Source organism: Nocardia paucivorans NBRC 100373, from assembly GCF_000308675.1.
Classification (GTDB): domain Bacteria; phylum Actinomycetota; class Actinomycetes; order Mycobacteriales; family Mycobacteriaceae; genus Nocardia; species Nocardia paucivorans.
The window spans coordinates 173015-230685 of record NZ_BAGE01000048.1 but is presented as its reverse complement, the minus strand read 5'-3'; the positions used below and the strand labels follow the sequence as shown (position 1 = coordinate 230685).

48 protein-coding genes, 1 tRNA gene and 1 pseudogene (2 of these 50 running past the window's edge) are annotated in these 57671 nt (G+C 66.5%); 30 read left to right on the top strand and 20 right to left on the bottom strand.

From position 1 onward, the window contains the following. Window positions 1-156: the end of a hypothetical protein gene (locus ON32_RS18270; protein ID WP_040792204.1), read on the top strand. The gene continues 375 nt to the left of window position 1, outside the view; 156 of the gene's 531 nt are visible here — the last part of the coding sequence; its start codon lies beyond the left edge, outside the window; the stop codon is at window positions 154-156. A 23-nt stretch (window positions 157-179) separates the two neighbouring features. On the opposite strand, the gene ON32_RS18265 is transcribed toward ON32_RS18270, so the two are convergent. Further along, window positions 180-1799, bottom strand: coding sequence for an acyl-CoA dehydrogenase family protein (locus ON32_RS18265; RefSeq protein ID WP_040792145.1), 1620 nt, complete (start codon window positions 1797-1799; stop codon window positions 180-182). A 64-nt stretch (window positions 1800-1863) separates the two neighbouring features. Between ON32_RS18265 and ON32_RS18260 the strand changes: the two genes are divergently transcribed. Then, window positions 1864-2625, top strand: a complete 762-nt coding sequence (locus ON32_RS18260) for a crotonase/enoyl-CoA hydratase family protein (protein WP_040792144.1) — start codon at window positions 1864-1866, stop codon at window positions 2623-2625. Between the two features lie 54 nt (window positions 2626-2679). Then, window positions 2680-4212: a hypothetical protein gene (locus ON32_RS29475; protein WP_040792143.1), complete on the top strand. Its 1533-nt coding sequence runs from the start codon at window positions 2680-2682 to the stop codon at window positions 4210-4212. A 93-nt stretch (window positions 4213-4305) separates the two neighbouring features. Here the strand turns inward: ON32_RS29475 and pgi are convergent, their stop codons facing one another. Next, window positions 4306-5943: a glucose-6-phosphate isomerase gene (gene pgi / locus ON32_RS18250; RefSeq protein WP_040792142.1), complete on the bottom strand. Its 1638-nt coding sequence runs from the start codon at window positions 5941-5943 to the stop codon at window positions 4306-4308. A 123-nt stretch (window positions 5944-6066) separates the two neighbouring features. Here pgi and ON32_RS18245 point away from each other — a divergent pair, with 123 nt between their 5' ends. Continuing rightward, on the top strand, window positions 6067-7521 hold the full coding sequence (locus tag ON32_RS18245; protein WP_040792141.1) for an NAD-dependent succinate-semialdehyde dehydrogenase: 1455 nt from the start codon (window positions 6067-6069) through the stop codon (window positions 7519-7521). Between the two features lie 166 nt (window positions 7522-7687). Here the strand turns inward: ON32_RS18245 and ON32_RS18240 are convergent, their stop codons facing one another. Further along, window positions 7688-7981, bottom strand: coding sequence for a chorismate mutase (locus ON32_RS18240; protein WP_040792140.1), 294 nt, complete (start codon window positions 7979-7981; stop codon window positions 7688-7690). 497 nt (window positions 7982-8478) lie between these two features. Here ON32_RS18240 and pcrA point away from each other — a divergent pair, with 497 nt between their 5' ends. Then, window positions 8479-10968 carry a DNA helicase PcrA gene (gene pcrA / locus ON32_RS18235; RefSeq protein ID WP_083874612.1) on the top strand — a complete coding sequence of 830 codons (2490 nt, stop codon included), beginning with the start codon at window positions 8479-8481 and terminating at the stop codon, window positions 10966-10968. A 36-nt stretch (window positions 10969-11004) separates the two neighbouring features. Here the strand turns inward: pcrA and ON32_RS30145 are convergent, their stop codons facing one another. Next, window positions 11005-11835 (bottom strand): M23 family metallopeptidase, encoded by an 831-nt coding sequence (locus ON32_RS30145; protein WP_245551130.1) that lies wholly within the window; start codon window positions 11833-11835, stop codon window positions 11005-11007. A gap of 1074 nt (window positions 11836-12909) precedes the next feature. Here ON32_RS30145 and sucC point away from each other — a divergent pair. The 6 genes from sucC (at window position 12910) to purH (ending at window position 20256) form a co-directional block, all read left to right on the top strand. Next, window positions 12910-14073: an ADP-forming succinate--CoA ligase subunit beta gene (gene sucC / locus ON32_RS18225; protein WP_040792138.1), complete on the top strand. Its 1164-nt coding sequence runs from the start codon at window positions 12910-12912 to the stop codon at window positions 14071-14073. A gap of 23 nt (window positions 14074-14096) precedes the next feature. Continuing rightward, window positions 14097-15011 carry a succinate--CoA ligase subunit alpha gene (gene sucD / locus ON32_RS18220; RefSeq protein WP_040792137.1) on the top strand — a complete coding sequence of 305 codons (915 nt, stop codon included), beginning with the start codon at window positions 14097-14099 and terminating at the stop codon, window positions 15009-15011. Window positions 15012-15240: 229 nt separating this feature from the next. After that, window positions 15241-16188 carry a DUF5336 domain-containing protein gene (locus ON32_RS18215; RefSeq protein WP_040792136.1) on the top strand — a complete coding sequence of 316 codons (948 nt, stop codon included), beginning with the start codon at window positions 15241-15243 and terminating at the stop codon, window positions 16186-16188. Window positions 16189-16259: 71 nt separating this feature from the next. Then, the gene (locus ON32_RS18210; protein WP_051133394.1) at window positions 16260-17870 is read left to right on the top strand and encodes a cell division protein PerM; all 1611 of its coding nucleotides are present in this window, start codon (window positions 16260-16262) and stop codon (window positions 17868-17870) included. Between the two features lie 152 nt (window positions 17871-18022). Further along, complete coding sequence (gene purN, locus ON32_RS18205; protein ID WP_040792135.1) at window positions 18023-18688, top strand: phosphoribosylglycinamide formyltransferase; 666 nt, start codon at window positions 18023-18025, stop codon at window positions 18686-18688. After that, entirely contained in the window at window positions 18685-20256 is a 1572-nt protein-coding gene (purH, locus tag ON32_RS18200) for a bifunctional phosphoribosylaminoimidazolecarboxamide formyltransferase/IMP cyclohydrolase (protein ID WP_040792134.1), read from the top strand. The genes purN and purH overlap by 4 nt, the downstream gene beginning before the upstream one ends. Window positions 20257-20359: 103 nt before the next feature. On the opposite strand, the gene ON32_RS18195 is transcribed toward purH, so the two are convergent. The 5 genes from ON32_RS18195 to rpmB all read right to left on the bottom strand — a co-directional run bounded on the left by ON32_RS18195 (window position 20360) and on the right by rpmB (window position 21978). Further along, window positions 20360-20815 (bottom strand): hypothetical protein, encoded by a 456-nt coding sequence (locus ON32_RS18195; protein WP_040792201.1) that lies wholly within the window; start codon window positions 20813-20815, stop codon window positions 20360-20362. 150 nt (window positions 20816-20965) lie between these two features. Next, window positions 20966-21220 carry a 30S ribosomal protein S18 gene (gene rpsR / locus ON32_RS18190; RefSeq protein WP_040792133.1) on the bottom strand — a complete coding sequence of 85 codons (255 nt, stop codon included), beginning with the start codon at window positions 21218-21220 and terminating at the stop codon, window positions 20966-20968. Between the two features lie 32 nt (window positions 21221-21252). Beyond that, entirely contained in the window at window positions 21253-21558 is a 306-nt protein-coding gene (gene rpsN / locus ON32_RS18185; RefSeq protein WP_040792132.1) for a 30S ribosomal protein S14, read from the bottom strand. Next, window positions 21558-21728 carry a 50S ribosomal protein L33 gene (rpmG, locus tag ON32_RS18180; RefSeq protein ID WP_040792131.1) on the bottom strand — a complete coding sequence of 57 codons (171 nt, stop codon included), beginning with the start codon at window positions 21726-21728 and terminating at the stop codon, window positions 21558-21560. The genes rpsN and rpmG overlap by 1 nt, the downstream gene beginning before the upstream one ends. A 13-nt stretch (window positions 21729-21741) precedes the next feature. Beyond that, window positions 21742-21978, bottom strand: coding sequence for a 50S ribosomal protein L28 (rpmB, locus tag ON32_RS18175; protein WP_040792130.1), 237 nt, complete (start codon window positions 21976-21978; stop codon window positions 21742-21744). Window positions 21979-22086: 108 nt separating this feature from the next. Between rpmB and mrf the strand changes: the two genes are divergently transcribed. Next, entirely contained in the window at window positions 22087-23397 is a 1311-nt protein-coding gene (gene mrf / locus ON32_RS18170; RefSeq protein ID WP_040792200.1) for a ribosome hibernation factor-recruiting GTPase MRF, read from the top strand. Window positions 23398-23655: 258 nt separating this feature from the next. Here mrf and ON32_RS18160 read toward each other — a convergent pair whose 3' ends face one another. The 4 genes from ON32_RS18160 to ON32_RS18145 form a co-directional block, all read right to left on the bottom strand. Beyond that, the gene (locus ON32_RS18160; RefSeq protein ID WP_051133393.1) at window positions 23656-24210 is read right to left on the bottom strand and encodes a MogA/MoaB family molybdenum cofactor biosynthesis protein; all 555 of its coding nucleotides are present in this window, start codon (window positions 24208-24210) and stop codon (window positions 23656-23658) included. Continuing rightward, a complete protein-coding gene (locus tag ON32_RS18155; protein ID WP_083874611.1) occupies window positions 24210-25478 on the bottom strand; it encodes a S1C family serine protease in 1269 nt (422 codons plus the stop codon). The genes ON32_RS18160 and ON32_RS18155 overlap by 1 nt, the downstream gene beginning before the upstream one ends. Window positions 25479-25699: 221 nt before the next feature. Continuing rightward, entirely contained in the window at window positions 25700-27133 is a 1434-nt protein-coding gene (locus tag ON32_RS18150; protein ID WP_245551128.1) for a HAMP domain-containing sensor histidine kinase, read from the bottom strand. A 111-nt stretch (window positions 27134-27244) separates the two neighbouring features. Next, a complete protein-coding gene (locus tag ON32_RS18145; RefSeq protein ID WP_040792126.1) occupies window positions 27245-27931 on the bottom strand; it encodes a response regulator transcription factor in 687 nt (228 codons plus the stop codon). Between the two features lie 337 nt (window positions 27932-28268). On the opposite strand from ON32_RS18145, the gene ON32_RS18140 reads away from it, so the two are divergent. Genes ON32_RS18140 through ON32_RS18120 form a run of 5 tightly spaced genes read left to right on the top strand, consistent with a single transcriptional unit; the run spans window position 28269 to window position 33592 of the window. Beyond that, on the top strand, window positions 28269-31292 hold the full coding sequence (locus ON32_RS18140) for an ATP-binding protein (RefSeq protein WP_040792125.1): 3024 nt from the start codon (window positions 28269-28271) through the stop codon (window positions 31290-31292). After that, window positions 31289-31696 (top strand): roadblock/LC7 domain-containing protein, encoded by a 408-nt coding sequence (locus ON32_RS18135; RefSeq protein ID WP_040792124.1) that lies wholly within the window; start codon window positions 31289-31291, stop codon window positions 31694-31696. The genes ON32_RS18140 and ON32_RS18135 overlap by 4 nt, the downstream gene beginning before the upstream one ends. A gap of 7 nt (window positions 31697-31703) precedes the next feature. Continuing rightward, window positions 31704-32078: a DUF742 domain-containing protein gene (locus tag ON32_RS18130; protein WP_040792123.1), complete on the top strand. Its 375-nt coding sequence runs from the start codon at window positions 31704-31706 to the stop codon at window positions 32076-32078. Then, window positions 32068-32691, top strand: a complete 624-nt coding sequence (locus ON32_RS18125; RefSeq protein ID WP_040792198.1) for a GTP-binding protein — start codon at window positions 32068-32070, stop codon at window positions 32689-32691. Before ON32_RS18130 ends, ON32_RS18125 begins: the two co-directional genes overlap by 11 nt. Continuing rightward, a complete protein-coding gene (locus ON32_RS18120) occupies window positions 32684-33592 on the top strand; it encodes an MHYT domain-containing protein (RefSeq protein WP_174361648.1) in 909 nt (302 codons plus the stop codon). The genes ON32_RS18125 and ON32_RS18120 overlap by 8 nt, the downstream gene beginning before the upstream one ends. Before the next feature lie 402 nt (window positions 33593-33994). On the opposite strand, the gene ON32_RS18115 is transcribed toward ON32_RS18120, so the two are convergent. The 3 genes from ON32_RS18115 to ON32_RS18110 all read right to left on the bottom strand — a co-directional run bounded on the left by ON32_RS18115 (window position 33995) and on the right by ON32_RS18110 (window position 35830). Next, window positions 33995-34699 carry an SAF domain-containing protein gene (locus ON32_RS18115; protein WP_051133392.1) on the bottom strand — a complete coding sequence of 235 codons (705 nt, stop codon included), beginning with the start codon at window positions 34697-34699 and terminating at the stop codon, window positions 33995-33997. Window positions 34700-34809: 110 nt separating this feature from the next. Continuing rightward, window positions 34810-35133, bottom strand: coding sequence for an FmdB family zinc ribbon protein (locus ON32_RS27855; RefSeq protein ID WP_083874610.1), 324 nt, complete (start codon window positions 35131-35133; stop codon window positions 34810-34812). Window positions 35134-35203: 70 nt separating this feature from the next. After that, complete coding sequence (locus ON32_RS18110) at window positions 35204-35830, bottom strand: 5-formyltetrahydrofolate cyclo-ligase (protein WP_051133391.1); 627 nt, start codon at window positions 35828-35830, stop codon at window positions 35204-35206. A gap of 158 nt (window positions 35831-35988) precedes the next feature. Between ON32_RS18110 and ON32_RS18105 the strand changes: the two genes are divergently transcribed. From ON32_RS18105 to ON32_RS18075, 7 genes are all read left to right on the top strand, one after another. Further along, complete coding sequence (locus tag ON32_RS18105; RefSeq protein ID WP_040792122.1) at window positions 35989-36954, top strand: UTP--glucose-1-phosphate uridylyltransferase; 966 nt, start codon at window positions 35989-35991, stop codon at window positions 36952-36954. A 36-nt stretch (window positions 36955-36990) separates the two neighbouring features. Then, a complete protein-coding gene (gene glp, locus ON32_RS18100) occupies window positions 36991-38250 on the top strand; it encodes a molybdotransferase-like divisome protein Glp (RefSeq protein ID WP_040792121.1) in 1260 nt (419 codons plus the stop codon). Window positions 38251-38262: 12 nt separating this feature from the next. Beyond that, window positions 38263-38913 carry a GNAT family N-acetyltransferase gene (locus tag ON32_RS18095; protein ID WP_085995226.1) on the top strand — a complete coding sequence of 217 codons (651 nt, stop codon included), beginning with the start codon at window positions 38263-38265 and terminating at the stop codon, window positions 38911-38913. A gap of 265 nt (window positions 38914-39178) precedes the next feature. Then, the gene (gene sepX / locus ON32_RS18090; protein WP_040792120.1) at window positions 39179-40171 is read left to right on the top strand and encodes a divisome protein SepX/GlpR; all 993 of its coding nucleotides are present in this window, start codon (window positions 39179-39181) and stop codon (window positions 40169-40171) included. Between the two features lie 128 nt (window positions 40172-40299). Beyond that, a tRNA-Ala gene (locus ON32_RS18085) sits at window positions 40300-40375 on the top strand. A 414-nt stretch (window positions 40376-40789) separates the two neighbouring features. After that, complete coding sequence (locus ON32_RS18080) at window positions 40790-43975, top strand: zeta toxin family protein (RefSeq protein WP_157224231.1); 3186 nt, start codon at window positions 40790-40792, stop codon at window positions 43973-43975. 74 nt (window positions 43976-44049) lie between these two features. Continuing rightward, window positions 44050-44550 carry a hypothetical protein gene (locus tag ON32_RS18075; RefSeq protein ID WP_040792118.1) on the top strand — a complete coding sequence of 167 codons (501 nt, stop codon included), beginning with the start codon at window positions 44050-44052 and terminating at the stop codon, window positions 44548-44550. 71 nt (window positions 44551-44621) lie between these two features. On the opposite strand, the gene ON32_RS18070 is transcribed toward ON32_RS18075, so the two are convergent. Both ON32_RS18070 and ON32_RS18065 read right to left on the bottom strand, forming a co-directional pair. Continuing rightward, window positions 44622-46238, bottom strand: a complete 1617-nt coding sequence (locus tag ON32_RS18070; protein WP_157224230.1) for a hypothetical protein — start codon at window positions 46236-46238, stop codon at window positions 44622-44624. A 367-nt stretch (window positions 46239-46605) separates the two neighbouring features. Further along, window positions 46606-48837 (bottom strand): hypothetical protein, encoded by a 2232-nt coding sequence (locus ON32_RS18065; protein WP_040792116.1) that lies wholly within the window; start codon window positions 48835-48837, stop codon window positions 46606-46608. A gap of 499 nt (window positions 48838-49336) precedes the next feature. Between ON32_RS18065 and ON32_RS18060 the strand changes: the two genes are divergently transcribed. The 4 genes from ON32_RS18060 (at window position 49337) to ON32_RS18040 (ending at window position 53765) form a co-directional block, all read left to right on the top strand. Beyond that, a complete protein-coding gene (locus ON32_RS18060) occupies window positions 49337-49780 on the top strand; it encodes a GyrI-like domain-containing protein (protein ID WP_040792115.1) in 444 nt (147 codons plus the stop codon). Further along, window positions 49777-50235 (top strand): GyrI-like domain-containing protein, encoded by a 459-nt coding sequence (locus ON32_RS18055; RefSeq protein WP_040792114.1) that lies wholly within the window; start codon window positions 49777-49779, stop codon window positions 50233-50235. Before ON32_RS18060 ends, ON32_RS18055 begins: the two co-directional genes overlap by 4 nt. A gap of 702 nt (window positions 50236-50937) precedes the next feature. After that, window positions 50938-52749, top strand: a complete 1812-nt coding sequence (locus ON32_RS18045; protein WP_051133404.1) for a putative bifunctional diguanylate cyclase/phosphodiesterase — start codon at window positions 50938-50940, stop codon at window positions 52747-52749. Between the two features lie 98 nt (window positions 52750-52847). Continuing rightward, a complete protein-coding gene (locus ON32_RS18040; RefSeq protein ID WP_051133389.1) occupies window positions 52848-53765 on the top strand; it encodes an SDR family oxidoreductase in 918 nt (305 codons plus the stop codon). Between the two features lie 73 nt (window positions 53766-53838). Here the strand turns inward: ON32_RS18040 and soxR are convergent. Then, window positions 53839-54312 (bottom strand): annotated as a pseudogene (soxR, locus tag ON32_RS18035) (redox-sensitive transcriptional activator SoxR); the annotation flags it as partial. A 105-nt stretch (window positions 54313-54417) separates the two neighbouring features. Here soxR and ON32_RS18030 point away from each other — a divergent pair. Further along, window positions 54418-55704 (top strand): arginine deiminase, encoded by a 1287-nt coding sequence (locus ON32_RS18030; RefSeq protein ID WP_083874609.1) that lies wholly within the window; start codon window positions 54418-54420, stop codon window positions 55702-55704. A gap of 10 nt (window positions 55705-55714) precedes the next feature. Beyond that, the gene (locus tag ON32_RS18025; protein ID WP_040792110.1) at window positions 55715-56095 is read left to right on the top strand and encodes a GntR family transcriptional regulator; all 381 of its coding nucleotides are present in this window, start codon (window positions 55715-55717) and stop codon (window positions 56093-56095) included. 28 nt (window positions 56096-56123) lie between these two features. Here the strand turns inward: ON32_RS18025 and ON32_RS18020 are convergent, their stop codons facing one another. Further along, window positions 56124-57671 carry the 3' portion of a dolichyl-phosphate-mannose--protein mannosyltransferase gene (locus ON32_RS18020; protein ID WP_040792109.1) on the bottom strand. The gene runs 66 nt beyond the window's last position, so 1548 of the gene's 1614 nt are visible here — the last part of the coding sequence; the start codon falls outside the window, past its right edge — the gene reads right to left on this strand; it ends in the stop codon at window positions 56124-56126.

Here is a 57671-nt window from a genome sequence, read left to right as displayed (position 1 = left end):
ACCGGCCCGGTGAGTGGCGCCTACGATCTGCGCAAACGGGAGCAGGTGAACGAGATCCGGGACATGTTGCGCCGGAAGAAGGTGCCCGTGACCGTGTTGCCCGAGATCGCGGGAGCGCTGCACGAGCATTGGAAGATCGCGCCCCCCACCGGCTGAGAGGCGCGATCTCACCACCGAGCTCAGACGAACGCGCGCTCGATAATGGCCCCGGTGTCCACACCGGTCGGCAGGGTGCCGAAGGCGATACCCCAGTCACCGGCGAGACGGGTGGCGCAGAACGCGTCCGCGACGGCCGCGTGTCCGTGTCGTACCAGCTGCGCGCCCTGCAACACCAACGCCATCAGCTCGACCACCCGTCGGGCCCGGTACTCGATATCGGAGAGGTCGGCCAGTTCCTTGCCCACCTGGGCGATCGCATCGTCCAGCCGAGGGTTGCCGCCCTTGGCCAGGGACACCTCGGCGAAATACGCCTCCACCGTCTCCGGGCTGCGGCCCATGGCCCGCAGCGCGTCCAGCGCCGCGACATTGCCCGACCCCTCCCAGATCGACATGAGCGGCGCTTCCCGATACAGCCGCGGCATCCCGGACTCCTCGGCGTAGCCGTTGCCGCCCAGGCATTCCAATGCCTCGGCGACATGCGCGGGCGCCCGCTTGCACACCCAGTACTTGGTCACCGCCAGCGCGATGCGGCGCAACGCCGCCTCGGCCGGATCACCGCTCGCCCGGTCGGTGGCCCCGGCCAACCGCATCATCACCGTGGTGGCGGCATCGGATTCGATCACCAGATCGGCCAGCACATTGCGCATGGCCGGCTGGTCGATGAGCGCGGCGCCGAACGCCTTGCGGTGGCGTGCGTGGTGGACCGCGAGCACGGTGCTCGTACGCATACCTGTCGCCGAGCCGATCACGCAGTCCAGCCGGGTCATGTTCACCATCTCGATGATGGTCTTGACCCCGGCGCCTTCCGCACCGACCAACCATCCGGTGGCGTTCTCGTATTCGATCTCCGACGAGGCATTGGACTTGTTACCCAGCTTGTCCTTGAGCCGCATGATCCGGATCGGGTTGCGGGTACCGTCCGGCAGCACCCGCGGCAGCAGGAAACACGACAGCCCGCCCGGCGCCTGGGCCAGGGTGAGGAACATATCCGACATCGGGGCGGAGGTGAACCACTTGTGCCCGACGATGCGATAGGAGCCGTCGGGTTGCGGGGTCGCGGTGGTGGTGTTGGCGCGGACATCGGAGCCGCCCTGTTTTTCGGTCATCGACATACCCGCGATGAGCCCGGCCTTGGTGGACGGTTCGCGCAGCCCGAAATCGTAGGTGCGTGAGGCCAGCAGCGGTTCGTATTTCGCGGCCAGCTCCGGGTTGTGGCGCAATGCCGGGACGGCGGCGTAGGTCATGGAGATCGGACACATGTGCCCGGCCTCCGCACCGCCCCAGGTGAAGAATTTCGCCGCCCGCGCCACATGGGCGCCGGGCCGGTCGTCGATCCAGGGCGCGGCGTGCAGACCGTACCGGACGGCGACCCGCATCAGCTCATGCCAGTACGGATGGAACTCCACCTCGTCGATGCGATGGCCGTAGCGGTCGTGCGTATGCAGGACCGGCGGGTACTCATTGGCCAACCGCCCCCAGTCCTGTACCTCCTCCGATCCCGCGAGCACCCCCAGTTCGCGGACCTCCGGTTCGGCCCAGCCCGCCCCCTCACGGTGCAGACCCTCCAGAAGCGCTGGATTGCGAGACATGTCGAACGGCGCGAGCGGCGGCACCTGGTTGAAGACTTCGTGTGTCGGCATCGGCACTCCTGGACTGGTATCGATTTTCTTCTGCGTGCGACACGCGTACCCGTAAGGTCGAGATGTGAGCGTACGAGTTGAACACGCGGGCCCGGTTACCACGGTAATCCTGCACCGACCGGAGGCCCGCAACGCCGTCGACGGACCCACGGCCGCGGCACTGGCCGATGCGTTTCGCGCCTTCGACGCCGACCCCACCGCGGCGGTCGCCGTGCTCTGGGGCGACGGCGGTACGTTCTGCTCCGGAGCCGATCTCAAGGCGATGGGCAGCGAGAAATCCAACCGGCTCGCACCGGACGGTGACGGACCCATGGGCCCCACCCGACTGCGACTGTCCAAACCGGTTATCGCCGCCGTCTCCGGTTACGCCGTCGCGGGCGGTCTGGAACTGGCGCTGTGGTGCGATCTGCGCATCGCCGAACAGGACAGCACCTTCGGGGTGTACTGCCGGCGCTGGGGCGTTCCTCTGATCGACGGCGGAACGGTGCGGTTGCCGCGCATCGTCGGCACCGGACGGGCCATGGACATGATCCTCACCGGACGCCCGGTGAGTGCGCCGGAGGCATTGCAGATGGGGTTGGTGAGTCGGGTGGTCCCCGCCGGGGACGCCCGCCGGGTGGCCGAGGAGCTCGCCGCCCAACTCGCCACACTGCCGCAAACCTGTCTGCGTTCGGATCGGCTGTCGGTACTCGAACAGGAGGGGCTGGACGAGGAGACCGCCATGCGCGGCGAGTTCGAGCACGGGATGGCCACGCTCGGGGAGAGCGGACTGGAGGGTGCGCGGAGGTTCACCGCGGGGGAGGGGCGGCATGGCGAGTTCCGGTGAGCGCACGGATATATCTGCGCGGCCGGATGGAGACCGTCGACCCGATCCGAACGTATGCGCAGGCTGAGCGTCGTCGACGAGATCTTCCTGCGCACACATCGCGGGATGGGGACGCCGATCGCGCTCCAGGGACTGTGGCGGACCGTGGACCGGGTCGACCCACTCCTCCTGGAGCGGGTGCACGAGGCGCTACGGTTCGGTCCTCTCGGCCGTCGCGTGGTCCGTTCCCGCGTCCCCGGCGCCCGGCCCCACTGGCAGCGGTGCATCCGGGCGCATCCGCTGGACCACACCGACGCGCCGATTCCCGCCGCGGACCTTCTCGGCTGGGCCGATACCCGAGGTGATGACCTCGATCCCGAGCAGGGCCCGGGGTGGCGACTGTCCGCGGCCGCGGTGGACGACGGCGGCTTCGTGGTCGCCCTCACCTGTTCACATGTCCTGGCGGACGCCCGAGGTTTGATCCTGGCCGTCGCGGCCGCGTTGGAGGCTTCGGCGCTATCGGGCGGGGGAAATGTGGGGGCGGACGGGTCGGATCGCAGGTGGGGCGCCGAGCGGTGCGGGGATCACGGCGTATCGGATTGGGCGGATGCCCGGCGGCAGTGGTCGGTGGTGGTCGGCGGGACGGTTTCGGCATTGTCCGGTGGTCTCGCTCGGTTGTTCCGGATATCGGGCTCGGACCTGTGCGCGGATGCGGATATCGATAAGAGTCTGCGCGGTCGTCCGACCGCCATCACCGGTCGGTCGGTGCCCGAAGGGCCACCGATTTCCGGTTCGTCCGGGCCGGTGGGCGCACCGGTGGGCAGCGTCGATCGAGGCGAAGCGGCCATATCCGGCGGGTCCGCGGGAATATCGGCCGGAGCCGAACGTGATCCGGTGGTCGAGGCTCCCATTCGCCCCTCGAGTGGCGTCGGGCAGTGGGGCGGTCCGGCGCGTACCGCAGCACTGCCCGTCACCGGGGTGGTCGTGCGGTGTCCGGTGCGGCGATGGGATCGGGTGGCGGCCGAGCACGGTGGAAGTGCCAACAGCCTGTTCGTCTGGTTCGTCGCGCACACGCTGTGGGCGAGCGGGTTTCCGGAGCGGGGGATCAATGTGAGCCTGCCGGTCGACACCCGGAGCGAACCGCATATCGACAACGATCTGGCGATGACCGGTATCACGGTCGAGCCGGCCGACGGGCCGGCCGAGATCCTGGCGAAATGCCGGCTCGCCTATCGGCGCCGGGTATCGAGCCCGGGCGGGCTTCCGGAGGAGATCCTGCAGGTCGTCCCGGACCGGCTCGCCCACCTGATGTCCCGTGGCGCCGGGGAACGCGACATTCTCTGCTCCAATATCGGACCGCTCCCGTCGCGACTGCTCACCTTGGGTCCGTACCCGTGCGCGGGCGTGGCCACCCGTGCCATCCATCCCGGTCTGACCGTCGCCCGCCGACCCCGCACCCGTCTGTCGGGTTATCTGTGCCGCACGCCCGACGAGTACGGGCTCACCTTGACGGGCCTGGACCCCGATCGGATCCCCACCGACTCCGCCTTGCGGGCCTTGGCCGAGCACACCGCCACCGAGCTCGGAGTGCCCGTGACGTTCTGGTGATCAGCCGCGTCGCGACTCGCCCTCGGCCGTGATGATCGCGCCCCAACGGTCGGACGCACTCCGCGGCGGGGATATCCGATGCGTTCGCGCGGGTCAGCGGTGCGCCCTATACCAGCGGATCAGGCCGTCGGTGGAGGAATCGCCCTGCGGTGCCGGTTCCTGTGCCGAGGTGAGTAGCGGAGCCAATGCCAGCGCCTGTTGTTTGCCGAGTTCCACACCCCACTGGTCGAAACTGTCGATACCCCAGATACTTCCCTCCACGAACACCTGGTGTTCGTAGAGCGCGATCAGCTGTCCCAGCACGGAAGGGGTGAGCTGTGGCGCCAGGATGGTTGTGCTGGGCCGGTTACCGGGCATCACCTTGTGCGGCACCAGCTCGGGTGCGGTGCCCTCGGCGGCGATCTCCTCGGCCGTCTTCCCGAACGCCAGCACCTTGGATTGCGCGAACAGATTGCTCATCAGCAGGTCGTGCATACTGCCGGTGCCGTCCCTGGTGGGCAGATCGTCGGTGGGTCGGGCGAATCCGATGAAATCGGCCGGAATCAGCCAGGTGCCCTGATGCAGCAGCTGATAGAAGGCATGCTGGCCGTTGGTGCCGGGTTCGCCCCAGAAGATCTCCCCGGTCGAGGTGGTCACCGGGGTACCGTCGGCGCGCACCGATTTGCCGTTCGACTCCATGGTGAGCTGCTGCAGGTAGGCCGGGAAACGAGCCAGATCGTTGGAGTACGGCAGCACCGCCCGGGTCTGGGCGCCGAAGAAGTTCGAGTACCACACGCCGAGCAGCCCCAGCAGGACCGGCGCGTTCTCCTCCAGGGGCGCGGTCGCGAAATGGCGGTCGATGGTGTGCATTCCGGCCAGGAAGTCGCGGAAGTGTTGCGGGCCCACGGTCACCATCACCGACAGTCCGATGGCGGAATCCACCGAATAGCGTCCGCCGACCCAGTCCCAGAAACCGAACATATTCGCCGTATCGATACCGAACTCGGCCACCCGTTCGGCGTGGGTGGAGACGGCGACGAAATGTTTGGCCACCGCGTCCTCGCCGAGCGCGTCGACCAACCAGCGGCGGGCCGCCGTGGCATTGGTCAATGTCTCCAGGGTGGAAAAAGTCTTGGACGCCACGATGAACAGGGTGGTGGCCGGATCCAGCCCGGACAGTTTCGCGACCAGGTCTGCGGGATCGACATTCGATACGAAACGGGCGTCGATTCCTGCGGTGGCGTAGTGGCGCAGGGCCTGATGCACCATGACCGGCCCCAGATCGGAGCCGCCGATACCGATATTGACCACGGTGCGGATCCGTTCGCCGGTTGCGCCGCGCCAGGAACCCGACCGCACCGATTCGGCGAATTCACCCATGCGGTCCAGCACCCGGTGCACCTCGGCGGTCGCGTCCACACCGTCGATGGTCAGCGTGGCACCGGCGGGCAGCCGCAGGGCGGTATGGCCTACCGCTCGGTCCTCGGAGGTGTTGATGTGTTCACCTCGCAGCATCCGATCCCGGTGCTCGGGCACCCCCGCCTCCTGCGCGAGCTCCACCAACAACCGCAGTGTTTCCCGGGTCACCCGATGCTTGCTGTAGTCGATGTGCAGGTCCCCCGCGGTGAGGGTCAGATCCCGTCCGCGCTCGGGATCCTCGGCGAACAGATCCCGAAGCCGACTGCCGGAGACCGCGTGGTAGTGATCCTGCAGTTTCCGCCATGCCGCAGATGCGGTGATGTCGCTGCTCACGCCGCCGAGGTTACAAGCCGCCGGGGCGCGGCGCATCGAAAAGCTCCGTCGGGCGCGGGAAAACGCATGTCGGTGGGCGCGCGCATCCTGTTCTCCCCGGGGGATCGGGCATAGCCTGGCGTCATGGTGTCGATCAACGAACTCCTCGAATCCGTACCGACGCAGCTGTGGATAGGAGGGCCGGTCGACGCCGCCGGCGGGGGCACCTTCCCGGTGCACAACCCGGCCGACGGGCAGGTCTTGACCCATGTCGCCGACGCCGGTCCGGAGGATGCCGTGCGCGCCCTGGACGCGGCCGTCGCCGTCCAGTCCGAATGGGCCGCCACCCCGGCCCGTGAACGCGGTGAGATCCTGCGCGCGGTGTACGAGCGGATCACCGCCCACGCCGAAGAGTTCGCCCTGCTGATGACCCTGGAAATGGGCAAGGCGCTCCCGGAGAGTCGCAACGAGGTGCGCTACGGCGCCGAGTTCTTCCGATGGTTCGCCGAGGAAGCGGTACGGGTGCACGGCCGCTATCTGCACGCACCGTCCGGGACGGGTCGGATCATCGTGCACAAGCAGCCGGTCGGCCCCTGTCTGGCCATCACACCGTGGAATTTTCCGCTGGCCATGGGAACCCGCAAGATCGGTCCGGCGCTGGCCGCCGGTTGTCCCATCATCGTCAAACCCGCCTCGGCCACCCCGTTGACCATGTTGCTGCTGGCCCGGCTGTGCAGCGAGGCCGGGCTGCCCGATGGTGTGCTGTCGGTGATCACCTCCAGCCGTTCCGGTGCGGTGACCCAGACGCTGCTCGACGATCCCCGGCTGCGCAAGCTCACCTTCACCGGCTCCACCGAAGTGGGGCGGATGCTGGTGGAGAAGTCGGCGGGCGGTCTGCTGCGCACCTCGATGGAACTCGGCGGCAATGCGCCGTTCGTCGTCTTCGACGACGCCGATATCGATGCCGCCGTCGCGGGGGCGATGCTGGCGAAGCTACGCAATGGCGGCGAGGCGTGCACCGCGGCCAACCGCTTCCACGTCCAGCGTGGCGTGCTGGACGAGTTCACCGACAAGCTGGTGCGGGCGATGAGCGAACAGGTGCGTATGGGGCCGGGTACCGACCCGGACACCACTTTGGGGCCATTGGTCAGCGAAGACCAGTTGCATATCGTCGCGGAACTGGTCGACGACGCGGTTTCCGCCGGTGCCACTGTCCGGCTGGGCGGTAAGGCGCCCGAGGGGCCCGGCTGGTTCTATCCGGCAACGATCCTCACCGATGTTCCTCCCGAGGCCCGCATTCTCCGGGAGGAGGTGTTCGGGCCGGTGGCGCCGATCATCGGTTTCGACACCGAGGAAGAAGGCCTGGCGGCCGCCAACGACACCGAGTACGGCCTGGTGAGCTACGTCTACACCCGGAACCTGGACCGGGCCCTACGGGTGGCGGAGGGACTGGAGAGCGGGATGGTCGGGGTGAACCGCGGCGTCATCTCCGACCCGGCGGCCCCGTTCGGGGGTGTCAAGGCCTCCGGATTCGGACGTGAAGGCGGCACCGAGGGCATCGAGGAGTACCTGTCGACCAAATACATCGCTTTGACCTGAGCTCTCGTCCGCGCGCCGACCCGAGGAGGAGATCGGCGCGCGGCAACGAGATGACCGCCCCGAGGCATGGACACCCGGGGCGGTCATTGGGAAGCGACGATCACGGGGAACGCCGCGTGGTTTCGATGGGCCGGGAAGACAGCGGCCCGACAGCGCGCGGGTCGCGTTACCGGCCGAGCCGGCCACGTCCGAGGCGCAGCAGCAGCATGGCGAGGGTGTGGCCCTCCTGACCCAGTTCGCTGAAGCGTTCCAGCACCTTCATCTCCCGACTGTGCACCAGTCGGGGCCCACCGGACGCCATCCGGGTCCTGCCGATGATCCGCGAGATCTCGGTCCGCCGCTTGATCGCGGCGAGGATCTCCGCATCGAGCCGGTCGATCTCCTTGCGAAGCTTCTCGATCTCGGCCTCGGTGTGCGGCAGAGCCGAATCCGACCCGGTCGTCGTGGTAGAGGTGCTCATATTCCATCTCCTCGTGTCAGAACCCGGATCGGTCGCGGGGCTGTGCTCGTTACCGATTCCAGTTCCTTCACCGTGAAAAACCGGCCCTGTTCGGGCCTTGCATTGCAATGTCCCCCCAGCGTCTCCCGATCGGGGCGCTCAGGTGCCAGGTCCTCGACCTCGCGGACCGGCGCAGATCCGAAATGGATGCCCGATGGGAGGTATGACCATGAAGCCAGTCTGCCACGCTCGACAAACTATGCAAAACGCTAACGATAGGACAGCGGGCCTCGTCGGACGCACCTCGCTACCGCCGACTCGTCGGTAGGTGTTCGTATCGTGCCGATCTCGGTATCCGGGTGTGGCGCCGATTCGGCCGGCCGGTCGATCCTGTCGGCTCGCACCGGTAGCGTTGAGCGACGATGGACACCACTGTGGCTTCAGCACATCGCGAGCCGACGCCCGGTAAGCGGGCGTCGGAGGATTCGGTTCGGACGGACGCGTCTCCGGGTGGACTGATGGCGCAACAACAGCGAATCCAGGCCGAGCAGGCACGGCAGCGCGCCGAGGCAGCGACGTGGCGTGCCGAGGAGGCCGACCGCTTGCTCGAGGGGCTGAACCCGCAGCAGCGGGCGGCCGTCCTGCACACCGGGTCGCCGTTGCTCATCGTGGCGGGCGCCGGCTCCGGTAAAACCGCGGTGCTGACCCGCCGGATCGCCTACCTGTTGGCCGCACGGGGTGTCCGGCCGGGGGAGATCCTCGCCATCACCTTCACCAACAAGGCCGCCGCGGAGATGCGCGAGCGGGTGGTCGGGCTGATCGGGCCGCGGGCGGCCACCATGTGGGTCTCGACCTTCCACTCCAGTTGTGTGCGCATCCTGCGCAACCAGGCGGCGCTGCTGCCCGGGTTGAACTCCAACTTCTCCATCTACGATGCCGACGACTCCCGTCGTCTGCTCACCATGATCGCCCGGGATCTCGACATCGATCCCAAGAAGTACTCGGCCCGCCTGCTGGCGACGGCCATCTCCAACCTGAAGAACGAGCTCATCGGCCCGGGGCAGGCCGCCGTCGACGCCGAATCCGATCCGGCCGAACTGCCCCGGGTGGTCGCCCGGGTCTACGACGAGTACCAGCGGCGGCTCCGCACGGCCAATGCGCTGGATTTCGACGATCTGATCGGTGAGACGGTGGCGCTGCTGCAGAACCACCCCGAGGTGGCCGAGTACTACCGGCGGCGTTTCCGGCATGTTCTGGTCGACGAATACCAGGACACCAACCATGCCCAATACGTGCTGGTGCGCGAATTGGTGGGACATGGGGCGGTGGGGGTTCCCACCGACGAGGACCCGACCGCCGAACGCCCCCCCGTTCCGCCCGGGGAACTGTGTGTGGTCGGTGACGCGGACCAGTCCATCTACGCCTTCCGCGGCGCCACCATCCGCAATATCGAGGAGTTCGAACGCGACTTCCCCGATGCCGAGACCATCCTGCTGGAGCAGAACTATCGCTCCACCCAGCACATCCTCTCCGCCGCCAATGCCGTGATCGCCCGTAACCAGAACCGACGGGACAAACGGTTGTGGACCGAGGCCGGAGACGGCGAGCTGATCACCGGTTATGTCGCCGACAACGAACACGACGAGGCGGCCTTCGTGGCCCGCGAGATCGATCGCCTGGTGGATTCGGGGGAGGCGGGCTACGGCGATATCGCGGTGTTCTACCGCACCAACAACAACTCGCGGGCGCTGGAGGAGATCTTCATCCGAATGGGCCTACCGTACAAGGTGGTGGGCGGCGTCCGCTTCTACGAACGCAAAGAGGTGCGCGATATCGTCGCCTACCTGCGGGTGTTGGAGAACCCCGAGGACGCGGTGAGTATGCGCCGCATCCTCAATACGCCCCGCCGCGGTATCGGCGACCGGGCCGAGGCCTGTGTGGCGGTACACGCCGAACAGCGCGGCATCGGTTTCGCCGCCGCTCTGCGCGATGCCGCCGAGGGCAAGGTGGCGCTGCTGAACACGCGGGCGCGCAATGCCATCGCCGGATTTCTCACGTTGTTGGACGAGATCCGGGCAGCGGGCGAGACCGATGCGGACTTCCCGGATGTCGGCGCGGTGGTCGAGGCGGTCCTCGACCGGACCGGCTACCGGGCGGAGTTGGCGGCCTCCGATGATCCGCAGGACGGTGTGCGGCTGGACAACTTGAACGAGCTGGTGAGCGTGGCGCGGGAGTTCAGTTCCGAGGCCCGCAACAATGCCGAGGCGGCGCGCGCCGAGGGGCTGGTGCCCGAATCGGCCGAAGGCGAACCCGATCCCGGCTCATTGGCGGCGTTCCTCGAACGGGTGTCCCTGGTCGCCGATACCGATCAGATCCCGGAAGAAGGGTCCGGGTTGGTCACGCTCATGACCCTGCACACCGCCAAGGGTCTGGAATTCCCGGTCGTCTTCGTCACCGGTTGGGAGGACGGCCAGTTCCCCCATATGCGCGCCTTGGGGGATCCGGCCGAACTGGCCGAGGAACGCCGCCTGGCCTATGTGGGGATCACCCGGGCCAGGCGCAAGCTCTACCTCACCCGTGCCGTGGTGCGGTCCGGCTGGGGGCAGCCGGTATCGAATCCGGAGTCTCGGTTCCTGCAGGAGATTCCGGAGCATCTGATCGATTGGAAACGGTTGGAGCCCGAGGGACCGTCTGCTCCGGTGCGGGGACGCAGACGGGGTGACGAGGGCTTCGAACGTGATTGGACCCGCGGCGACGGATGGGGGGATTCGGGTCGGTCCGACCCGCGTCCGGGTATTCGGGAGCGGCGTCCGGCGCCTCGGGCCGCTCGCAACAACTCCGATCTGGTGCTCGCGGTGGGGGACCGGGTGAGCGATGACAAATACGGTCTCGGCCGGGTCATCGCCGCGGACGGTTTCGGTCCCCTGGCCACCGTCACCATCGACTTCGGCACCGCGGGCAAGATCCGGCTCATTCCGCAGTACAGCCGCACCCTGGTCAAGTTGTGAGCGCAGTCGGCCGCACGTTCGCGTGCGGCCGACCTGTCATTCGGTCCGCTGGCCGAGGCTGATTCCGCGGGTGGCCAGCCAGGGCAGCGGGTCGATCTTGTCGCTGCCGTTGAGCCACACCTCGAAATGCACATGGGGACCGGTGGAGAAGCCCCGGTTGCCCACCGTGGCGATCTGATCGCCCGCCAGTACGTACTCACCCACCGAGACGGTGGTGGTGTCCACATGTCCGTAGACGGTGACGGTGCCGTCGTCGTGCTGAAGCCGCACCCACATACCGAAACCGGCCGCCGGACCGGCATCGATCACCAAACCGTCGGCAACCGCGTAGATGGGGGTGCCGATCGGGGCGGCAACATCCACGCCCAGATGCTGCACCCCCCAGCGGGCACCGAATCCGGAGGTGAAGGCGCCATTGGCGAACTTGGCGAACAGCGGTCGCATCTTGGCCGCTTCGGCTTCGGCGAGCTGCTTGGCGTATTCCTGCCCGTTCTGCAACATCTCGCCGAACTGGCTGATGTTCGGTTCCGCTCCGATGGCCAGCATCTGTGGGGAATGGGCGTCGGCGGTGGGTTGTGCGGCCGGGATCGTATCGCTCACCGGCTGCGCGGCGAGCGCCTGGGTGTGGCCCGCGGCCTCGTAGTCGGTGATCTGCTGCTGTTCACCGGTCTCGGCGAGCGCGCACTGTCCCGCGGCGACCACCGCGCCGGCCGCCACCGCGGCGGCCACAGCCCGGCCCTTGAGGGCTCCGGGGGGAGCGGGCACTCGGTGTGCGCCACCGGAGCGGGCCCGCCGGGCGAGGGTGCCCGGATCGGTCGCCTCATCGGGGTCCTCGGTCTCGTCCGCCTGTCGAGTGGCCTCCGCCAGGGTGGTGGGGTGATCGGCCGGTGCGTTGCCCCAATAGGTTTCGACCGGGCCGGTGTGCCCGTCGGTCCAGGAGCGGGCCTCGCCCCAATCCTGGCCGGTGTTCCAGGTCTGGTCGGCCTGCCAGTCCTGGCTCGCGTCCCAGGTCTGGCTCTCCGGCCATGCGCTCTGCTCCGGCGCGGCGGACCAGTTGGCGTCGGCGGCGGGGGCGTGATTCGCGGGGGCTTGATTATTGGCCCAGGCGTTGTTGTCGGCCCAGAAGTTGTAGGTCGCGCCGTTGTCATGGGTGGCCGCGTACTGGGCGGCCGCGGCAGGAAGATTGTTCCGCCGGATATGGGCGTCGGCCGGCGGAGCATCGAACGCGGAGAAGTGCTCGTAGGGCTCGCTGTCGTCGCGGTAACGATGACCCGCCCGGGGGCGATGAGCGGACTGAGGGGTGAGGCTGTGGTTCATCGGCCGAGTCGCATCCGGAAGTCGTCAGTGCCGGAATGCGGCGCCGAAGGATTGAAGACGGAACGACGGGGTATGAAACAGCAATGGCGCGATGATGTGGGACCGCGTTGCCCGTGGGATGTGCGGTGCTGCCCTTGCGGAGCGCGGTGCTGCCTCAAGCTGCCGTCCTCCTGTCATGCTCACTGAGGTCGAAATATCAGCGGGATCAACGGTTTCTATCAAAAGTTGTGATCGCGCTGTGACATCGACCGTCTCTGACGGTAACGAAATGATTGCGACGCGGCAAGTGGTGCGTTCCTCGTCGGCGTTTCCGTGAGGTAGGTCACGATAGCAGCACGATATGGTCGCCGCATCGAGGGTGTGGATTGCGGGTTGGTCCGAGGGGTGGATCGTCGGATGGCGGGTTGCGAGAACGAGAGGGCGGCGTTCGAAAAAAGCTACTCGTCAGTAGCCTTGGCCAGCGGTTTTGTCGTCCCCGGCGCAGGTCCCGTGACCTGCGCCACTTACTATGAACGTGCCCGATCGGCCGTCCATCCAACTGGTTAGAGTCCGACCCGACCCGCTTCCGACGTCGGGCCGCCAACAAAGTCGTTGTCATGACAACGCAGACGAGACGGTGAATACATGGATCTCTTCGAATATCAGGCGAAGGAGCTCTTCGTTAAGCACGGAGTGCCTTCGTCGGAAGGCCGCGTGACCGACACTGCCGAGGACGCCCGCGCCATTGCGCAGGAAATCGGCAAGCCGGTGATGATCAAGGCCCAGGTCAAAACCGGTGGCCGCGGTAAGGCCGGTGGCGTGAAGTACGCCGCCACCGCAGACGACGCCTTCACCCACGCGAACAACATCCTGGGCCTCGATATCAAGGGCCATATCGTCAAGAAGCTTCTGGTCGCCGAGGCCAAGGACATCGCGGAGGAGTACTACATCTCCTTCCTGCTCGATCGCGCCAACCGGACCTATCTGGCCATGTGCTCGGTCGAGGGCGGTATGGAGATCGAGGAAGTGGCCGCGACCAAGCCGGAGCGGTTGGCCAAGGTGCCGGTCGACGCGGTCAAGGGTGTCGACCTCGCCTTCGCCCGGTCCATCGCCGAGCAGGGACATCTGCCCGCCGATATCCTCGACGCCGCCGCAGTGACCATCCAGAAGCTGTGGGAGGTCTTCATCGAAGAAGACGCCACCCTGGTGGAGGTCAACCCGCTGGTCCGCACCCCGGACAACGAGATCCTGGCGCTCGACGGCAAGGTGACGCTGGACGAGAACGCCGAGTTCCGGCACCCCGACCACGCCGCGTTCGCCGACAAGGACGCCACCGACCCGCTGGAGCTGAAGGCCAAGGAGAACGACCTCAACTACGTCAAGCTCGACGGCGAGGTCGGCATCATCGGCAACGGCGCCGGTCTGGTCATGTCCACCCTGGACGTGGTCGCCTACGCCGGTGAGAAGCACAACGGTGTCAAGCCCGCCAACTTCCTCGACATCGGTGGCGGCGCCTCCGCCGAGGTGATGGCCAACGGCCTGGACGTCATCCTGGGCGATGAGCAGGTCAAGAGCGTATTCGTCAACGTGTTCGGCGGTATCACCGCATGCGACGCCGTCGCCAACGGCATCGTGAAGGCGCTGGAGATCCTGGGTGACTCGGCCACCAAGCCGCTGGTCGTCCGGCTCGACGGCAACCGAGTGGAAGAGGGTCGCAAGATCCTCGCCGAGGCCGCGCACCCGCTGGTGACGCTGGCCCAGACAATGGACGAAGGCGCCGACAAGGCCGCCGAACTGGCCGCGCGCTGACGCCCGAGTAAGGACAAGAACAGATGTCTATCTTCCTCAACAAAGACTCCAAGGTCATCGTCCAGGGCATCACCGGCGGCGAAGGCACCAAGCACACCGCGCTCATGCTCAAGGCGGGCACCCAGATCGTCGGCGGTGTGAACGCCCGTAAGGCCGGCACCACCGTCTCGCACACCGACTCCGACGGCAATGCCGTCGAGCTGCCGGTGTTCGGTACGGTCGCCGAGGCCATCGAGAAGACCGGCGCCGACGTGTCGATCGCGTTCGTCCCGCCGAAGTTCGCCAAGGACGCCATCATCGAGGCCATCGACGCCGAAATCCCGCTGCTGGTGGTGATCACCGAGGGCATCCCGGTGCAGGACACCGCTTACGCTTGGGCCTACAACGTGGAGAAGGGCAACAAGACCCGGATCATCGGCCCGAACTGCCCCGGCATCATCACCCCCGGCGAATCGCTGGTCGGCATCACCCCGGCCAACATCACCGGCAAGGGCCCGATCGGTCTGGTGTCCAAGTCGGGCACGCTGACCTACCAGATGATGTACGAGCTGCGCGATTTCGGCTTCTCCACCTCGATCGGCATCGGCGGTGACCCGATTATCGGCACCACCCACATCGACGCCATCGAGGCGTTCGAGAAGGACCCGGAGACCAAGCTGATCGTGATGATCGGCGAGATCGGTGGTGACGCCGAGGAGCGGGCCGCGGCCTACATCAAGGAGAACGTCACCAAGCCGGTCGTCGGCTACGTGGCCGGGTTCACCGCCCCCGAAGGCAAGACCATGGGGCATGCGGGCGCCATCGTCTCCGGTTCCTCGGGCACCGCCCAGGCGAAGAAGGACGCGCTGGAGGCCGCCGGTGTGAAGGTCGGCAAGACCCCGTCGGAGACCGCCGCGCTGGCCCGCGAGATTCTGGAGAAGGCCAGCGTCTCCGCCTGATCGGATAGTCGGTCGGCATCGGGATGCCGAAACGATTCGGAGGCCGTTCGCTTGTCGCGGGCGGCCTCCATCGTGTGATCACCGTCGTTCGATGGGTATTCCGGTGCATACGGCCATTTCGGTTGTCCACAGTTGGGATTGTTCGGTGATGCTCTCGGCGCGCGTGTGCAGTAGCGTCAAGAGGGACTCAGCCGTGAAACACGTATGACTCGACCTAGGAGAAGACGACATGTCATACCCGACCGGGGGCTCCGGGTACAACCAACCCGCGCAGAATCCCTCCGTTCCGTCCAACCCCGTTCAGGCGGCGCCCGGGGGCGCGGCGGGCGCGAGTGCTACCGGCGCCGGGGGGAAGGGCCTTCCGTTCTTCCTGACCATCGGTGCCGCCGCGGTCGGTGTGATCAACTTCCTGCTCGGCTTCCTGAGCTATGTGGGTCGCGATGTGCCGTCTGGGTACAGCTCGGACAGCTCCGCGAACATTTTCGAGTTCGAGCCTGCGTTCCCGGGATTCGTGTTGATCGCCGCGCTGCTGGCCGGTCTGTCACTGTTGCCGAAGCAGAACTGGATCGGTGCTTCCGCCGCGGTCGCGGCCGGTAGCTTCTTCACCGCGCTGTTCCAGATGTTCAGCTTCCCCGACGGCGTCAAGACCGAGATCGGTTTCTGGCTGGTGCTGCTGCTGACGCTCGTGCAGGCCGGTCTCGCGATCGCCGTATTGCTGTTCCAAACGGGCATCCTGTCGGAACCCGCGGCGCGTCCGGCATCTCCGACCGGCTTCGGCCAGCAGCAGTACGGCCAGCAGGCCCAGCAGTACGGCCAGCAGGCCCAGCAGCAGTACGGCCAGCAGCAGTACGGTCAGCAGGCTCAGCAGGCTCAGCAGGGTTACGGTCAGCAGCAGTATGGCCAGCAGCCGCAGCAGGGTTACGGTCAGCAGCCGTACGCGCAGCAGGGTCAGCAGCAGTATGGCCAGCAGCCGCAGCAGGGTTACGGTCAGCAGCCGTACGCGCAGCAGGGTCAGCAGCAGTACGGTCAGCAGCCGCAGCAGGGTTACGGTCAGCCCCAGCAGGGTTACGGTCAGCCCCAGCCCGGCCAGCCGGGTCAGCCGTTCGGTGGCGATCAGGCCGCGGACCCCGCGTCCGATGCCACCAAGGCGTTCCGTCCTTCGGACGAGAACAAGTAGTCGGTTGGCGGCTCGCCCCGGTGCGGCGCGCCTGAGCCGCTCCCGCCGGGGCAGCTGCCACCCTGAATTCCATGAGTGCCCCGCGTAACTCGCTTGCCCGCCGAAACCCCGGACTCCGCAGCGCATCGCCGGAACCGGTCGAGGAACTGGGCTTGTTGTCGTTGCCGCCCGACCGCGCGCGGGTACTACTCTTCGTGGCCGCTCGGCCTGCGGCCTTCGCCCTCGCGTTCATCGTGATCGCGGTACTGGCCACCTTGCTCACCTCGGGTAGCGATCTCACCGGCGTCAGTGGCGCGGTGGCGGCCGGTTGGCTTGCCGTGCATCAGGTTCCGTTGGTCATCGGCACCACCACCCTGGGAATTCTGCCGCTGTTACCGACCGCGGCGCTGTTGTGGGCGGCCACCCGAGAATGCCTGCACGCGGTCGACGAGGATCCGACGCGAGCCGAGCTGGGATGGTTGTTCGGTGCGGCGGTGGGCGGGCCGCTGTTGATCACCGCGGTGTGTCTGGCCGTCACCGAGGACGCCGCCGGGGTCGTCCCGCTCCAACCTCCGAACCCGTTGACGGCCTTCACCTGGGTGCTGGTTCTACATCTGGGGGCGGCGTCCTGCGCGGTGGCGATACGGTGTCATCGGCAGATATTCGAGTGGCTTCCCTACGACGTGGTGGCGGCCGGTTATGTGGCCGGGCGGACGGTGCTGCGGTTGCTCGGCGCGGGTGCGGTGGTCGTAGTTCTCGCCGCGTTGGCGCAGTGGTCGCGATTGGGGGAGAGCTATCAGCACGCCGGCAATTTCGTCGGCGTGCTCGGGTTGACCGTGCTGTCCCTGCTGTATCTGCCCAATGTCGCGGTCGCGGCGGTAGGGGTGCTGGTGGGGTCCGGCGCGCAACTGGGCGATTCCTCGGTCGGGGTGTTCACCGCGGTCCACGGGCCGGTGCCCGCGGTGCCGGTGCTCGCGGCCGTGCCCACCGGTTCACCCGCCGTGTGGTGGCCGATCCTGCTGCTGATCCCGGCGGCCGCGGGGGTGGTCGGCGGGATCGAGATCGCGCGGTTCTCCTACGACCGGATCGGCTCGCCCTGGGCCCTGCTGGGTTCGGCGGCCGCGGCGACCATCGCCTTGACACTGCTGGGCGGGCTGGCCGATGGCACCCTCGGCGGTTTCGGGCATATCGGCCTCGAACCGCTGCTCTTCGTGCCGGTCACCTTCGCCTGGTTGGCGGTGGCCGGATATGCGGGACTGGTGTACGCCAGGCTGTTCGTCGTCTCGTTCGGGACGCCGATCCTGCGTCGTTCCGATACCCGCTACGACCCGGACTACGAGGACTACTTCGACGACGGACTGTCCGACGACGACTACCTCGCCGGTTTCGGCCACACCGATGTCCCCGACCCGTCGGATTCGTCCGACGCGGGCGGTTCGTCGGATACCGATGCCGCGGAGCACCTCGACGAGGAAGACCACCTCGACGAGGAAGACATCGAGGACGACGGATACCGATCTCTCGAGCTCTACGCCGAGGATCCCCACTCGCGGGTGGAGTTGGACGCCGAACTGGTCGAGGACGAGTCGGTCGAGGGTATCGTCCGGCCTCCGGCCGCGGCCGCCGACTCCGCGGCGGAGATCGTGGACGCCGAGGTGGTCGAGGTGGATCCGCCGGGAACCGACCGCGACGGTGGACGTTGACCGCCTCGGCGCTCCCGCTCGACCGGGTGTGGACTGTCGGCGAATGGGCGGAAGACGGCGTCCATTAGGCTCTACTCGACGGTGCGATGTTTCGCCCGTCGGCCGTGGGCCGCCCATCTGCGGGCCCGGCGGCATCCGATCGTCGTCCACCGATGTGCAGGAGTAGAGCGCTGACCGATCCGGCCCATTCCGCTGCCGACCCGGCGACCCTCGTCGTACTCGCCTCGGGCACCGGTTCACTGTTGCGCGCGCTCATCGAGGCCGCGTCCGCCGCCGACTACCCGGCTCGGATCGCCGCGGTGGGGGTGGACCGGGACTGCCCCGCCACCGAACACGCCGTGGCCGCGGGCCTACCGCATTTCCTGGTCGCCCCGGGCGACTACCCCGACCGCGCTGCCTGGGATGTGGCCCTCACCGAGGCGGTGGCGGCCCACCGGCCGGAGCTGGTCGTCTGCGCCGGATTCATGCGGCTGTTGGGCCCCGCCTTCCTGGACCGGTTCGGCGGGCGCATCATCAATTCCCACCCCGCGCTGCTGCCCGCGTTCCCGGGCACACATGGGGTCCGGGACGCATTGGCCTACGGCGTCCGGGTCACCGGGACCACCATCCACCTGGTCGACGCGGGTGTCGATACCGGTCCGATTCTGGCGCAGGAGCCGGTGCGGGTGCTCCCCGATGACGACGAAGCGAGCCTGCACGAGCGCATCAAGGTTGTCGAGCGACGGTTGTTGGCGGAGGTCGTCGCCGCCGTCGCGACGCGAGGCATTGTCTCCGATGGACGAAAGGCAGTAATTCCAGATGAGCGAGTTCTCCGGTGAGTGACCGCAAGCCGATCAGCCGGGCGTTGGTGAGTGTCTACGACAAGACCGGGCTCGTCGAGCTCGCAACCGGACTGCATGCCGCCGGCGTCGAACTGGTGTCGACCGGTTCGACCGCGGCGCGGATCGCGGACGCGGGTATTCCGGTGACCAAGGTCGAGGATCTCACCGGTTTCCCGGAAACCTTGGACGGCAGGGTCAAAACCCTGCATCCGCGGGTACACGCCGGCATCCTCGCCGATACCCGTAAACCCGAGCACCTGGCGCAATTGGCCGAACTGGGTGTCGAGGCATTCCAGCTCGTGGTGGTGAACCTGTATCCCTTCGGTGAGACGGTGGCCGGCGGAGCCGGTTCGGACGAATGCGTCGAGCAGATCGATATCGGCGGTCCTTCGATGGTCCGGGCGGCGGCGAAGAACCATCCGTCGGTGGCGGTGGTCGTCGACACCGGCGACTACGACCGGGTGTTGACTGCGGTCGGCGCCGGTGGTTTCACCCTGGCCGAGCGCACCGCGCTGGCCGCGAAGGCCTTCCAACACACCGCGAGCTACGACGTGGCGGTGGCGAACTGGATGGCCGGTGTGCTGGTGCCCGCCACGGAGGCCGAGGAGACCGCCGAGCCGTTCCCGGCCTGGGCCGGTGGCTCCTGGGAGCGGGCGGCGGTACTGCGCTACGGCGAGAATCCGCATCAGCGGGCGGCGCTGTACACCGACGGCAGCGGTGCTCCCGGTCTGGCGCAGGCGCAGCAGTTGCACGGCAAGGAGATGTCGTACAACAACTACACCGACGCCGACGCCGCCTGGCGGGCCGCCTACGATCACGATGCTCCTGCGGTGGCGATCATCAAGCACGCCAACCCGTGCGGTATCGCCGTGGGCGCCGATATCGCCGAGGCGCACCGCAAGGCGCACGCCTGCGATCCGGTGAGCGCGTACGGCGGGGTGATCGCGGCCAACCGTGAGATTTCGGTGGAGATGGCGCAGCAGGTCGCGGAGATCTTCACCGAGGTGATCGTGGCGCCGTCTTATGCCGACGGCGCGGTGGAAGTGTTGCAGCGCAAGAAGAATGTGCGCATTCTGCTCGCCGAACCGCCCGTGCGGGCGGGGATCGAGCTGCGTCCGATCAGCGGCGGCGTGCTGTTGCAACAACGGGATGTCATCGATGCCGAGGGTGACGACCCGAAGAACTGGACATTGGTTGCGGGTGAGGCCGCCGATGCGGACACCCTTGCCGATCTCGAATTCGCTTGGCGCGCCTGCCGCGCGGTGAAGTCGAACGCCATTCTGCTCGCCCACGACGGTGCATCGGTGGGGGTCGGCATGGGACAGGTGAACCGGGTCGACGCGGTCCGGTTGGCGATACAGCGCGCGGGTGACCGGGCCAAGGGCTCGGTGGCGGCCTCGGATGCCTTCTTCCCCTTCTCGGATGGGCCGCAGCAGCTCATCCAGGCGGGTATTCGGGCGATTGTGCAGCCCGGGGGATCGGTGCGGGACCAGGACACCATCGATGCTGCGCGGGAAGCAGGGGTCACGATGTACCTCACCGGCTCTCGGCATTTCGCGCACTGACCCGAAGTCGCCGGGTAATCGACCCGATGGGCCCCGGATGAGTCGTGTACTCGGCCGGGGCCCATCGGCTTTTCGGCGGCCGTCGGATCGAGCGGGGAATGCCCTAGTCGGCGTTTACGACCTGTCGGTTGCCGAGCGGTGCTTTCAACGGTAGTTCGAGGGTGCCGAATACGGCCATCATCACGCACATCTTGTCCACGGCATCCGCGCGGGTGCCCTCACGCAGCTCTACCGTGACGGTGGTATCCGTTTCGGTGACGGTGGCGTCCACTCCGAAACATTCGGGGACGCCGGTCTGGAAGTGGATGGCGATCCGGTCGTCGGCCACCCGAGTCCACGAGGTGAACGGAATGGGGTGCGCGTCGACGATGGTGGGGTCGGGGGTGAAGATCTGACCGGGGTCGGCGTCGGGATCCTCGCGCGGGGCGTCGGTTGTACCGGGGGCGGTGACCACCGGGGCGCTCGTGCGGGTGTCGGTCCCGCTGTCGCCGGCGTCACCGCAGCCCGCGGCGAGGCCGAGGGCGACACAGCCGACGAGTACGATCGCGCATCCTCGTATCACCATGTTCACCACTCTAGGTGTTTTCCAGGAGGGTCCGTCGAGGTCGCTCATCAGGGGTGGCGAGGCGATGGGTGGGGGCGAGAAGCGCCGAACCTCCCGGCGGTGGGCCCGGGAGGCTCGGTGATGGAATTTCGAATGTCGTGGGGGTCAGCGGCTGGTGAAGGGCAGCAGGGCCATTTCGCGGGCGTTCTTGACGGCCGTCGCAACCTGGCGCTGCTGCTGCGGGGTGAGACCCGTGACCCGGCGGCTGCGGATCTTGCCCCGGTCGGAGATGAAGGTGCGTAGCAGGTTGACGTCCTTGTAGTCGACCGTCTCGATACCCGCGGCGATGAGGGGGTTCTTCTTGGGGCGCCGGGCCTGCTCGGCACGGACCTTCTTCGACGGTGCTCGTTTCACAGCCATGTGACGGTTCCTTCTGACGAGTTCGATGAGGGCTACCAGCTCGATTTGTGCACACCGGGTAACTCGCCCCGGTGGGCCATCTCGCGTACACGCACACGAGAGAGACCGAACTTCCGGAGGTGGCCGCGCGGTCGCCCGTCGGCGGCGTCCCGATTGCGCAATCGTACCGGACTGGCATCCCGAGGCAGTCGCTGCATGGCGGACAGGGCTGCCGTACGCAGATCGTCCGGGGTGCGTGGATTGCGGATGAGTTCTTTCAGTTCGGCCCGGCGTTCGGCGTAGCGGGCCACGATCGCCCTGCGTTGCTCGTTACGGGCGATCTTCGATTTCTTGGCCATCAGCGTTCCTCGCGGAAGTCCACGTGCCTGCGCACCACGGGATCGTATTTGCGCAGCACCAGCCGATCGGGGTCGTTGCGGCGGTTCTTCCTGGTGACGTAGGTGTAGCCGGTGCCCGCGGTGGACTTCAGCTTGATCACCGGACGGATATCGGTCGATTTGGCGGCCATGGGGGTGCTCCGTTCAGACGCGTTCGCCGCGGGCCCGGATGCGGGCCACTACGGCCTCGATTCCGTCGCGGTCGATGGTTTTGATGCCCTTGGTCGAGACGGTGAGGGTGATCCGGCGGTCCTCACTGGGCAGGTAGTAGGTCTTGCGCTGGATATTGGGGTTCCAGCGCCGGTTGGTCCGTTTGTGGGAATGTGAGACGGACTTGCCGAAACCGGGTTTACGGCCGGTGACCTGGCAGTACGCCGACATGCCTGCTCCCTCCGAGATTTTGGAATATGAAAATCATTTTCGACAACACTGATCGAACACTGTACCGTGAAGTATGTCGTATTGAAAATCATTACCGAAAGGGCTGAGGTGAGCGATCCCGCCCGACTGTCCCGAGAGCAGGACCTACGTACCCCCGTCGTACTGGTCGTCGGACTGCACGGTGATCGAACCGATACCGTGGGCCGGGTGTCCACCGCGTTCGGGGCCGCCGCGGGGACCATGGTGGTCCGATATGACCTCGCCGAGATCGAGGAGGGGGTTGTCCGGCGCACCGTGACGGACGGCGAGACGGCGGTCACCTCGGTGCTCGAACTCGCCCACGGGTGCGTCTCCTGCACTTTGCGGGCCGATCTGCTGCCACTGCTGCGCCGGTCGGCCGGCCGCGATACGGTGCGGCGCATCGTATTGGCGCTGGACCCGGCATTCGAGGCCGAGTCGGTGTGTCGGGCCATCTCGGATCTCGTCGTAACCGGCGTGTCCGGGCGAGTCGACGGACCGGCGGCCCGCGAGGTGAGAGTGGAAGCGGTATGGACCTGTCTCGACGCCCGGAGTTGGCTTGCCGATGCGACCGGTGAGGAAACCCTGGTCGAGCGCGGTTGGGTCCGCGCCGATGACGACCGCACCGTGGCACAGCTCGCCGTGGGGCAGGTGGACTTCGCCGATGTATTGGTGGTGGCCGGCAGCGAGGCGATCGCTCCCGTCGAGCGCGCCCGGCTCGAAGCGGTCCTCTCCCGACTGGCGCCTACCGCCCCTGTGCTGTGGACCGATGCGCTTCCCACCGTGAACCCCGGCGATATCGACGCGCTTACGGCCCGGATACCGGCGGACTCCCGGCGGGGCCGGGTCTTCGACGCGCACGCGCCGCTACTGCGTGGGCTGCCGCCGCTACACCGGGACCACGGGGTCGAGTTGATCGAATTCGCGGCCCGTCGGCCGTTTCATCCGCAACGGCTGCACACCGCGTTCGACGTCCTGTTCGACGGTGTGGTCACCGCACGCGGCCGATTGTGGTTGGCGACCCGACCCGATGAGGTGGTGTGGTTGGAATCGGCCGGTGGCGGGCTGCGTATCGGCGCGGCAGGCCGATGGATGGCCGCGATGTCCGCCGAGGAACGCGCCGAGGTCGACCCGCAGCGATCGGCCCTGGCCGCGGCGGGTTGGGACGAGCGGTTCGGCGATCGCGATATCTCATTGGTGATTCTGGTGCACGACGCCGACCCCGACGAGATCCGGCGCACCCTACACTGGGCGCTCGTCGACGACGACGAGCTGCGGTTGGTCGAGCACGCACCCGAACGGGTGGCGCGGTGGAGCGACCCTTTCGGGGAATGGCATGCCGACCCCTGCGAAGCCGATGAGCCCCACTCGCCGACCACGGCCGACTGGCCGTGGTGGTGATCCGAGCGCGGGGCGATGGTAGGCGGTTCACCACGGACAGGGGGCGGTTGTCACGGTTCGCGGGCTAACCGACACCGCCGTGATGCGGTGGCACCTGGGCGCGCAGCCATTCCTCGGAATCGGTTCGTCGGACGGGGTTCTCGTCGTCTCGTTCGTCTCGGGTCGTGCTCGGTAGGACGTCGCCGAAGACGCGGTCCAGACGGGCCCGGTCCCCCATCCGACGTGGACGGGGACCGCCGGGAGAATCGGAGCCGGATGTCATTCCATCAGGCCGGACAGTTCGCCGATCACTCGGCTGGCGAGCGGTCCCAAGGTGGCCATACCGTCGCGGATCGCGGCCCGGGTGCCCGGCAGGTTCACCACCAGGGTGCTCCCCGAGATACCGGCCAGACCACGGGACAGTCCGGCGTCCAGCGAGCCGGCCACCCGTCCGGATGAGCGCAACGCCTCGCTGATGCCGGGCAGTTCCCGATCCAGCACCTGGGAGGTGGCCTCCGGGGTGACATCACGCGGGGACATACCGGTCCCGCCGACCGAGATGACCAGGTCGACGCCGCCGATCACCGCTGTATTGAGCGCGTTGCGGATCGCCACCTCATCGGCTTCTACCGACACCGACGCGTCCACCAGGAACCCGGCCTCGGTGAGCAGTTCGGTGACCAACGGGCCGAGGGAATCCTCGCCGCCGTGCGCCGTTCGATCGTCGACGATCACGACCAGTGCCCGCCCCGCCACGGGAGCATCGATTTCCATAGTGCTCACCGTAGCGTCCGTGGGCATGCCGGGCTCCCAGCCCCCGGTTACCAACTGCATCAGCGGTCTCCTTCCACAGGGGCGGCGGCCAAGGTCACTTCGACCGTTTTGCTGTTGCCGCCGCGTTCGTCGGTATAGGTAACCTTCACCTTGTCTCCGGGTGTCCGGGAGCGCACCGCCGCGACGAGTCCGTCGCCGGAGGTGATGGTGCGGTCGTCGACCCGGGTCACTATGACGCCGCGCGGAATACCCGCGGCGGCGGCCGGGCCGTTGGGGGCGACATCGAGTATCCGGGCCCCCGTGATCGTCTCGTCGCGCTGCACGGTGACGCCGATCTGGGCGTAGGTGGCGTGGCCGGTGTTGATCAGCTCGTCGGCGACGCGGCGGGCCTGATCGACCGGGATCGCGAAACCGAGACCGATGGAACCGCTCTGCTGCCCGCCGAGCCCACTGGCGCCGAGGGTGGCGATAGCGGTATTGATTCCCACGAGTTTGCCCTGTTCGTCCACCAGGGCGCCCCCGGAATTGCCCGGGTTGATCGCGGCATCGGTCTGGATGGCATCGATGACCGGGTTGGGCACCGTCGGATCGTTGCCGCCCTCACCGGTGGTGGACACCGGACGGTTGAGCGCCGAGACGATGCCGGTGGTAACCGTGCCCGCGAGTCCGAGCGGTGACCCGATGGCGACAACCGGCTGGCCGACCTGCAACCCGGCCGAACTGCCCAGTTCGATCGGGGTCAGATCGGTGCGGCCCGCGGCCTTGATAACCGCCAGATCGGATACCGGGTCGGCGCCCACCAGAGTGGCCGGCGCGGTGCTCCCATCGGCGAAGGAGACCCGCATCTCTGCCCTCGGCCCGCCACCGGAGGCGACATGGTGGTTGGTCAGGATCAAGCCGTCGGAGGACAGGATCACCCCGGAGCCCTCCCCCTGTGCCCGGTTGCTGGCCACCTCGATCATCACCACCGAGGGCAGCACTTTCTGCGCCACGGCCTGCACCGTACCCGGCGGGGCGGCGGCGGTGTTATCGATTCTCGGCCGGGGCGAATCCAAGGCGTTGACCGCGGGGGCCCGGCTTCCCGATCCGTCGTCGGATCCGGCGACCAGCGCCCCAACCGCCCCGCCGATCCCGCCGCTCACCAGCGCGAGCGCCACTGCGCCCGCGATCAGGCCGGTACGTATCGGCCGGTGGGGCGGTTCGACCGGCGGACCCATCGGGGGGTATCCCGCGCCCATCTGCGGATACCCGGGCTGGGGATGCCCGGGTGCGGATGGCGTCGGATCCTGCTCGACCGGGTGCGGTCGCTGGGTGAAATCCTCGGTCATGGCTTTCTCGTTCCTTCACACATCTGTCGCCCAGCCTGGCGGTGACGACTGAGAGCGGACTGAGACCGCGCTTTCAGTTTTCTGCGTATCACGGTTCGCGGCGATCACCGCGGGTGTGTGGGTCGCAATTGGATACCGATCACGACCAGGGCCGATGGATGCGCCGGATATCGTTTCACCCGCGAAACCGAAGTCGACCGTGGGGTGGGTGCAGGGATTGTTCAAGGCTGTTGTTCCGCCGGTTCCGTCGGTGCTCCACTTTCGCCGGGCAGCACGATACGGACCAGAGCGCCACCGCGCTCGGAGGTGTCGATGGCAATGGTGCCCCCGTGTTTGATGACGACCTGTTTCACAATGGCCAGCCCCAGGCCGGAACCCGGCATGGATCGGGAGGCCGTGGTGCGGTAGAACCGCTCGAAAACCAGTTCGCGCTCGGTGGGCGGAATACCGGGACCGGCGTCGTCGACCGATAGTTCCAGCAGGCCGCGTCCCGTTTCCGCCATGACCACCCGCACCCGCTCCCCGGGGGGGCTCCATTTCGCGGCATTGTCGAACACATTGAGAACCGCCCGCTCCAGAGCGGCTTCCTGTCCGTAGACGAACCAGGGCCGGAGTTCGGCGGCGAACTCGACCGCGCCGCGGCGGCGCACGCGTTCCAGCGCGCGTTCGGTCACCTCGCCCAGGTCCACCCGTTCGTAGACACTTTCCGGCGCGTCCTCCCGGGCCAGGTCCACCAGATCGCCGACCAGGTTGGACAGCTCCTCGATCTGGGCCATCACATCCGAGCGCAGTTCGGCCATATCCTCGTCGGGAATATCGGGGGCGCCCGGGCGACTCGACGCGATGAGCAGTTCCATATTGGTGCGCAGCGAGGTCAACGGCGTGCGCAGTTCGTGTCCGGCGTCGGCCACCAACCGTCGCTGGCGATCCCGGGATTCGGCGAGTGCGCGCAGCATGGTGTTGAAACTCTCGGTGAGCCGGGCGAGTTCGTCGTCGCCGGTGACCGGGATGGGAGTCAGGTCGTCGGTGCGCGCGATGCGTTCGGTGGCGGCGGTGAGTCGCGCGATCGGGCGCAAACCGGTGCGGCCCACCGCGGTTCCGGCCGCGGCGGCGAGGACGACGCCGCAGCCGCCGACCACGAACAGCAGCCAGGCCAGCCGATCGAGTACCTCGCGGGTCGGTTCCAGACGCTGGGAGATCACCAGGGTGACACCGGAGTCCATGCGCCGGGCCAGTACCCGTTGATTGTTGTAGGTGCGCAGGGACGATGTGCGTTCGCCCTCGGCGACCTCGATCTCCTCGGTTCCGATCGGTGGTTTGGTCGGTTGCGGTGGCATGTACACCGGCAGGCTGCCGGGCTCGGTCCTCTCCTGGGCGGACACCGAGAACGGGTAGATCAGGGCGACACCGATATCGTTCGAGAACAGGGTCGCCACTCCGAGCGACTGGAAGGCCATATTGTCGATATCGCCGCTGATCATGGTGGCCGAGCGGGCCCGTAACTGGGCGTCCACCGCGTTGTAGAGTGCCCGCGCCACCATGGCGTAGGCGGCGATGGAGGTGACCGCGACCGCGATGGCGACCACGGAGGCGGCCAGCAGCGTCACCCGCCACCGCAGGGAAACGGAGCGGGTGAGTGGCGTCGGCGGGCGCATCGGCGCCGGTTCGTCCGGCCAGGGACGGCCGAGGGGAGCGACGGTCGGTCGAGTGGTTCGGGTAGGCCGTTTCGCCGAGGTGCGAGGAGTACGTGCCATTGCGGACGCAGCTTACGGCGGGGTTTCGCGCAGAACGTAACCGACACCGCGCACGGTGTGGATGAGGCGGGGCTCACCGTCGGCCTCGGTCTTGCGACGCAGGTAGCCGATGTAGACCTCCAGCGCGTTACCAGAGGTGGGGAAGTCGTAGCCCCAGACCTCCTCCAGGATGCGTCCTCGGGTGAGCACTCGGCGCGGATTCGCCATCAACATTTCCAGCAGTGAGAATTCGGTGCGGGTCAACGAGATCGCACGGTTGCCCCGGGACACCTCCCGGGTAACCGGGTCCAGCGACAGATCGGCGAACCGCATGGTTTCGGAGTCGTCGTCGGGGCCCGAGGCCCGGCGGCGCAGCAGGGCGCGCAGTCGCGCGAGCAGTTCCTCCAGCGCGAACGGTTTCGGTAGGTAATCATCGGCGCCGGCGTCGAGGCCGGCCACGCGTTCGGATACCGAGTCGCGGGCGGTGAGGACCAGGATCGGTAGATCGTCACCGGTGCTGCGTAACCGGCGGCACACCTCGAGACCGTCCAGTCGCGGCATCATCACATCCAGGACGAGTGCGTCCGGTCGTTGGCCGGCGGCCTTCTCCAAAGCGTCGAGACCGTCCACTGCCAGATCGACGGTGTAGCCGTTGAAGGTCAGCGATCGGCGCAGCGATTCTCGCACGGCACGATCGTCGTCGACTACCAGAATGCGCATGCCTCCAGTTTGAACGTATCGACTGAGAGGCATCTGAGAGGAGGTCGAAACACGCCGTCCGTCACTTTTTCCCTATCGTGACAGTGGGCGTGACCTGGCTCATTCGTTGTTTACCGGTGTATGCGCACACAGAACCGGCAGGCCTCGAAAGGTATTCCGTCCAAGTATTTTCAAGGATAAAAAGGATAAGGTCAGCGATTGCCGTTATCTACTGTGCGCGGTATGTTCCGAGCGGGAAAAAACAGACCTCTGGTTGGTTCCGTGCGGTGGGAACCGTAAACGCGAACAGCACCAATGCCACACGAGGTCGTTCGTGATGCGGAGGCGACAGAGGCGGATGGAAGCACCGCGATTCTGGCAATTCAATCTGTCCAACTGGTCGGTCACCCGCAAGGTCGGCATCGTGCTCGTGCTGCCCGTTCTGTTGGCCACCGTCTTCGCGGTCCTGCGTATCAACAACGAGCTGCGTGCTCTCGAGATGCTCGGCGCCGCCACCGAACAGTCCGAGATCATCGAGCCGCTGGTCCGTTACGGTGCCGCCACCGAACAACTCGCCCTCACCACCGTCGCCGGTCGGACCGCCACGACGAGTCCGGAGACCGAGGCCGCGCTCACCGCCTTCAACTCCGCGCTCACCGATCTGGAGAACGCCCTGGGCGAAGCGGATGTCACCGGTGAGGTGAAGACCGAGGTCGCCGCCGCTGTGGCACTCGGCTCCACCATGCGCAACAGTCTGCGTAACGGGTCGCCCGCCATGATGGCCGACCACGCCGATGAGATCGCGGCGCGGTTGGGCAATGCGCTGATGCTGTCGCCCACCGTCGAAGACCTCGATATCCAGCGGTATTTCCAGCAGCTGACCACGATCCAGAACGCGCGCCGACAGCTGACCGTCCAGCGGATGGCGCTCGGTTCCCCCGACGCGGCGAACAATCCGAGCATGCGGGCCCGGGTACTGACCTCCGGGGGCGCCGAGCTGACGATGATCTCCCTGTACGGGCAGGTCAGGCCGGATGACATGGAGGGTGTGCGCACCCTGCTCGACGCCGTGCAGACCCGCTTGACGGCCTTCGGTCAAAACACTCCCGATTCGGCGGCCGATCCGGCCGTGCGCGACTCCCTGCGGATCAGCGCCGACACCTACAACTCCATAACCGATCACCTGATCCGGGTCGTCGACACCTCCCTGTACGACAGCACCATCGAGGCCCGAAACAGCGCGTTGCGCGAGTCCGCGCTGGTCGTCGCGGTGCTCTTGGCCGGTCTGGCGCTGGCACTGGCGGTGGCTCGTACCCTGGTCGTCCCGGTGCGCCGCCTGCGCCGCGATGCGCTCGAGGTCGCCCATGTGAAACTGCCCGACGAACTCGCCGTGGTGCGCAGCGGTGGCGCCACCCCCCAGGTCGAGCCGGTCGATGTCCAGGGCGAGGACGAGATCGGTCAGCTGGCCCGCGCGGTCGACGAAATCCACGAGCAGGCACTCGAGCTGGCGGCCGAACAGGCCCGATTGCGCCTGCAGATCGGCAATATGTTCGAGACCCTGTCCCGGCGCAGCCAGACCCTGGTGGAGCAGCAGCTGGCGCTGATCGAGGAACTCGAACACGACGAGGACGACCCCGGCCGGTTGCAGAGCCTGTTCCGACTCGACCATCTGGCCACCCGAATGCGTCGCAATGGTGACAATCTGCTGGTGCTCGCCGGCACGCCGCTGCGTCGGGGGGTGCTGCCGCCGGTACCGCTGACGGATATGCTCTGGTCCGCGGTTTCCCAGGTCGAGGACTACCAGCGCGTCGAAATCGGCAATGTGCCCGAGGGCGTCGTCGCCGGTGAGGTAGCGGTCGACATCGAGCATCTGCTGGCCGAGCTGATCGATAACGCATTGCGCTATTCACCCCCCAGTGCTCCGGTGGCCGTAACGGTTTCACGTGCGGTGGATGGTGGCTATCTGATCGAGATCACCGACCGCGGCCTCGGTATGTCGGCAGAGGACCTCCAGGCCATCAATGCCCGCCTGGCCTCCGGTGGACAGATCGATGTCGAAACCGCCCGCCGTATGGGCCTGTTCGTCGTCGGCCGGTTGGCGAAACGCCACTCGATCACGGTCGGGCTGCGGCGCACGTCCATCATGGCGCAGCAGCCGGGTATCACCGCGAGCGTGCATCTGCCCGGCGCGCTGGTCGCCCCCGATACCGGTGCGGCGGCCGAGGACCTGTCTCCTGCGCTCGGCGGGGCGCCCGACCCGGCGTTCGACCGTCCCGCGGCGACCCAGCGTGCGTTGTCGGTCGTACCGGATCCGTCCACCCGGACGTCGGCGCAGACGCAACAGCCTGCGCGTTTCGCCGAACCGCTGCTGCCCCGCGGCGGCTCCTTCCCGTCGAACCCGTCGAACCCGCCGAATACCCCCACCCCGGTGGGATCGTCGGCGGACAAATCTGCGTTCGGTACCGGTGAGTTCGCGCTGCCGCAGCGTCGCCCGATGAACCGAGGCACCGATACACCGGCCCCGGCCACCTCGTTCGGGTCGTCCGCGACGAATCGCCCGGCCGATTCCGCCCTTACGGGCGGCGGGATGTGGTCCACGAACCCGGGCACCACTTTCGACGACCACGAACACGGCGCGGCCGGCGCGGGAATCACCCCGCGAAGCAGTTCCGGTCTGCCGATGCGCAGGCGTCCGGAATCGGAGTCGCCGGCGTTTTCGGCGTTCGGAGAAGCCGAGACCACGACCGGGAGCGACGGATCGTTCGACGCGGATCCGGAGGAGCCGACCGGTTTGTGGTCGGAGGCCTACAAGACACAGTCCTATCCGGAGGTGAGCCTCGAACCGGAACCCGAACGCGATACCGTCCGTTCGGGGATGACCACGGCGAACCCGAGCTCCGAATGGTCGCTACCCTCCCGGACCACGCCCTCGGACCCATCGTCCTGGCGGTCCGGATTCGATCGCGACGAGACGGATACCGGTGCGGAACGCCCCTCGTTCGAGCCGAATCCGACAACCACCGGTTCCCACCGGCTGCAACCGGTGACCGGTGAGTCTCCCACCCCGATCTATCAGCGCATGGTTTCGGAATGGTTGGTCGAGCCCGCCGCTGCGGACACACCCGGCCGGAGCTGGTCGTCCCCCGGGGACGACGGTTGGCTTGCCGCCGAGGACGCCGCCAAACCGACCTCCACCTCCCGAACCACAGGCGGCCTGCCGATCCGCCGCCCCGGCGCACAGCTGGTACCCGGGGGTCTGGCACCTGTCGAGGAAGAAGCCCCACGTAACCCGGAGGAGATCCGGAACAGCCTGACCAGACATCTCAGTGGCGTCCGCAGTGGACGGGCCCATGCACAGAACAACGATGGAGGGCTTGCATGACCAATCCGAAGAGCGGCACGGACGAGAACCTCAACTGGCTGGTGGCCCGGTTCACCCGGGAGGTCCCGGGCGTTTCCCACTCCGTCCTGGTCTCCGCGGACGGGCTGTTGCAGGCCACCAGTCCACACCTGCCCGAGGACCGGGCCGAACAGCTCGCGGCCGTCACCGCCGGACTGGCGAGTCTCTCGAGCGGCGCAGCTCAGCTTTTCGACGGTGGCAAGGTGATGCAGTCCATTGTGGAGATGCAGCGCGGCTACTTATTGGTGATGAGTGTGGGCAATGGCTCGCACCTGGCCGTTCTGGCCAATAAACAGCACGATATCGGCCGTATCGGCTACGAGATGGCGCTACTGGTCGACCGGGTCGGCTCAGTGGTCAGCGCGACCGCCCGTTCCACTGTTTGAGTAGGCCATGTCCGATTACGGCCCCGGGCCACAGAACCGTTCCGCCAATCGCGTCCGTCCGTACGCCCTGACCGCCGGTCGTACGGAACCCGCCGTCGACCTGCCCATCGAGGCGGTGGTCGAAACGATTTCCTATCACGCTCATGTCGACCGCGGCGCCGGAGATATTCGGATGGAGATTCTCCGCCTCGCCGTACATCGATTGTCGGTCGCCGAAATCGCCGCGCACCTGGACCGTTCGCTCGGCATGGTCCGTGTGGTCATCGGTGACCTCGTCGTGGACGGAAATCTACGCGTGCATTCGACCATGAGCGAGAAGTCGAGTTACGACGAACGCCGTTCCCTGATGGAGAGGACATTGCGTGGACTCCGTGCCCTATAGGAACGCCGACACCACCGCCGCGCCCCACGACCGAGAGCGCCCCGCTTCGACCAAGATTGTCGTCGCCGGTGGTTTCGGGGCGGGTAAGACCACTTTCGTGGATGCGGTTTCCGAGATCGTCCCCTTGCGCACCGAGGCCATGGTGACCAGCTTTTCCGATGGTGTCGACGATCTCGCCGACACCCCGGACAAGACGACCACCACGGTCGCCATGGATTTCGGGCGCATCATCCTGCCGGGGAATCTGACGCTCTACCTGTTCGGCACCCCCGGGCAACGTCGGTTCTGGTTCATGTGGGACGACCTGGTTCGCGGCGCCATCGGCGCGGTGGTGCTGGTCGACACCCGCAGGCTGGAGGACAGTTTCGCGGCGGTGGATTTCTTCGAGGCACGCAAACTGCCGTTCCTGGTGGCGGTCAACCGGTTCCCGGGCGCACCACGGTTCCCGATGGCGGAACTCCGGGAGGCGCTGGCGGTGCGGGAGGGTGTGCCGATCGTCGATATCGATGCGCGTAATGCGGTGGAAGTGCGCCAAACACTGGCCGCGGTCACGGAATACGCGATTTCCCGGCTACAGGAAGCGGAGTTCGGAAAGGTCTCCCGGCATGGCTGACACCCAGCGGCTGACGGCCGCGAGCGAGGTGAATGTCGAGCTGTTCACGATGGGGTATTGGCTGCCCGTTCTGGTGTTCGGCGTCTCGGTGGTCGGTATGACGGTTGGTTTGGCGTGCGGCGTGAACGCACGCCGGTCGATTCGGTTCCGTCCTGTGTGGGTGGCCGCCGCCGCGGTGGCGATCGGCGGGGTCGGTATTTGGGTGGCCACGGTGGTGTCGCTGCTCGGGCTGTCGTTACCGGGTGGGGACGTACTGCGCTACGACCCGGGGAAGTTGATCACCTCCGGCGGGATGGCCGTATTGGCGGTATTCGTCGCGATGATGATCGCCGGACGGGAGTTTCGGCCGCGGCGGCTGGCCGGCGGCGCGGTGGCGTTCGCGGTGTTCCTGGCCATCATGCTGTACGAGATGCTGGATTCGGTGGATTTCCACGGCCGGGTCGAGGTGACTCCCTGGCTGTTCGCCCTGGCCGTCGTGGTCGGCACCCTCGCCTCCTCGCTGTGTCTGTGGTTGTTCCAGGTGTACCGGTTCCCCCTGGCCCGGATCGGCACGGTTATGGCGTTCGCCCTGGGGGTGATCGCGTACTACCACCTCGGTGTCCTGGGACTGGAATTCATCGTGGACGAGTCGGCCGGTTCGTCGCACGGACAGGAACTGTTCGGTTTCGCGTTCCCCGCATTCGTCGTGGGCATGCTGTCGTTGGCGGTGCCGATCACCGCCGTGCTGGTGGCGCCGGATCGCCGGAACACCGAAATGGCCACCGTGGTCGAGGATCGCGTGAAAAGGAAGACCGAGGGCAAGAAGGACGCCGACACCGATGATTCGGATCAGCGGGATCCTTGGCCGACCGGGTCGTTGCCCAGGAAACGTCCGGCCTCCGTGGCCGAAACGCTGCGCTGAACTGCCCCAGAAGTGGCGATGAGCGGGTCTCCCGTTTCCGGGAGACCCGCCCTCACGCACGAGGATAGCGACTTGATGCTCCGAAAAGGTCGAAGCGACAAAATTTTTTATCGGGTCGTATGGCGGCGCGATGGGCCGCACCTCCGGTGGGCAAACACGGCGCAATCGATTTTTCGTGACACCTTTTCGTGACACCGGGGAAAGAATCCATCACATGGGATAGCCCGGAGATTGCCATCGGGGCGCTGTGTATCCCCGGAAGGCCTTCCTGCGCAGTCGATGTCATGTCCAGGGGGGATGACACGAGGGTGAGCCTTCGTGTAGCCGTGATATGGCCCGATATCGGTGATATTCGGGAGTCACGTTGTCGCACACCCGTCGCGGCATTCCGGCTCGCTTTCGTCAATGGAACACCACTGTGAGGGCAGTGTTCAGCGAGGCCGCGGCGACGGCCGCGGCTCGGGTGGAATCCAGGGCGAGGAGTACCACCCGATCGTTTGCTCGGCCCGGGCCCGGTTCGGTGGGTGATCCGGAGACCAGTACCACCGCCGCGTCGGTGGCCAGTGTGGTGGCCGCGGCGGTCTCGCTGTTCTCGACGGACACCACGTCCACCCGGTCCCCGGCGCGGAGCACATCGGTGACCGCATCGTCGGCCAGTCGGATCGGCACGATCCGGGCGTTCTCGGTCCCCGAGGCGACCGCGGCCAGGCGGGGGCCGACCACCCGCAGATCGGTGACGATCTCCCCGGCCCGTAGGGCTGCGGTGAGTATCGCACCGGTCAACGGCGCCGGGTCGTGGACGGCGCCGGCGGGAAGTGTCTCGGCGGGCCGGTTGGTGATCCGCAGATCGGCCGGATCCAGTAGGCGACCGGGCGGGAGGTCATGGCTCGCCACGACGACGGCGACACGGGCTTCATCGGGATCGCCGCGAAACCACAGGACCACAGCGGCTGTGGCGAACACGACGGCCAGAAGGCGGCGCACCAGGAGTGCATCGGCCCAGGTCGGCCGATGTGCGAAGACGTCGCGCCAGGTTTCTCCGTTGCCGAGCGTACGTCGGAAGCGGAGTTGTCCACCCGGGCGAATGGGGGCGCGTGCACGAGTCATGCGCCGAGCGTATGGCCGAGTTCAGCGGGCCGGACGAGGTGAACGACCGGTTGTGGACAACTTCCGGGGTGTGGACGGCGGACCGTACTCCGCGGAAGCGACTCGTGGGATCAGGCGGCCGGTGAGGAGGATGTAGTGCTCGTCGACGTGGACGTTGACGTAGACGTTGACGTGGACGTTGACGTGGACTCGGACTTGGTGGTCGAGCTGTTCGAGCCGTTATCGGACTTGGCGGGTTCGCTGGCGGTGCTCGAACCGGCCCGGCTGTCGGTGCGGTAGAAGCCGCTGCCCTTGAAAACGATCCCCACCGAGTTGAAGAGTTTGCGCAGTTTCCCGGAGCACTCGGAGCACACGGTCAACGCCTCGTCGGTGAAGGACTGGACGATATCGAAGCGGTTGTCACACTGGGTGCAGGCGTAAGAATAGGTTGGCACTGGATCCTCCGGCGGGTCTCGTCGAGTTAGCACTCTACAGCCGACAGTGCCAACGCCGCTAGTCCGGGGCTTATTCCCGTGGGCCGGGATCGTGAGCAACGTGACAGTTCGAGGTCGGACGCAGCCCGCCGGATGGGGTGAGCGTCCACCCCATCCGGATATCGTGCGGGTCCTCCGGCAGGCGCTCGACCAATTCGTCGTCGCGTATCACCGCGATCAGTCGGGCGGCGGGGGCAGCCGCGACCAGGGTGCGGTCGTAGTAACCGGCGCCGCGACCCAGTCGGACCCCGCGGCGGTCCACCGCCAGGGCCGGCACCAGGATCAGTTCGGCCCGGCCGACGGTCTCGGGCGGTAATACCGGGCCGACGGGTTCGAGCAACCCGTACCGGGCCGGGCGCAGCTCCGCGGTGCCGGTGTACTCCCCCCACGACAGCGGGCCGGGCGGCCCGGTCACCGGCAGCAACACCCGCGCCCCGGCCGTCCGCAGGGCCTCCAACATCGCCGTCGACCCCGGTTCGTCCTGCCTCGGGACATAGGCGCATGCCCACGCGCCCGGATCGACGCCGCGCAGGGCCGCCGCCAAGGCGGCCGCCTCATCCGCGCGGCGTCGGACCGAGACCGTGGCGCGGCGGGCCAGGATCTCCCTGCGCCGGATATGTTTGCCGTGATCATCGGGCATGTACACAGTGACCACCATAGGTCCACGACGGTATCCGCCCAGGTCGGGTGGGGTCCGCTCCGCGGTTACCCCCTCCACCGTCGATGGGATGTCGAATGCCGTCCGCTCGATTCCGTTCCGGTCGCCGAGCCGTGTGCAGCCGGTCGCGGGACGTTATCGATGGATAGGGTGTGTGTATGACAATCGAGGCCGCAGAGCATGGCGAGGAGTTCGTCCCGGCGGGGGGATCGAGTTTCCGTACTGCCGTTGTGCCGGCGGCCGGACTCGGAACTCGATTTCTGCCCGCGACCAAAACGGTGCCCAAGGAATTGCTGCCGGTGGTCGATACCCCCGGAATCGAATTGGTGGCCACCGAGGCCGCCGAATCCGGAGCCGAGCGACTGGTGATCGTGACATCGCCCGGTAAGAACGGGGTCGTGGCGCATTTCGTCGAAGATCTGGTGCTGGAGAACGCGCTGGTCGAACGCGGCAAATTTCATCTTTTGGAAAAAGTCCGCAAGGCGCCGGAGTTACTCGATGTGATCTCGGTGGTGCAGGAGGAACCGCTTGGGCTCGCGCATGCCGTGGCCCGAGCCGAACAGGTACTCGCTCCCGACGAGGACGCGGTCGCCGTGCTGCTGCCGGACGATCTGGTGCTGCCGTGCGGGGTGCTGGCAGCGATGAGCCGGGTACGCCGAGAACTGGGCGGATCGGTGCTGTGCGCCATCGAGGTACGCGCGGAGGAGATCGGTGCGTACGGCGTATTCGATGTCGCGCCGGCGCCCGATGCGCTCGGGCCGAATGTCTTGCGCGTCAAGGGCATGGTGGAGAAACCGCATCCGGACGCGGCGCCGTCCACCTTCGCCGCCGCGGGACGTTATTTGTTGGACCGCGCGATATTCGACGCCGTACGACGGATCGGTCCCGGCGCGGGCGGTGAACTACAACTCACCGATGCCATTTCCCTGCTGATATCCGAAGGTCATCCGGTACATGTGGTGGTGCACCGTGGGTCGCGCCATGATTTGGGGAACCCGGGCGGCTATCTTCGTGCTGCGGTGGATTTCGCGCTGCAGCGGGAGGAATATGGTCCTGCCCTACGCGAATGGCTTCGGAACCGGCTCGGCCCCGACCGGGATCCACAGCTCACCGCGTACCAATGAGATCGACTGCTAGCGAGGAAGATCGGGAAGGGCCGAATGCGCTCGGTTGAGGATCAGCAGATCAAGGTGACTGCCGCGGCGGTCGCGCCCCGGCCGGTCCGAGTTCCGATCTCCGAGGCCCAAGGCCTGTTGTGCGCCGAGGACGTGATCACCGAACGGCCGTTGCCCGGATTCGATCAGGCCGCCATCGATGGTTACGCGGTCCGCAGTGTCGATGTCGCCTCCGCGGGTGCCGATATCCGTGACGAGAACGGCGACCTGGTGGATCTGACCCTGCCGGTGGTCGGAGAGGTGATGGCCGGTTCACGTCAGCCCATCCGACTCCAGCCCCGACAGACGGTGCGGGTCGCCACCGGCGCACCGCTGCCCACCCTGGCCGACGCGGTACTTCCATTGGACTACACCGATGGCGGTCTATCCCGGATCAAGGTCTACGAGCCGGTGCGTTCGGGGGATTACGTTCGCCGCACCGGCGATGATGTGCAACCGGGGGACGTCGCGGTCCGTGCGGGCACGATCATCGGCGCCGCACAGGTGGGCCTGCTCGCCGCCGTCGGCCAGGACAAGGTGCTGGTGCATCCGCGTCCTCGTCTGTCGGTGATATCCATCGGTGGGGAGCTGGTCGATATCGATCGCACCCCGGGACCCGGCCAGGTATACGACGTGAATTCGTATGCGTTGGCCGCCGCCGCGCGCGATGCCGGTGCGGATGTCAACCGAATCGGCATCGTCGACGGCGATCCCCGCCGCTTACGCGATGTGGTGGAGGGCCAGTTGGTCCGGGCCGAGATCGTTGTGATCGCGGGGGCGGTCGGTGGCTGGGCGTCCGAACAGGTACGTGAGGCGCTCGAGGGGCTCGGCGAACTGGAGATCACCCGGGTGGCAATGCATCCCGGTTCGGTGCAGGGCTTCGGGCGGCTCGGCCGCGACGAGGTGCCCACATTCCTGCTGCCGTCCAACCCGGTGGGCGCGCTGGTGGTGTTCGAGGTTATGGTACGGCCGTTGATTCGAATCGCGCTGGGGCGACGCCAGCCGATGCGTCGGATCATCAAGGCCCGCACGATAACGCCCATCCAGTCCATAGCCGGGCGTAAGGGGTATGTGCGGGCCCAACTCATGCGGGACGAAGCGACAGGTGAGTATCTGGTGCAGCCATTGGGCAACGGGGCGGGCGCGTCCTCCCATCTGTTGGCGACATTGGCCGAGGCGAATAGCCTGATCGTGGTCGAACCCGACGACACCGATATTCGTACCGGCGACAAGGTGCGAGTCGCATTCCTGGCGCAGCGCGGCTGAGAAGTGGAGTCGGTGAACGTGTTCCGAGTCTCCCAGCATCCCGGGTGGCCCGCGCGCCTGGGACCGGTCGGCGTGGCCGCCGGGGAGGTCTCGTTACGTCCGGTGCGGCTGCGCGACGCGGCCGCCTGGAGTCGGATCCGATTGCGCGACCGAGCACATCTGGAACCGTGGGAGCCCACCGGCCGAGGTACCTGGGAGACACGCAACCACGCGTCGAATTGGCCTCCCCTGTGGTCGAGTTTGAAGGCCGAGGCCCGCCGGGGGGCGATGATCCCGTTGGCCATCGAGGTCGACGGAGCCTTCAGTGGGCAGTTGACCGTCGGAAATATCGTGCGGGGAGCACTGCGTTCGGCGTGGATCGGCTATTGGGTGGCCAAGGATGTCGGCGGGAAGGGGGTGGCCACGGCCGCTCTCGCGTTGGGGCTCGATCACTGTTTCGGCCCGGTGGGACTGCATCGGGTGGAAGCGACTGTGCGACCGGAGAATCTGGCGAGCCAGGCCGTGTTGCGCAATGTGGGATTTCGTGAAGAAGGGCTGCTGCGCCGGTATCTCGATGTCGACGGCGCGTGGCGCGATCACCTGTTGGTCGGAATCACGGTGGAAGAGCTGTCGGGGCCGGTGGTGAATCGGTTGGCTCGGGAAGGGCGGTTGACGCTGAAGTGAATCGGTAATCGGCGAATCCGCCCGAGGTTGGCCCGGTCCGATGGAAATGTGACTCATGTGGCGCATGTGCTCGGCGCGCCTGCCGTGCCATCCCCCTACTCGGAATTAACCTACGGACGTCGGTGGTGCGCCCCCGTGCCACCGATCGGGAGCCCGCCACGCGCTCGGTGACCCGGTGCCGCAGGGTGATACCGCGGTCCGGTGAATGCCATTGGCCGTATGGGCTCACAACAACGACCAGGCGGGGACGGAGGTGTGGACGGCTATGCCGAATTCGATCCTGTGGATCGGCTTGGTCGTGCTCTGGGTCTTCGTGCTGTTCCCTATCCTCGCCGACCGCCATCCGAGAATACGACGAACCACCGACACCGCCCTGGCCACCCGGGTGCTGCACCGCGGAGATGCCAAGCGGCGAGCCAGAAGTGAGCATGCCCGCAAGCGGCCCACCCGCACCTACAGAAAGCGTCATCACAGTAAAGATGCGGAGGATCGGATGACGATATCGGCCGACGATCCCGTCGCCGAGACCGACGAGGAACACTCGGGCGCCGGTGTCGGCGTGGCCCTCGCGGACCCGCCGGACACCGTAGACGAGCGGTTCGACGTGGACGACGAGGCCGCCCGCGCCGTGGACACCGCGATCACCGACCCGGAGCCCGAACCATACGAGCGGGGCGACGCCGTACCGGCGCGGATCCCGCCTGCCGGCCCGCCCGCCCTGCGCGACCCCGAAACCGGCCGGCCGCACGATCTCGACGACGATTTCGTTCCCACCCGACGTGGCCGCGGTGGATACGACCCCGAAGCCGACGCGGCCGCCCGCGCCGCCCGCTACACCTTCCGCCAGCGCGCCGTCCTGGCTCTCGTGCTCGGGGCGCTGCTGTGCGGCGGTCTGGGTATCGCCGTGGCGCCCCCATTCTGGTGGGGCTGTGGGGGTGCGGTCACCGTGCTCGTCACCTACCTGGTCTATCTGCGCCGACAGGTGCGGATGGAGGAAGAGATCCGCCGGCGTCGCAGCGCCCGGTTGGCCCGCAACCGTCGGTTCGCCGAAGCCGGGCATCCCGGATACGCCGGTTCCGCCGGGCACCGGGGCATGGACCGCGATACCGCGCGCACATTGCTCCGCCGTTCCGAATTGCTGGAGCCCGACGACGAGGATCCGGCATTCGAGCACCTGGAGACCTACGATCCCACCATCGCTCGTACCGTTCGCCACCGCGCCGCCGGCGGTGATATCCGCCGGGCCGCCGGGGCGTGAACCGACCTGGACGGACGCCGGCGCCCGGAGGGAACGGCTAGCGACATACTCGCAGGTGAGGACCTCGATTCGGAGTCTGTGGCCCGTGTTTGCTACAGTGTCATGGCGGTTCGGTCAACGGACCACCCGGGGCTATAGCGCAGTTGGTAGCGCGTCTCGTTCGCATCGAGAAGGTCAGGGGTTCGATTCCCCTTAGCTCCACCAAACCCTGCAGGTCAGGGTGGCGATTCTCGTCATACCGGCCGCTTGTCGGCATCTGAAGTTTTCTCTTTCTTAGGGTTCTCTTTCTTAGGGTCTTCGCAAGGCATCGGCGCCGGCCTTCCATACGGAGAGGTGATGGTCGGCGGGGATCTCCACCGATCGGTAAGATCATGTGCAAGGGTGTACGACGGATACCGAACCCGGTGTCACCGGCCGAGGCCGGCGAATCCGTCCGACCGGTTCGGCGGAGTGGGACAGCAGCCGGTGGGCCATCCCGAGCAGCGGGGAAGCTGTTTCACAAGGCCGAGGTAAAGGCCGAGGTATTCGCGGGTATTCGCGGGTATTCGCGCGGTCCTATGACATCCCACCGGTATTGTCGGTCGAGCTTGTCGACATCATCGGAACGGAGACGAGTTCTTGTCGCTGACGCCCTACCAAGTGCTGGCCGAGCTTCCACTGCCGGTGCAGATCGGGGTGTTCGGCGGTGAGATCCCCCAGATGGATATCGGGGGTATGCGCCTGTTGGCCGAGGGATGGCGAACTCTGGGAAATGCGCTCGAGAACTCCGGTGACCGACTGACGGGCCTGGCGGCCGCCCTGCCGCTCGAGGGCCGGACCGGTATCGCCGTTACCGACGTTCTGCAGCAGGACGTCGACCGATTGTCCGACTCGCACCGGCTCTGCCAGGTCATGGCGGATCGCTGCGACCATGCCGCCGACGAATCGGAGAAGGCGCTGTGGTCGATGGCCATACTCGGGTTGGTCACCACACAGCAGGTAATGGTCGCGATGGGTACCGGGGGTATCTGGGGTGTCCTTCCGGTATTGCAGTCGGCGAGAAAAAGATTCTTGCTGATGCTCGAGGCGTTCATCGCGCGGCTTGCCGAGGGGGCGGCTGCCCGAGCGGCATGGCGCACCGGACTGGCCCTCACCGGATACGCCGCACTGCCGGCCGGCGTCGATCTCGCTGTGCAACAGGCGCAAATCGTGTCGGGTAACCGGGAGCACTTGGACTGGCGATCGGTCGGTGTGGCGTTCGCCGCGGGGTCCGGTTCGACGGTGGCCGGGTTTGTCGGCGGTCGCATGGCAGCCTTATCGGGCAACGGAGCTGTCACCGGAGCACGTCGGGCGGCGGTGGTGTTGTCGGAAAGCGGGGCCGGGGTCCTGGGCGGGGTGCTCGCCGTAGCTCCGCTCGTCGGCTTCCCCTCGAGTTGGGAGGAAATCGGTACCGCCATTGCGAGCGGTGCGGCCATCGGGCTGGCAAGCGCTCGTGTCGGCGCTGGAACACACCCGGAATCCCACCTCGGGTTCGGCCCGTCGGGCGAGGGCGTCCTCGGCCTCGACGCGGTGCGTGCCGTATCCGAGGGAAAAGGCGCGGGGCCGGGAGCCGGGGAACGGCTCGAGGTCGACGGCACCATTGCGGAAGACATCGAGCCCCCCGGCGGATCGAACCCGGAGCCGGACCCCGAGGCCGGGTACCGCTTGACGGACACCGAACTACGCCGCCTCTTCGAGGAAGAGGTCGTGCCCGCGATCTTCGGGGGGGTGCGGTCGGTCGCAGGGGATAAATCGCCGGAAGCGATAGTGGTCGTGGCTCAGACCGGTGCCGGAAAATCCACTTTGATACGGCAGCTGCATGCCGAATTCGCGGACGGTGACGGTCTCGCTCATCTGACGGTGAACCAGATGTTCCGCTTCCATCCTCGATATGCGGAGCTGGTGGCCGGTGGGGGCGCGGATCCGGTCGGGCCTATCGTGCCGGAGGCAAAAGCCTTTTTCCAGATGGCACTCGATCATGCGGTCGGCAATCGTTTCAATGTGGCGGTCGAGGAGACGTTCAAATCGCCGCCCCGAGTGGCCGAAACGGTCGCTCGTTTCGCCAGGGCCGGCCATGCGGTATCCGTCGATGTTCTCGCCGTGTCCCCGTCGGTCAGCCGACTGTCGATGATTCGGCGTTTCGTTCTCGGTGAGGACGAGTACATGCCCGCGGCGGTACACGATCGCAGCTATGCCGACGGCATGGAGCTGGTCGAACATCTGGGGTCCGGATCGGATGTCTCGCGGCTGCGTATCCGAACTCGCTCCGAGGTGGTGTTCGACGGGCCACTCGATTCCCCGTCTTCCGCGGGCCGGATACTGGAAGATCTGCGGGACAGACCATGGACTTCGGTCGAGAAACAGGATTTTCTCGACGTGGTCAAAGATACCCGGGAGCTGATAGCGAAGTCGGGCCGGGACGAAAGGCTCGATATCGCAACGGTGGACAAGATGTTGCGCGAGGTCGACGAGGTGTTGCTGGCAACGGCTCCGCAGCTTCCGCGTCGGATGTCGACAGTGGCGGAAACCGGTGGACCGCTGTTTCGTTCCCAGGAACGGACCGGTCGATCCGATTCCGATTCGGGACCGGCCGCGCGGGGTGAGCCGGCGCGGCCACGGGTATCGGCTCGCGCGCGGGTTCTCCTGCTGAATGACGAATGGCACCCCGGGCAGGGTGGCGTGACGGTGCTCAACCGCAACCTGGCGGAGGGGTTCGCAGCGGGAGGACACGAGGTGTTCGTCCGGGTCGGTCACGATGTCACCGGTGCCGAGGGCGGTGATTCCATCACCGTGCTGGGGCCGCGCCATTATGCGCCCGACGTGGATCGACGTGAGCAGATGACCACGGATCTGGACACCTTGCCCGACGGTGTCGACGTGATCATCGCCCACAGTCGCCACACGGGTTATGCGGGTCGGCTCATCCGGGCCCTCCGCTATCCGGACGCCACACTGGTCCATCTGGCGCACACCGACAACCACGCTTTCGGCAATGTATCGGGTAAATCCGAAGTCGGAGTCGCCAACGAGTTCAAGGAGAGCGCTCTGATCTCCACCGCTGATGTCGTCGTCGGTACCGGACCGATACTGACCCGATACGTGGCCGATATGGCCGATCGGGTCCATGCCGAGCCGCTGGTCCACGAACTGGTGCCGGGTCTGATTTTCGGCGAGCAGATTTCGCCGCCGGAGCCGGGTGGCCCGTACAACCTCCTGGTTTTCGGCCGGGCCAATGACGAGCGCAAAGGTATCGCCGATGCGGCGGAGATGGTTCGGCAACTCAACGAACGGGGTATCGACGTGGGTTTGACCGTTCGCGGCGCCAAGCCGGAAACGATTTCCCGCGCCGAGTTGCTGCTGTCGGAGCAAGCAGGCAGATCGGTATCGGTGTTGCCATACACTCTGGACCCTGGCGATATTCTTGCCGATCTGCGACGAACACACTTGGTGCTCATGCCTTCCCGTGCGGAGAGCTTCGGTATGGTCGCTACCGAAAGTCTGGCCGTGGGGGTGCCCGTGCTGGTTCCCGATACCAGCGGGGTCGGGCGATTCCTGGCCGACCCGGCTCGTTTCCCGCCGGAACTCACGGCCGATCTATTGGTGCCGCAGGGTTACGCCAGCCGGGTGCCCATCGGAGAATGGGTCGATCGGATCGAACATCGGCTACAGAATCAGGAAACCGTGTGGCGTCGCGCCGGACAGATTCGGCAAGAGCTCATCGATGCCCAGGTGACCTGGCAATCCGCGGCGGAATCGCTGCTCCAGACGGCTCGACGAGCGAAATAGGGCGCAACCGGTATCGGCCGATGGGGACGAAGGTAGGGTAGAGCAGGCAGCCGACCGGGAAGGAAGGTACGGATGTGACCGATGTCGACGCCGCCGAGCAGCTCCGTCGGTTGCGCGGGGCAGCGCTGGCCGTCCTGGACCGAGCCGGGGAGATATCGGAACATTCGGAATCCCTGCGTGCCGCTCTCACGGAACTGCACCGCCTCGCGACCGGCGCTGCCGCTTCCGATGCGGGCGTTCTGGCGGCCCAGGCCGATCCCGGTCGGCACCTGGTGAGCCTGTACCGCTACGAGGGCACCGAGAAACGCCCCATCGGTCTCGACGAGGAGGCCGCCGAGATCCGTCGGGAGCTCGCCGGTGATCGCAAACCGGATCCATTCCCCGCCGACACGGACCCGAATCTTGTGGTGCTGACAGAGTTACGGGCCATGATCATCGGCAGTCTGCTCCGGGAATTGGCCGCCCGGCTGGCACCGGGCGTTGCATTCGGTCCCGGAACGGACGGGCAGGCTCTTGCCGCCGTCGTCACCGACCTGGCCCAAGAGTTGCTCGACCAGACCTTTGTCGGGCGGTGACAACCGGACACGGTCGGGCAGAGCGTAATCGGTCGCGATATCGAACATCGGCCGGGCAGGGCACAGCCGATTCAGCGCAGTGACCGAGTAACCATGGCATTCTGCGCTGTCCGCACCAGAACTTCGTGCAGGACCCTCGCGGGGCCGCCGGCCTTCGAGCCGTGTAGTTCGACTTCGGTGAAGGCCTCCGCCAGCGCGGTGGCAGGCTCGAACACCCCGATGACCGGACCGTGGGCGGGCAGTCGCCCGCGCCAGCGCTTGTAACCTGCGACCACACCGGCGAGGCGATCGCCGGGTCTATGGCCGGAAATCCGCAGATACTCGCCGATCAAAGCCTTTTGCGCTCCACGGCGGGCCCGAAAGCCCCCGACGGCGTCGAGTACTCGTCCGAATTCACGCACCACCGTCGAATACTCCTTCGTCCCAACGGTTCCCGGGACCTCACCCGCGGTATCGCAGGTCGCGGTCGGGCGAGTCGAATCGGTGAGCTCGGCGCGCTCCAAGATTATCCACTTGGCCGACATCATCGAGCCGTCGGTCGTGGGCACGGGCACGGTACCGGAAAGTGCCCGAGCGGTCGTGTCGGTTATGGCAATCCCATCCAATTCGATCGGGTATTTCATGAGCAGGTCGTCCAATGCGGCGGCGATTTCTCGCACCGTGTGCTCATTCACCCCTGCCGTCTCGAAACCGGCGATCGTCAGTCCGTGCCGCGCCGCCATCGCTCGTGCCGCCTCCATGGCGGCGGTGTCGGAGTATCGCGGCGCCGCCTGGGGCGCCCGGATGCGACGGGAATCGGAGCGGCGCGGCCGCGCGGCGGCAGGGCGACCGATACCGGGAGGCCTGTTGTCGGCGCGGCGCGGTGCGGAGACCCGCGGGAGGGTTTCGTCCTTCGGCGCGCGCCGGGTGCTCATGGGGTTCGACCACGGCGTCCGAGGTGTAGGGCCCGACCACGGAGTGTTGCGAGTGTTACCGGAGGCGGATGCGGAGGCGGGGCTCGGTGCGATTCCGGGAAATGGGGCGTTCGCTCGGTTCGGGGTTCGTCCGGTGTGCTCGTGGTTGCCGGGGGGCGTAGCAGCGGGGGTGACGTGGGGAAGCTGGATCGGCTGTGCCGGTGCGGCGGTGTCCGGGCCGGGCCGGTTCTGGAGGTCGTCCGTCCTCGCGGGCCGGGGGGTGGAAGTCTCGGGTGCGGTGACGCCGTCCTGCGAATCACCCGAGTTCACGGAATCCTCGGGACCGCCGTACGCGGTATGCGAGCCGGTGAGTTCGGTACGGGGCAGGGAGTCGATACCGGCACTGGGCAGGGGGTCGATACCGGTACGGGGCAGGGGGTCGATACTTCGGCCTGGTCCGGGTCCCGCCGGGATGTGTGACACTGGTGGAATCGGTGCGGTGGCTCCGGATTCGTACCGAGGGAGGTCGAGGCCGCTGGGGCCGGAGGATATCAGCTCGGATGCACCGATCCGATCCCGATCGGTGAACGCAGCGGTGGCCTCCTCGATACGGGAGCCGACTTTTCCCAGTCGCCCGGCTATGCCCGCGATGTAGTCCACACCCTGCTTCGCATCCGGCAGGTAACCCTCTTCGAATACCTTGCCCGTCCGATCGCGTCCCCAGCACGAATCGTGCTCCGACATGAGGTCTTTCATCGCGCCGAGCGCTCGGGAGATTTCCGCTGCGATGCTCATTGCTTCCGCCGCCGATTTTCGTAGGTGGTTCGGATCGGCATGGAACAAGTTGTTCACGGAGCCCTCGGTTCGACGCCTGGCCGGTCGTATCGGTTACCGCATCCGTTCCCGCTTCCGGAAGTACACGGTCCAGCACCATCGGCACCGGGCCCGTAACGCTGTGGTATCGCCTCGGATCGAGCGCACCCCGAAGTGTGCGGTCTCGAATGCTGTGGTGCAGAGGCATTTTACAACCAGGCTCTCATCATGGTGAGCCCGACTGTGAGGTATGTGGGTTGCGTCTCATCGAGATCGTGGACCGGCTGTTCCGGACTCGATATGAGGGGCGACCGGCGTGAGGCCGCGGCCACCCCTCGGTCTCGGATGGCTATGGGTCCCAGGGGTCGAGGCCCTGCGCTGTGGACGAATGATTCAGGTTCGCCAGGCGTTGAGCGGAGCGGAGCAGTGCGGTCAGACTGTTCTCGGTCGGGTTCTCGTAGTGGGCCCGGGCGAGTGCCAGGTGTTCCCGGGACACGCGGTGGCCTATCGCATGGCGGGTCTCGCGGCCGACATTGTTCCATTCGTCCGCGGTGATCGTGGCCCGCAGGGCCGTGTCGGAGTCCCAATTCTGCTCGACCCGGCGAATGAACGCCTGGTTGAGCGCAGCGTTCGGCGGCGGTGCCAGGGTGTGCCTGACCAGACTGTCCGCCGTGAGAACCGCTTGTGCCGCGAAGGACCGCGCCGCGGCGCTGTCGGCATGGTTGCCCACCGCGTAGGTAGCGGCGACGGCCTTCTGCAGGGGTTCGAAACCGAATGGATTCCGGAACTTGGTGTTCTCTTGGACTGCGCGAGCCCGCAGCGCGTTGGTGACGGCCTGACTGCTCGCGCCCGCCTTCTGGAGGACTGCTATGAGCTGACTGTCGGGGATTTTGTTGTCGTGCACGTATTTCAGCGCTCTGGACAATCCCAGTTCGGTGTCGATGCCACCCCATTTGTCGGCTTCGCTGATGGCGAGGAGCAGCCAGTTGTGGCGACCCAGGTGTTGCCATTGCCAGGACTCCCGGCGGCTGTCGGCGGTGGCGACATTGGTTCGCAGCGAGAGCATCGAAGCGCGTGCGTAGGGGTTGAGCGGGTTGAGTGTGCGCCCGGCGGCCCAGGCGAGTACCGGGGAGGTGTTGATGGTGTTGATCGTCGCGAGCGTGCCGATGAGGCCGGACCCCGAACCTTTCGCGGACGTGCCGCTCGAACCCATTCCTATTGCGATTCCGCCGGAACTTGCGATTCCGCCGGAACCGTTCGCGCCACTCGCGCCCTGAATGGTCGACGCAATACGATTGGCGATCCAGGAAGAACCTCGGGACAGGCCTCGGTGCAGCCGGCTCAGCTGGAGGATGGCGATGATCTCGACCATCGCCGCGATAACGGTCACGGCGATCACCTGCCCTCCGGCGACCCGGAACAGATTGGTCAGGAACAGCAGGTAGATCCCTAGGAACATGGTGTAGGCGCACATCCGGACCGCCGCTATTCCGATGCCGACGAGGTTGCGAACCAGGAAGGTCTGGCTCGGCCCGTAGACGAACCCCCCCGCCGCGAAGCCGAAGATCGCCAGAAAGGCCTGATAGATGGCGTCCAGGGCGGCTTTGAGGATCCGGCCGGACAGGTAGACAGCGAAGACCAACGACACAAGGGCGGACAGCAGCAGTATCAAACCGGTGCACAACTGTCCGGCGCTCGGGTTTTCCATACGGGCAATCGCCTGGCTGTCACCGCAGTTCTCGATAATGGTCTTCGCGCGCTTGTCGTCGCCCGCGGCGATACCCGCCGACCAGGCCGCTCCGCACGTCGTCCGCTCATCGAGCACATGCCCGAAGTTCCATACCTGCACCGGACGCCTGGCGAATGTGTCGGCCATCTGCCCCTGAAGGGTGTCGATCAGGCGGGTGGGGTTTCGGTCGCTGGAGCCATTCACCCCGGCCGCGATCGATATGCCCAGGTCGCGGCCGCGCGCCATCAGGCCGTCCGAGGAGAGCACATCGGCCGTCGGCGCGGCCAGGAACACCGGGCCGACAATGGCCACCAAGAACATGGTCACGACCTGTGCCACCGCTTTGGCGGGAAAACCGCGGACGATGAACCATGCGACGAAGAACGCGCCGATACTCGCGGCCGTCAAGAGCACGATCGGGGTCGCGATCTGGGCGGTCAAAGCGTTGGCCACTCCCTGCAGCGCCGAGGCGAACAGATCCAGCCATCGAAAACTCAGGGTGAAACCGAGCCACCAGATGGCCGTGGTCACGATGATCATGTACACGACGAATTCCAGGCCCAGGAGGGACCAGGTGACCATTCCCCCGGGATTGTGCAGGCTTCCGGGATCTACGACCAGCAGATAGTCGGCCAGCGCTACCCCGGATGAATCCCGGATGTTCATCCAGGCCACACCGTCCATCCGGGAGATTCCGGCCGGAGTCGAATGGTCCTGGGCCGTTGCCGCCGCTCCGAGGAGACCGGGAAATATGAACAGCACGAACAGAGTGGCCAGGCAGTACACCGTCCGTCGCCGCCACCGCCCCCGAGGTGGCGGAGGGGTGCGCCCGCGCAACGCGATGAAGAGCATCGTGGTCGGAACTCAGTACCGGAGGGGATCGTTCGACCGGTCCCGTAACCGACGCACCGGGGGCCGATCCGTCTTTTCTGCCATGCGGGCATGTCTAATGATTCCGAATGAAATTCAGCTGAACCGGTGATGACCGAGGAGACCTCGAATGGTTAATTGAGGAACAATATTCGGTTATATCCCCAATATTGGGAATTGGGGTAGGATGTCGAATCTCGTCGGTCGAGAAAGTAATTCACGAGCGCGCAAAGAGGTGACCGTGCGCACTCCGCGTCTCGTCGTTCGATTGTCGAGTGAAATATTCGGTATCACCTGTCGGTTCGTGACGGGGTGGGTCCGCGAGGTATGCGACGGGCCTCTTATAGGACCTTTGTCCAGTTCGCCGCTGGTGAACGTGGTGTCGCGTCGCGGCTCGCGACGGGGACCGGTTGATAGCATGACGGGTCTGGCCGACCGGACGTGGGCTCAGGCCCGCAGATGCAGCTGAAAGAGTCGTTTCATGCAGTTTGACATCGTCGAGCGGGACGAGACGTGGGTTGCCGGCTTACCGGTGCGCAGCCCGAAGCGCGCGCTCGGGGAGCTGCGGGATCAGGATCTGGAAAGAGCCTGGGCCTCGGTATTGCACCATGAGCTCGGCGGACCGCTGGCCAGTGCCTATACCGACTACTCCGCGGAGCTCGGCACCTACAACACGCAGATTGTCGGTTATCGGTGCTCCTCGTTCGAGGAGGTCACCAGGGGGCATCTGATCGCTCGGTTGCCGCGCGGTACCTATGCGCGGTTCAGTTCGGTGGGTAATTTTCCGGAGGTCATGACCGGTTTGTGGGCGCAGATCGCCTACGCCGAGGAGCGCAATCAGATCAAGCGGACCTATACCGGCGATTTCGAGTTCTACCCGCACGCCTATCGGATTGATCTGTATCTGGCGGTCGAGGCCCGATGAGTTACACGATCGTGGTACGTGGGGAGGCCATCTACGGCGGCCTCGTGGTGCCGAAGGTGCGGCCGAGTTTCAAGGTCAGCAACAGCGAGCTGATCGAATTCCTACGGGACCGGCTCAGGGAGCGGGCGGAGGAGGTGGATGGTCGAAGTTCCGCGGTCGACCGTCCCATGTACACGGTGTACGTGCGAACCCCCACCGGCACCTACAACGCGTTGGTCAGTTTCGAGTATCCGGCTCCCGCGGCCGCGCCGGTCGGCGATTTGCTGGTGCGGGTGCCGAGGGGTATCTACGCCAGGTTCGTTCCCAACGGCGACTATCACGATCCGGTGGAGGACGTCTGGGCGCAGGTCGACGATGCGACTGCCTCGGCCGAGATCACCCGCGCCTATCGTGAGGAGATAGAGATCTGGCATGGCTCGGATTCGGTGGAGTTGCTCATCTCCATTGCCGCGTGAGGTGGTCGTAAGCGCCGGAAGAGTGGGCTTGCCGACAATTAGCCATACTCGGACCAACCGGTCTGCAGGTTGGTTGTCTTTCTGGAGTTATCGTTGCTGACCTGCAACAATTACCGTTATGGATGGGAGTTTTCGGAATATTAACCAGATGTCTGGCCAATTTCGGTTCCATGACGGATACTGCCGTAGGTATCACCGATGAGTCGGGGCGTCGGTCCGGTCTGTCGGCCAAGATCGATCACCGCATGCCCCGAAAAGGTGTGCGGCTACAGAGTAGGGACTCCATGGCTGTCGAAATGAACGCGGTCGGCCTCGGCAATCCTTGCCCTGGAAGGGTGCCGCGGTTTCGTGAGGCCGCCTGCGGTTCCCGCTCCTCGGCAACCGCTCCGACCCGGTTCACGTCGAGCCGCGCGATGGGCGCGGCGGCCTTCTCGTGCGGCCCGTATCGTCACGAGCTCGATACGATTTACCCGCGGTACGCGGATAGACTGTTTTCACTTCAGGAACGACTGCTGGACCTAGCGGAAGTGCCGGAACAGGACAGTATGGCGTTACTACTTCGCCTGAGCTACGCGGCAACCGCCGGCGTGCGGAGCAGGCGGCGTCCAGTGGTGGGCGCGGACACCCGCAGCTAGCGTGATCGGAGACAAAGTGCCTCGGCGGACACTCGACTCGCTGGTGACAGAGGTCGCCGCGGAGCTGATGGGTGTCGACGCGACGACGATGGCGGAGGCATCGCAGAAGGTTCTGGCCACGCTGGTCGAGTACTTCGATGTCGATTTCAGCTATCTGCGACATACCGACCGGGAACGCCGCTCGACGGTTCTGGTGGCCGAGTACCCGCCGCGCTCCGAGGTACCGGAACCCGACCCGCTACGGGTGATGTATTTCGATCAGGACGATGCGGCCTTTCCCGGGCTCGAACACACCACCGAGCCGTTTCTGGTCTCGCCCGGTGACACCCACTATCAGGAGATCGTTCGCCGGACTTCCGGGGTCGGCAATATCAGTTCGGCGGCGGTGCCGTTGGTCTCCCGCGGCGAATCCACCGGTTTGCTCGGCTTCGTGAAGGTCGGCGATCGGGACTGGAGCTCGCGCGAACTCAATGTGCTCAAGGCGATCGCCACGCTGTTCGCCCAATTGCAGGCGCGGGTGGACGCCGAGGAACAATTGCGCTTCATCGCCCTGCACGACGATCTGACCGGCTTGGCCAACCGGCGCGCGCTGCTGGAACATATGGAACAGCGACTGCTGGCCGGTAATCCGGGCCCGGTCGCGGCGCTTTTTCTGGACCTGGATCGGCTCAAGGCGCTCAATGATTTCCTGGGCCATTCCGCGGGCGACAATTTCATCCGCACCCTGTCGACGCGGCTGCGGGAGAATCTCGATCCCAACGATATGATCGCTCGCCTCGGCGGTGACGAGTTCGTCATCGTGCCCGCCAAACCGATGGACGCGGTCGCCGCGGAAAACGAGGCCATTCGGATCCAGCAGCTCATCGGACGTCGGGTCACCGTCGGTGGAGAGTCGGTGAGCCGTGGGGTCAGCGTCGGGGTGGCGGTCGGTGTGCCGGGGGAAACCACGGTCGCCGATGTCTTGCGCCGGGCCGACCATGCCCTGTTGTCGGCGAAATCCGGCGGCGGCAACGGGGTGGCCGTTTTCACCGACGCCATGCGCGCCCAGTTCGAACTCCAGGACGATGTGGAGCTCAATCTGCGCGGCGCGGTCTCCGACGGCTCGCTGGTATTGCACTATCAGCCGGAGGTGGATCTGCGCACCGGACGGATCGTGGCCATGGAGGCTTTGGTGCGTTGGCTGCACCCCACCCGGGGACTACTGCCGCCCGGTGCCTTCGTCACTGTCGCCGAGGCCACCAATCTGGCCGGTGAGCTGGGTAGATGGGTTATTCGCTCGGCCTGTGCGCAGTTCGCGGAATGGCGCAGGCGGGGACTGGCGACCGATATGGTCATGCGGATCAATGTCTCGCCGGTGCAGCTGGTGAGCCTGGATTTCGTCGAGCGCATCGAGGATATCCTGCGCTCGTTCGGTATCGACGGCAGCTCGATATGTCTGGAGATCACCGAACACGTGGTCGTTCAGGACCTGGCCCGAACCCAGGTGACCCTGCACGGGCTCAAACGGATGGGTGTGCAGATCGCCATCGACGATTTCGGCACCGGTTACAGCTCGCTGTCGCATCTGAAGGCGCTTCCGGTGGACGCGGTGAAGATCGACCGCGGGTTCGTCCAGCGCTTGGGCAGCAGCGCCGATGATCTGGCCATCGTGAAATCGATAATCGGCCTGGCGGGCTCGTTCGGTCTCGGCGTGGTGGGCGAGGGGGTGGAGACCCCGGTCGCCGCCCGCACCCTGGTGGGGTTGGGGTGCTACCGAGCCCAGGGGTTCCTGATCGCGCGGCCGATGCCCCCGGACGAGGTGGAAGAGCTGTTGGTTTTGGGGCGTATACCGCTCAATTTGGATCTTCCCCGCGTGAACCGTAGCCTGCCCACTCCCTGAACGGATCGTGTCCGGCGGGTCGCGTAACGCGCCCGAGTCGCCCGGTTCTCGGTACTCTGCTGCGGACACATGGTTCGAGACGGATCGGGAGTACCTGGATGGGCCGCGAGCGGATCACGCGCAGGAAATCGGTGCACGATGCCAAAACACTGATCACGGGTGCGGCCAGTGGGATAGGCCGGGCCACCGCGCTGGCCGCCGCGGCGCAGGGCGCGCGCCTGGTGCTCACCGATATCGATGCCGCGGGGCTGGACGCCACCGTCGCGGAGGTCGAGCGCAACGGTGGCACGGTTTTGTTCTCCCGTGCGCTGGATATCGCCGACTACGATGCGGTCAGCGAGTTCGCCGCCGCCGTGCACGAGAAGGTCGGCAGCCTCGACGTGGTCATGAACGTGGCCGGTACCTCTATATGGGGCACCGTCGACAAGCTCGAATACCGGCATTGGCGGCGGATGGTCGATATCAACCTGATGGGCCCGATCCATGTGATCGAACGGTTCGTCCCGTCGATGGTGCGAGCCGGGCGTGGGGGAGCGCTGGTGAATGTCTCCTCGGCGGCCGGCCTGCTGGCCCTGCCGTGGCATGCCGCCTACAGCGCGAGCAAGTACGGGCTGCGCGGGCTGTCGGAGGTGCTGCGATTCGAACTCGCCCAGCACGGTATCTCGGTGCATGTGGTGACCCCGGGTGCGGTGAACACCCCGCTGGTGCGCTCGTTCGATCTGGTCGGCCTGGACAAGGATCATCCTCGGGTGCAACGGTTGACCGCGCGGTTCGCCGGGCACGCCGTCCCGCCCGAGCGAGTGGCCGCGGCCATTCTGCGTGGTATCGAACGCAACCGTTTCCTGGTCTACAGCTCGTTCGACATCCGGTTCGGGTACTGGTGGAAGCGGAAATTCGCCTTCCCGTACGAACTCGTGATGCGGTTGGCCAACGTGCAGTTCAGCAGGTTGCAGAAGTCGTTGGATCGGGAACGGCCGCAGTCTGTTCCGGCGGTGGAGTCGTCGACGTCGGACTGACCGCGCAGGTGTCTTCGGCCTCGCCGCAGTCGCCCGATACCGCGACGGAGGTCTCGGGCGTGCATTCGGTGATATCCGACGACGGACAGTTGAGGTGCACGTCGAGGACTCGCGCTCCTGGGCCTTCCGTGCCCAGGTGGTCGTATTCGTTGACGATCTTGCAGCTGCCCAGGGACAGGCAACCGCAGCCGATGCAGCCGGTGAGGTTGTCACGTAGGCGGACGAGTTGAGTTATACGTTCATCCAGGTCGGCACGCCAGGCGGTGGACAGTGTTTCCCAGTCGCGTCGGGTGGGGGTTCGGCCCTCGGGCAGGCGGTCCAGGGCGTTTCGGATCTCGCTCAGTGGGATGCCGACCCGCTGGGAAATGCGGATGAAGGCGACCCGGCGCAGGGTCTCGCGGGTGTATCTGCGTTGGTTTCCGCTGGTGCGGCGGCTGGATATGAGTCCTTCGCGTTCGTAGAAGTGCAATGCGGAAACCGCTACGCCGCTACGCTCGGACAGCTGACCGGGGGTCAGCTCCTTGGCACGCCAGTCCGTTGTCGTCATGGACACTCCTCCTTTACCTGAACAATACTTCAGGTTTCTCTCCCGTGCTTGTGAATTGCGAGGGAATGTCGTGCTCCGGGGCCGGGAGCGAACTACTGTCGGGTCATGGCATCAGACGCCGTATCCGACCGGCCCCAGCGCGGCTCGCGGGCGCATTCGGGCCCGCTCGCGCCGCCGAACCACGGTTTCGGGGTGACCACAGAGGTCGGTGTCCTGCGATCGGTCCTGCTGCACCGCCCGGGTGACGAGCTGCGTCGACTCACCCCGCGCAACAACGACCAGCTGCTGTTCGACGGTATCCCCTGGGTGGAACGAGCGCAGGAGGAACACGACACATTCACCGAACTACTTCGCGGGCGCGGGGTGGAGGTGTTGCTGCTCGCCGACCTGTTGACCGAAACGCTCGAGGTCAGCGGAGCGGCCCGAATCCAGGGAATCACCACCGCCGTGGACACCCGCCGGCTCGGCCATACGCTCGCCGACGAACTGGCGGCCTATCTGCGGGGTGTTCCGGCGGCCGAACTGGCCCACGTATTGATGGCGGGAATGACCTTCGACGAGCTGCCCTTCGGCGCCGACAACACCTCGCTGGTGCGGCGGATGCACCATGGCGGCGATTTCGTCATCGACCCCTTACCGAATCTGCTGTTCACCCGGGACTCGTCGTTCTGGGTGGGGCCGAAGGTCGCGATCACCGCGCTGGCCCTGCCCGCCCGCGCCCGTGAAACCTCGCTGACCGACCTGATCTACGCGTTCCATCCCCGGTTCCTCGGGGTGCGACGCGCCTACGAATCGCATACCGCGCCCATCGAGGGCGGCGATGTGCTGCTGCTCGCACCGGGAGTGGTGGCGGTGGGGGTGGGGGAACGCACCACACCCGCGGGCGCGGAGGCCCTGGCCCGCAGTCTGTTCGACGATTCTCTCGCCCATACCGTGCTGGTGCTCCCGATCGCCCAGGCCCGGGCCACCATGCACCTGGACACCGTGTGCACCATGGTCGACACCGATGCCGTGGTCATGTATTCGGCGGTGCGGGATACGTTGACCGCCTATACGATTCGCTGCCCCGACCCCGCGGACCCGGAACGGGTCGTAATACAGGGCCCCGATCCGTTCCTGCCCGCCGCCGCCGAGGCCATGGGAATCGGCAAACTGCGCGTCATCGATACCGGCTTGGACGGGGTCACCGCGGAACGGGAACAGTGGGATGACGGCAACAACACGCTCGCCCTGGCCCCCGGTGTGGTCGTCGCCTACGAACGCAATGTGATGACCAATGCCCGGCTGGCCGACTCCGGTATCGAGGTACTCACCATTCCGGGGTCGGAGCTGGGTTCCGGGCGGGGCGGCCCACGATGTCTGTCCTGTCCGCTGGCCCGAGACGGGATATAGCGAGCGGACCATGTTCGAGATCACGGTCTCACACGATTCCGCCGTGCCGCCCTACGAGCAGCTGCGGCTCGCCGTTATCGCCGCCGTGCGTTCCGGTGAGCTGGCCGCGGGTACCAAGATTCCGACGGTGCGGGCATTGGCCGCGCAACTCGGTCTGGCGCCCAATACGGTCGCCCGCGCCTACCGAGAACTGGAACAGGACGGGGTGGTGCGGACCCGCGGCAGATTGGGGTCGTTCATCGCCTCCTCCGGTGATCCGACACGGGACGCCGCCGGACGGGCCGCCACCGAATACGTCGCGGCCATCCGTCGTCTCGGTCTGGACGACGCGGCCGCTCTCGACTACGTCAGGGCGGCATTGGGCGGTCGGGGCGGCACCGAGTCCGGCTGATATCGGCCGACCGGCCGACCCGGTGGGATCATCGCCAGCTGGGCAACCAGAGATGGTCCTGCCAGGAGGCCGGACTTATCGGCAGGGCGGTGAGTATCGGCCACAACCAGATGAAGTTCGCGATCACCAGGCCCAGGTACAGGCACACGATGAGCAGACCGAGGCTGCGGCGCTCACTCGGCATATCCGGGACCAACACCCCACGCGGCATTGCGCGCCGGGCCGGGCCGAGGATGTCACCGAGCACCAGCGCGACCGCCATCACCAGGAACGGAGCCAGAACCACGGCGTAGAAGTAGTACATCTGCCGGTCCAGGGTGAGGAACCAGGGCAGCAGCGCGGCGCCGTAGCCGGTGAGCACCGCCGCGTAGCGCCAGTCCCGGCGCACCACCCACCGCCACACACCCCACGCCAGGACCGGTAGGGCGACCCACCAGAGCGCGGGGGTGCCCACCAGCATCACCGCCTTCACACATTGGGCCTGTCCGCATCCGCGCACCCCCTCGTCGGCGTAGTAGTAGAGCATCGGCCGCAACCCCATGGGCCAGGTCCACGGCTTGGACTCCCACGGATGGTGATTGCCCGCGGAGTTGGTGAGCTCGGAATGGAAGGTCAGGGTGCGGGCGTGGAAGTACCAGAGTGAGCGCAGCGCATCCGGGAACAGGTGTGACCAGAATCCACCGGTGCCGATACCGTCCTCCGGGGCTGCCGGATTACCCGCCATGTATCGATAGACACCGGTCTCACTGCTGAACCAGGGCGTGTACGAGGCCAGATACACCCCCAGCGGAACCAACACCAGCGCATACAACGCCGGACCGAGGTCGCGTACGGCGGTGCCGCGCACCGGTGCCCGCACACCGTAGGTCCGGCGGGCCTGGAGATCGAAGATCACACTGAGCAAGCCGAACGCGGCGATGAAATACAGACCCGACCATTTGGTCCCGCAGGCCAGGCCTAGTAGCACACCCGCGCCGAATCGCCACCAGCGCACACCGAGCCGCGGCCCCCACCGGGTGTGATCGACCCGTCCCTCGGCGTCGGCGCGGGCGAGCCGCGCGCGTACCTCGTCGCGATCGACGATCAGACAACCGAACGCTCCGGTGACCAGCACCGTCAGGAAGATGTCGAGCATGCCGATCCGGGAGGACACGAAGGTGGTCCCATCGGCGATCAGCAGAATCCCGGCAATGGCGCCGAGCATCGTGGACCGGGTCAACCGCCGGACGATCCGGATCACCAGCAGGACCAATACCGTTCCGGCCACCGCCGCGGAGAATCGCCATCCCCAGCCGTTGTAGCCGAAAATCGCCTCCCCGATGGCGATCAGTTGTTTACCGACCGGCGGATGCACCACCAACCCGTAGCCCGGATTGTCCTCCACGCCCCCGCCGGTGAGGACCTGCCAGGCCTGTGGGGCGTAGTGCTTCTCGTCGAAGACCGGGGTGCCCGCGTCGGTCGGGTAGTTGAGCATGGTGAACCGGGTCACGGCCGCCACGATCGTCAGGACCGCGGTGACGACCCAGCCGCGCACGGTATCGGTGGGCCCGAAATCGGGGGTGGGACGCAGCGGAGC

Bases quoted from the DNA above. Each gene is read 5' to 3' on its own strand.
- pcrA (WP_083874612.1), top strand. From the start codon at position 8,479: ATGGCGCAACAACAGCGAATCCAGGCCGAGCAGGCACGGCAGCGCGCC.
- ON32_RS18030 (WP_083874609.1), top strand. From the start codon at position 54,418: ATGGCATCAGACGCCGTATCCGACCGGCCCCAGCGCGGCTCGCGGGCG.
- ON32_RS18215 (WP_040792136.1), top strand. From the start codon at position 15,241: ATGTCATACCCGACCGGGGGCTCCGGGTACAACCAACCCGCGCAGAAT.
- ON32_RS18025 (WP_040792110.1), top strand. From the start codon at position 55,715: ATGTTCGAGATCACGGTCTCACACGATTCCGCCGTGCCGCCCTACGAG.
- purN (WP_040792135.1), top strand. From the start codon at position 18,023: ATGTGCAGGAGTAGAGCGCTGACCGATCCGGCCCATTCCGCTGCCGAC.
- ON32_RS18135 (WP_040792124.1), top strand. From the start codon at position 31,289: ATGACCAATCCGAAGAGCGGCACGGACGAGAACCTCAACTGGCTGGTG.
- ON32_RS18210 (WP_051133394.1), top strand. From the start codon at position 16,260: ATGAGTGCCCCGCGTAACTCGCTTGCCCGCCGAAACCCCGGACTCCGC.
- sepX (WP_040792120.1), top strand. From the start codon at position 39,179: ATGCCGAATTCGATCCTGTGGATCGGCTTGGTCGTGCTCTGGGTCTTC.
- ON32_RS18120 (WP_174361648.1), top strand. From the start codon at position 32,684: ATGGCTGACACCCAGCGGCTGACGGCCGCGAGCGAGGTGAATGTCGAG.
- ON32_RS29475 (WP_040792143.1), top strand. From the start codon at position 2,680: ATGCGCAGGCTGAGCGTCGTCGACGAGATCTTCCTGCGCACACATCGC.
- ON32_RS18045 (WP_051133404.1), top strand. From the start codon at position 50,938: ATGGGTGTCGACGCGACGACGATGGCGGAGGCATCGCAGAAGGTTCTG.
- ON32_RS18110 (WP_051133391.1), bottom strand. From the start codon at position 35,830: ATGGTGGTCACTGTGTACATGCCCGATGATCACGGCAAACATATCCGG.
- ON32_RS18145 (WP_040792126.1), bottom strand. From the start codon at position 27,931: ATGCGCATTCTGGTAGTCGACGACGATCGTGCCGTGCGAGAATCGCTG.
- glp (WP_040792121.1), top strand. From the start codon at position 36,991: ATGCGCTCGGTTGAGGATCAGCAGATCAAGGTGACTGCCGCGGCGGTC.
- ON32_RS18240 (WP_040792140.1), bottom strand. From the start codon at position 7,981: ATGAGCACCTCTACCACGACGACCGGGTCGGATTCGGCTCTGCCGCAC.
- ON32_RS18140 (WP_040792125.1), top strand. From the start codon at position 28,269: ATGGAAGCACCGCGATTCTGGCAATTCAATCTGTCCAACTGGTCGGTC.
- rpsR (WP_040792133.1), bottom strand. From the start codon at position 21,220: ATGGCTGTGAAACGAGCACCGTCGAAGAAGGTCCGTGCCGAGCAGGCC.
- ON32_RS18245 (WP_040792141.1), top strand. From the start codon at position 6,067: ATGGTGTCGATCAACGAACTCCTCGAATCCGTACCGACGCAGCTGTGG.
- sucC (WP_040792138.1), top strand. From the start codon at position 12,910: ATGGATCTCTTCGAATATCAGGCGAAGGAGCTCTTCGTTAAGCACGGA.
- rpmG (WP_040792131.1), bottom strand. From the start codon at position 21,728: ATGGCCGCCAAATCGACCGATATCCGTCCGGTGATCAAGCTGAAGTCC.
- ON32_RS18040 (WP_051133389.1), top strand. From the start codon at position 52,848: ATGGGCCGCGAGCGGATCACGCGCAGGAAATCGGTGCACGATGCCAAA.
- ON32_RS18160 (WP_051133393.1), bottom strand. From the start codon at position 24,210: ATGCAGTTGGTAACCGGGGGCTGGGAGCCCGGCATGCCCACGGACGCT.
- ON32_RS18070 (WP_157224230.1), bottom strand. From the start codon at position 46,238: ATGAGCATCGCAGCGGAAATCTCCCGAGCGCTCGGCGCGATGAAAGAC.
- ON32_RS18265 (WP_040792145.1), bottom strand. From the start codon at position 1,799: ATGCCGACACACGAAGTCTTCAACCAGGTGCCGCCGCTCGCGCCGTTC.
- ON32_RS18150 (WP_245551128.1), bottom strand. From the start codon at position 27,133: ATGCGCCCGCCGACGCCACTCACCCGCTCCGTTTCCCTGCGGTGGCGG.
- ON32_RS18105 (WP_040792122.1), top strand. From the start codon at position 35,989: ATGACAATCGAGGCCGCAGAGCATGGCGAGGAGTTCGTCCCGGCGGGG.
- ON32_RS18155 (WP_083874611.1), bottom strand. From the start codon at position 25,478: ATGACCGAGGATTTCACCCAGCGACCGCACCCGGTCGAGCAGGATCCG.
- rpsN (WP_040792132.1), bottom strand. From the start codon at position 21,558: ATGGCCAAGAAATCGAAGATCGCCCGTAACGAGCAACGCAGGGCGATC.
- ON32_RS18130 (WP_040792123.1), top strand. From the start codon at position 31,704: ATGTCCGATTACGGCCCCGGGCCACAGAACCGTTCCGCCAATCGCGTC.
- ON32_RS18060 (WP_040792115.1), top strand. From the start codon at position 49,337: ATGCAGTTTGACATCGTCGAGCGGGACGAGACGTGGGTTGCCGGCTTA.
- rpmB (WP_040792130.1), bottom strand. From the start codon at position 21,978: ATGTCGGCGTACTGCCAGGTCACCGGCCGTAAACCCGGTTTCGGCAAG.
- ON32_RS18115 (WP_051133392.1), bottom strand. From the start codon at position 34,699: ATGACTCGTGCACGCGCCCCCATTCGCCCGGGTGGACAACTCCGCTTC.
- ON32_RS18055 (WP_040792114.1), top strand. From the start codon at position 49,777: ATGAGTTACACGATCGTGGTACGTGGGGAGGCCATCTACGGCGGCCTC.
- sucD (WP_040792137.1), top strand. From the start codon at position 14,097: ATGTCTATCTTCCTCAACAAAGACTCCAAGGTCATCGTCCAGGGCATC.
- ON32_RS18065 (WP_040792116.1), bottom strand. From the start codon at position 48,837: ATGCTCTTCATCGCGTTGCGCGGGCGCACCCCTCCGCCACCTCGGGGG.